The organism is Caballeronia humi (assembly GCF_001544475.1).
In the GTDB taxonomy this organism is placed as follows: Bacteria; Pseudomonadota; Gammaproteobacteria; order Burkholderiales; family Burkholderiaceae; genus Caballeronia; species Caballeronia humi.
Genome location: NZ_FCNW02000001.1, coordinates 1 through 56,403 on the forward strand (window position 1 = coordinate 1; position 56,403 = coordinate 56,403).

At 64.8% G+C, this 56,403-nt stretch carries 53 protein-coding genes and 1 tRNA gene (1 of these 54 only partly in view); 34 read left to right on the top strand and 20 right to left on the bottom strand.

Translation table 11 applies throughout. The annotated features are described in order from the left end of the window. Window positions 1-327 precede the first annotated feature (327 nt). The 3 genes from AWB65_RS00005 to zwf all read right to left on the bottom strand — a co-directional run bounded on the left by AWB65_RS00005 (window position 328) and on the right by zwf (window position 4,543). On the bottom strand, window positions 328-2,253 hold the full coding sequence (locus AWB65_RS00005; protein ID WP_087665210.1) for a bifunctional transcriptional regulator/glucokinase: 1,926 nt from the start codon (window positions 2,251-2,253) through the stop codon (window positions 328-330). Next, entirely contained in the window at window positions 2,234-2,938 is a 705-nt protein-coding gene (gene pgl, locus AWB65_RS00010; RefSeq protein WP_087665211.1) for a 6-phosphogluconolactonase, read from the bottom strand. Before pgl ends, AWB65_RS00005 begins: the two co-directional genes overlap by 20 nt. 141 nt (window positions 2,939-3,079) lie before the next feature. Continuing rightward, complete coding sequence (gene zwf, locus AWB65_RS00015; RefSeq protein WP_087665212.1) at window positions 3,080-4,543, bottom strand: glucose-6-phosphate dehydrogenase; 1,464 nt, start codon at window positions 4,541-4,543, stop codon at window positions 3,080-3,082. A gap of 538 nt (window positions 4,544-5,081) precedes the next feature. Here zwf and AWB65_RS00020 point away from each other — a divergent pair. The 5 genes from AWB65_RS00020 (at window position 5,082) to AWB65_RS00040 (ending at window position 11,748) form a co-directional block, all read left to right on the top strand. Further along, entirely contained in the window at window positions 5,082-6,332 is a 1,251-nt protein-coding gene (locus tag AWB65_RS00020) for an ABC transporter substrate-binding protein (protein WP_087655120.1), read from the top strand. Window positions 6,333-6,487: 155 nt separating this feature from the next. After that, window positions 6,488-7,432 carry a carbohydrate ABC transporter permease gene (locus tag AWB65_RS00025; protein ID WP_087665213.1) on the top strand — a complete coding sequence of 315 codons (945 nt, stop codon included), beginning with the start codon at window positions 6,488-6,490 and terminating at the stop codon, window positions 7,430-7,432. Next, window positions 7,422-8,279, top strand: coding sequence for a carbohydrate ABC transporter permease (locus AWB65_RS00030; RefSeq protein WP_181505489.1), 858 nt, complete (start codon window positions 7,422-7,424; stop codon window positions 8,277-8,279). Before AWB65_RS00025 ends, AWB65_RS00030 begins: the two co-directional genes overlap by 11 nt. A gap of 80 nt (window positions 8,280-8,359) precedes the next feature. Then, window positions 8,360-9,478, top strand: coding sequence for an ABC transporter ATP-binding protein (locus tag AWB65_RS00035; protein ID WP_087665215.1), 1,119 nt, complete (start codon window positions 8,360-8,362; stop codon window positions 9,476-9,478). A 158-nt stretch (window positions 9,479-9,636) separates the two neighbouring features. Next, a complete protein-coding gene (locus AWB65_RS00040; protein WP_087665216.1) occupies window positions 9,637-11,748 on the top strand; it encodes a prolyl oligopeptidase family serine peptidase in 2,112 nt (703 codons plus the stop codon). Between the two features lie 121 nt (window positions 11,749-11,869). Here the strand turns inward: AWB65_RS00040 and AWB65_RS00045 are convergent, their stop codons facing one another. After that, on the bottom strand, window positions 11,870-13,084 hold the full coding sequence (locus tag AWB65_RS00045) for a Bcr/CflA family multidrug efflux MFS transporter (RefSeq protein WP_087665217.1): 1,215 nt from the start codon (window positions 13,082-13,084) through the stop codon (window positions 11,870-11,872). A 121-nt stretch (window positions 13,085-13,205) separates the two neighbouring features. Here AWB65_RS00045 and AWB65_RS00050 point away from each other — a divergent pair, with 121 nt between their 5' ends. From AWB65_RS00050 to AWB65_RS00065, 4 genes are all read left to right on the top strand, one after another. Beyond that, entirely contained in the window at window positions 13,206-13,712 is a 507-nt protein-coding gene (locus tag AWB65_RS00050) for a hypothetical protein (protein ID WP_087665218.1), read from the top strand. An 85-nt stretch (window positions 13,713-13,797) separates the two neighbouring features. Continuing rightward, window positions 13,798-15,081, top strand: a complete 1,284-nt coding sequence (gene hemL / locus AWB65_RS00055) for a glutamate-1-semialdehyde 2,1-aminomutase (RefSeq protein WP_087665219.1) — start codon at window positions 13,798-13,800, stop codon at window positions 15,079-15,081. Window positions 15,082-15,099: 18 nt separating this feature from the next. Then, complete coding sequence (ribD, locus tag AWB65_RS00060) at window positions 15,100-16,227, top strand: bifunctional diaminohydroxyphosphoribosylaminopyrimidine deaminase/5-amino-6-(5-phosphoribosylamino)uracil reductase RibD (RefSeq protein ID WP_087665220.1); 1,128 nt, start codon at window positions 15,100-15,102, stop codon at window positions 16,225-16,227. Between the two features lie 21 nt (window positions 16,228-16,248). After that, window positions 16,249-16,884 (top strand): riboflavin synthase, encoded by a 636-nt coding sequence (locus tag AWB65_RS00065; RefSeq protein ID WP_087665221.1) that lies wholly within the window; start codon window positions 16,249-16,251, stop codon window positions 16,882-16,884. Window positions 16,885-16,889: 5 nt separating this feature from the next. Here the strand turns inward: AWB65_RS00065 and AWB65_RS00070 are convergent, their stop codons facing one another. Together AWB65_RS00070 and AWB65_RS00075 are read right to left on the bottom strand one after the other, a co-directional pair. Continuing rightward, the gene (locus AWB65_RS00070; RefSeq protein ID WP_087665222.1) at window positions 16,890-17,261 is read right to left on the bottom strand and encodes a type II toxin-antitoxin system RelE/ParE family toxin; all 372 of its coding nucleotides are present in this window, start codon (window positions 17,259-17,261) and stop codon (window positions 16,890-16,892) included. Then, complete coding sequence (locus tag AWB65_RS00075; RefSeq protein ID WP_087665223.1) at window positions 17,258-17,572, bottom strand: type II toxin-antitoxin system Phd/YefM family antitoxin; 315 nt, start codon at window positions 17,570-17,572, stop codon at window positions 17,258-17,260. Before AWB65_RS00075 ends, AWB65_RS00070 begins: the two co-directional genes overlap by 4 nt. Before the next feature lie 184 nt (window positions 17,573-17,756). On the opposite strand from AWB65_RS00075, the gene ribBA reads away from it, so the two are divergent. The 4 genes from ribBA to AWB65_RS00095 are packed head-to-tail and all read left to right on the top strand — an operon-like array spanning window position 17,757 to window position 21,127. Beyond that, window positions 17,757-18,914 (top strand): bifunctional 3,4-dihydroxy-2-butanone-4-phosphate synthase/GTP cyclohydrolase II, encoded by a 1,158-nt coding sequence (ribBA, locus tag AWB65_RS00080; RefSeq protein WP_087665224.1) that lies wholly within the window; start codon window positions 17,757-17,759, stop codon window positions 18,912-18,914. A 48-nt stretch (window positions 18,915-18,962) separates the two neighbouring features. Beyond that, entirely contained in the window at window positions 18,963-19,466 is a 504-nt protein-coding gene (gene ribH, locus AWB65_RS00085) for a 6,7-dimethyl-8-ribityllumazine synthase (RefSeq protein ID WP_087665225.1), read from the top strand. Continuing rightward, window positions 19,463-19,897 (top strand): transcription antitermination factor NusB, encoded by a 435-nt coding sequence (gene nusB, locus AWB65_RS00090; RefSeq protein WP_087665226.1) that lies wholly within the window; start codon window positions 19,463-19,465, stop codon window positions 19,895-19,897. Before ribH ends, nusB begins: the two co-directional genes overlap by 4 nt. Before the next feature lie 36 nt (window positions 19,898-19,933). Further along, window positions 19,934-21,127, top strand: a complete 1,194-nt coding sequence (locus AWB65_RS00095; RefSeq protein ID WP_087665227.1) for a pyridoxal phosphate-dependent aminotransferase — start codon at window positions 19,934-19,936, stop codon at window positions 21,125-21,127. A gap of 64 nt (window positions 21,128-21,191) precedes the next feature. Here the strand turns inward: AWB65_RS00095 and AWB65_RS00100 are convergent, their stop codons facing one another. Next, window positions 21,192-22,382, bottom strand: a complete 1,191-nt coding sequence (locus AWB65_RS00100; protein WP_087665228.1) for a lytic transglycosylase domain-containing protein — start codon at window positions 22,380-22,382, stop codon at window positions 21,192-21,194. Between the two features lie 553 nt (window positions 22,383-22,935). Here AWB65_RS00100 and AWB65_RS00105 point away from each other — a divergent pair. Genes AWB65_RS00105 through AWB65_RS00115 form a run of 3 tightly spaced genes read left to right on the top strand, consistent with a single transcriptional unit; the run spans window position 22,936 to window position 26,222 of the window. Continuing rightward, window positions 22,936-24,537: a UbiD family decarboxylase gene (locus AWB65_RS00105; protein WP_087665661.1), complete on the top strand. Its 1,602-nt coding sequence runs from the start codon at window positions 22,936-22,938 to the stop codon at window positions 24,535-24,537. Continuing rightward, window positions 24,534-25,526, top strand: a complete 993-nt coding sequence (locus AWB65_RS00110; RefSeq protein WP_087665229.1) for an asparaginase — start codon at window positions 24,534-24,536, stop codon at window positions 25,524-25,526. The genes AWB65_RS00105 and AWB65_RS00110 overlap by 4 nt, the downstream gene beginning before the upstream one ends. A 27-nt stretch (window positions 25,527-25,553) precedes the next feature. Next, window positions 25,554-26,222, top strand: a complete 669-nt coding sequence (locus tag AWB65_RS00115; RefSeq protein WP_087665230.1) for a LysE family translocator — start codon at window positions 25,554-25,556, stop codon at window positions 26,220-26,222. A gap of 4 nt (window positions 26,223-26,226) precedes the next feature. On the opposite strand, the gene AWB65_RS00120 is transcribed toward AWB65_RS00115, so the two are convergent. The 3 genes from AWB65_RS00120 to AWB65_RS36585 form a co-directional block, all read right to left on the bottom strand. Then, entirely contained in the window at window positions 26,227-27,192 is a 966-nt protein-coding gene (locus AWB65_RS00120; RefSeq protein WP_087665231.1) for a threo-3-hydroxy-L-aspartate ammonia-lyase, read from the bottom strand. A gap of 136 nt (window positions 27,193-27,328) precedes the next feature. Continuing rightward, a complete protein-coding gene (locus AWB65_RS00125) occupies window positions 27,329-27,649 on the bottom strand; it encodes a hypothetical protein (protein WP_087665232.1) in 321 nt (106 codons plus the stop codon). A 320-nt stretch (window positions 27,650-27,969) separates the two neighbouring features. Next, entirely contained in the window at window positions 27,970-28,131 is a 162-nt protein-coding gene (locus AWB65_RS36585) for a hypothetical protein (RefSeq protein ID WP_167354150.1), read from the bottom strand. Window positions 28,132-28,358: 227 nt separating this feature from the next. On the opposite strand from AWB65_RS36585, the gene AWB65_RS00130 reads away from it, so the two are divergent. From AWB65_RS00130 to trmB, 5 genes are all read left to right on the top strand, one after another. After that, window positions 28,359-29,303: a Rossmann-like and DUF2520 domain-containing protein gene (locus AWB65_RS00130; protein ID WP_087665233.1), complete on the top strand. Its 945-nt coding sequence runs from the start codon at window positions 28,359-28,361 to the stop codon at window positions 29,301-29,303. 191 nt (window positions 29,304-29,494) lie between these two features. Beyond that, window positions 29,495-29,815, top strand: a complete 321-nt coding sequence (locus AWB65_RS00135; protein ID WP_087665234.1) for an EthD family reductase — start codon at window positions 29,495-29,497, stop codon at window positions 29,813-29,815. Between the two features lie 81 nt (window positions 29,816-29,896). Continuing rightward, window positions 29,897-30,457: a YggT family protein gene (locus AWB65_RS00140; RefSeq protein WP_087655142.1), complete on the top strand. Its 561-nt coding sequence runs from the start codon at window positions 29,897-29,899 to the stop codon at window positions 30,455-30,457. Between the two features lie 63 nt (window positions 30,458-30,520). Then, a tRNA-Gly gene (locus AWB65_RS00145) sits at window positions 30,521-30,595 on the top strand. Between the two features lie 102 nt (window positions 30,596-30,697). After that, window positions 30,698-31,432, top strand: a complete 735-nt coding sequence (trmB, locus tag AWB65_RS00150) for a tRNA (guanosine(46)-N7)-methyltransferase TrmB (protein ID WP_087665235.1) — start codon at window positions 30,698-30,700, stop codon at window positions 31,430-31,432. A gap of 67 nt (window positions 31,433-31,499) precedes the next feature. Here the strand turns inward: trmB and AWB65_RS00155 are convergent, their stop codons facing one another. Genes AWB65_RS00155 through AWB65_RS00165 form a run of 3 tightly spaced genes read right to left on the bottom strand, consistent with a single transcriptional unit; the run spans window position 31,500 to window position 33,322 of the window. Continuing rightward, a complete protein-coding gene (locus tag AWB65_RS00155; protein WP_087665236.1) occupies window positions 31,500-32,333 on the bottom strand; it encodes an undecaprenyl-diphosphate phosphatase in 834 nt (277 codons plus the stop codon). Between the two features lie 56 nt (window positions 32,334-32,389). Further along, a complete protein-coding gene (locus AWB65_RS00160) occupies window positions 32,390-32,977 on the bottom strand; it encodes a DUF1439 domain-containing protein (RefSeq protein WP_087665237.1) in 588 nt (195 codons plus the stop codon). A 60-nt stretch (window positions 32,978-33,037) separates the two neighbouring features. Next, window positions 33,038-33,322: a YkgJ family cysteine cluster protein gene (locus AWB65_RS00165; RefSeq protein WP_087665238.1), complete on the bottom strand. Its 285-nt coding sequence runs from the start codon at window positions 33,320-33,322 to the stop codon at window positions 33,038-33,040. Between the two features lie 120 nt (window positions 33,323-33,442). Between AWB65_RS00165 and AWB65_RS35375 the strand changes: the two genes are divergently transcribed. From AWB65_RS35375 to AWB65_RS00215, 11 genes are all read left to right on the top strand, one after another. Beyond that, window positions 33,443-33,685 (top strand): hypothetical protein, encoded by a 243-nt coding sequence (locus tag AWB65_RS35375; protein ID WP_125474054.1) that lies wholly within the window; start codon window positions 33,443-33,445, stop codon window positions 33,683-33,685. Window positions 33,686-33,720: 35 nt separating this feature from the next. Next, window positions 33,721-35,100, top strand: coding sequence for an amidase (locus tag AWB65_RS00170; RefSeq protein WP_087665239.1), 1,380 nt, complete (start codon window positions 33,721-33,723; stop codon window positions 35,098-35,100). A gap of 110 nt (window positions 35,101-35,210) precedes the next feature. Beyond that, on the top strand, window positions 35,211-35,729 hold the full coding sequence (locus AWB65_RS00175; RefSeq protein WP_087665662.1) for a disulfide bond formation protein B: 519 nt from the start codon (window positions 35,211-35,213) through the stop codon (window positions 35,727-35,729). A 51-nt stretch (window positions 35,730-35,780) separates the two neighbouring features. Next, window positions 35,781-36,344 carry a Rhs element Vgr protein gene (locus tag AWB65_RS00180; RefSeq protein WP_235007461.1) on the top strand — a complete coding sequence of 188 codons (564 nt, stop codon included), beginning with the start codon at window positions 35,781-35,783 and terminating at the stop codon, window positions 36,342-36,344. Window positions 36,345-36,567: 223 nt separating this feature from the next. Then, complete coding sequence (gene xdhA, locus AWB65_RS00185) at window positions 36,568-38,097, top strand: xanthine dehydrogenase small subunit (RefSeq protein ID WP_087665240.1); 1,530 nt, start codon at window positions 36,568-36,570, stop codon at window positions 38,095-38,097. After that, the gene (gene xdhB, locus AWB65_RS00190) at window positions 38,094-40,487 is read left to right on the top strand and encodes a xanthine dehydrogenase molybdopterin binding subunit (RefSeq protein WP_087665241.1); all 2,394 of its coding nucleotides are present in this window, start codon (window positions 38,094-38,096) and stop codon (window positions 40,485-40,487) included. Before xdhA ends, xdhB begins: the two co-directional genes overlap by 4 nt. 33 nt (window positions 40,488-40,520) lie before the next feature. Continuing rightward, on the top strand, window positions 40,521-41,531 hold the full coding sequence (xdhC, locus tag AWB65_RS00195; protein ID WP_087665242.1) for a xanthine dehydrogenase accessory protein XdhC: 1,011 nt from the start codon (window positions 40,521-40,523) through the stop codon (window positions 41,529-41,531). 30 nt (window positions 41,532-41,561) lie between these two features. Beyond that, complete coding sequence (locus AWB65_RS00200; RefSeq protein WP_087665243.1) at window positions 41,562-42,590, top strand: adenosine deaminase; 1,029 nt, start codon at window positions 41,562-41,564, stop codon at window positions 42,588-42,590. Between the two features lie 19 nt (window positions 42,591-42,609). After that, the gene (locus AWB65_RS00205) at window positions 42,610-43,980 is read left to right on the top strand and encodes an NCS2 family permease (protein ID WP_087665664.1); all 1,371 of its coding nucleotides are present in this window, start codon (window positions 42,610-42,612) and stop codon (window positions 43,978-43,980) included. Window positions 43,981-44,012: 32 nt separating this feature from the next. Next, window positions 44,013-45,341, top strand: coding sequence for a guanine deaminase (gene guaD / locus AWB65_RS00210; protein WP_087665244.1), 1,329 nt, complete (start codon window positions 44,013-44,015; stop codon window positions 45,339-45,341). 122 nt (window positions 45,342-45,463) lie between these two features. Continuing rightward, a complete protein-coding gene (locus tag AWB65_RS00215; protein ID WP_087665245.1) occupies window positions 45,464-45,889 on the top strand; it encodes a hypothetical protein in 426 nt (141 codons plus the stop codon). On the opposite strand, the gene aepY is transcribed toward AWB65_RS00215, so the two are convergent. From aepY to AWB65_RS00250, 7 genes are all read right to left on the bottom strand, one after another. Then, on the bottom strand, window positions 45,886-47,040 hold the full coding sequence (gene aepY / locus AWB65_RS00220; protein WP_087665246.1) for a phosphonopyruvate decarboxylase: 1,155 nt from the start codon (window positions 47,038-47,040) through the stop codon (window positions 45,886-45,888). The two genes, AWB65_RS00215 and aepY, sit on opposite strands and share 4 nt — an antisense overlap. Then, the gene (gene aepX / locus AWB65_RS00225; protein ID WP_087665247.1) at window positions 47,033-48,724 is read right to left on the bottom strand and encodes a phosphoenolpyruvate mutase; all 1,692 of its coding nucleotides are present in this window, start codon (window positions 48,722-48,724) and stop codon (window positions 47,033-47,035) included. The genes aepY and aepX overlap by 8 nt, the downstream gene beginning before the upstream one ends. Beyond that, window positions 48,721-49,491, bottom strand: a complete 771-nt coding sequence (locus AWB65_RS00230; protein ID WP_087665248.1) for a phosphocholine cytidylyltransferase family protein — start codon at window positions 49,489-49,491, stop codon at window positions 48,721-48,723. Before AWB65_RS00230 ends, aepX begins: the two co-directional genes overlap by 4 nt. A 21-nt stretch (window positions 49,492-49,512) precedes the next feature. Continuing rightward, the gene (locus AWB65_RS00235) at window positions 49,513-50,517 is read right to left on the bottom strand and encodes a flippase-like domain-containing protein (protein WP_087665249.1); all 1,005 of its coding nucleotides are present in this window, start codon (window positions 50,515-50,517) and stop codon (window positions 49,513-49,515) included. Then, a complete protein-coding gene (locus AWB65_RS00240; protein ID WP_235007462.1) occupies window positions 50,514-51,338 on the bottom strand; it encodes a HalD/BesD family halogenase in 825 nt (274 codons plus the stop codon). Before AWB65_RS00240 ends, AWB65_RS00235 begins: the two co-directional genes overlap by 4 nt. Then, window positions 51,335-52,003, bottom strand: a complete 669-nt coding sequence (locus tag AWB65_RS00245; protein WP_087665666.1) for a CDP-alcohol phosphatidyltransferase family protein — start codon at window positions 52,001-52,003, stop codon at window positions 51,335-51,337. The genes AWB65_RS00240 and AWB65_RS00245 overlap by 4 nt, the downstream gene beginning before the upstream one ends. Before the next feature lie 148 nt (window positions 52,004-52,151). Beyond that, entirely contained in the window at window positions 52,152-52,877 is a 726-nt protein-coding gene (locus AWB65_RS00250; RefSeq protein ID WP_087665667.1) for a DUF4136 domain-containing protein, read from the bottom strand. A 237-nt stretch (window positions 52,878-53,114) separates the two neighbouring features. On the opposite strand from AWB65_RS00250, the gene pepN reads away from it, so the two are divergent. Together pepN and AWB65_RS00260 are read left to right on the top strand one after the other, a co-directional pair. Further along, window positions 53,115-55,832, top strand: coding sequence for an aminopeptidase N (pepN, locus tag AWB65_RS00255; RefSeq protein ID WP_087665250.1), 2,718 nt, complete (start codon window positions 53,115-53,117; stop codon window positions 55,830-55,832). A gap of 266 nt (window positions 55,833-56,098) precedes the next feature. Continuing rightward, on the top strand, window positions 56,099-56,403 hold the 5' end (the start) of the coding sequence (locus AWB65_RS00260; protein WP_087665251.1) for a class 1 fructose-bisphosphatase. 712 nt of this gene lie beyond the right edge of the window; 305 of the gene's 1,017 nt are visible here — the first part of the coding sequence; it begins with the start codon at window positions 56,099-56,101; its stop codon lies beyond the right edge, outside the window.

The following is a 56,403-nucleotide window of genomic DNA, read 5'->3' on the forward strand; positions in this document are numbered from 1 at the left end:
GCGCGAGGACGGATGTATGACTGCTGCACCGGTCCGGTGTACCGCGCGTTGCCACAGTGGGTCCGCGAGCCAAGCCCGGTTCCGCCGTGAGGGCGACACTTACTCTCCAGCGCCAATCCCAATCAAACGCTAGTGATGGATTGGTTAGCACTGGCGGTTGAAAGCTGCTTTCTTTGCTTACTTTCTTTGCAGCAGCAAAGAAAGTGAGTCCCGCCCCGGACAGGGGCAGAGCTAATAGACCGCTAAAAAAGCAAGTTTCATGGGAGCACAAGCGCATCAAACGGTTGAAACCCCAACCCCAACCCGGACCCCAAGCGCCAGCGTCACTCACTCCCGCGCCGCGCCCGACGCCCCATGGCTCAGCCAGTCCAGCACCGCGCCCGCTTCCTCATCGCCGGCTTCGCGAACCTTCGCCACCGTCTCGTTGAGCTTCGCCCCCGCTTGCGGCGCCGCGCGCCGAATCGCGACGCCGACCGCGAGAATATCGATGATGACGAGATGCAGGATGCGCGAAATCATCGACAACTGCGACTCGCGGATCTCAATGTGATCCGTTTCCAGCGCCACCGTCGCGCGCTTGGCGAGCGGCGTGTTGCTCGACGTGATCGCGACCACCGTCGCGCCCTGCTGCATCGCGACTTCCAGCACGCGCAGCAATTCAGGCGCACGCCCCGACTTCGACACCGCCACGATCACGTCGCCCTTGCCGAGCAGCGCCGCCGACGCCGCCTGCATGTACAAATCGCCGTAAGCGATCGTCGGAATGCCGAAGCGGAAGAACTTGTAGTGCGCGTCCTGCGCGACGATGTTCGAGTTGCCGAGCCCATAGAACTCGATGCGCCGCGCGCCGTTCAAAATGTCGATCGCGCGCTCGACGTTGTCGAAATTGAGATGCTCGCGCAGCTGCAAAATCGCCGACACGGTATTGTCAAGCACCTTCGCGCCGAAATCGGTGGCGGTGTCGCCGAGATGCACCTGGCTGTGGCTCACGGGAATCGTGCCGGTCAGGCCGGTCGCGAGCTTGAGCTTGAAGTCGGAGAGCCCCGTGCAGCCGAGCGAGCGGCAAAAGCGGATCACCGTCGGCTGGCTGACGTCCGCCTTCCTCGCAATGTCGATGATCGGATCGTTGATGATCGAGCGCGGGTGATTCAGCGCCAGATCGGCGACGCGCCTCTCGGCGGGCGTCAGCGCATCGCGCATCTGGCGAATCCGCTCGAACACCGCCGACGATCCGCTGTTCGCGCGATTCGACAGTTGCTCGGCCAGAATCGCCGAAACGCCAAGGAACGCCGGATATTCCGCCGTGATGACGTAGGTCGGAATGCCGGACAGATACTGCTGAAAGCGCCCTTTGGCCTCGAAACGCTCGCGAAACGGCGACTTGTGGAACAGTTCGCCCAACTTGAGCACCACCCCGCCGCCGATATAGATGCCGCCCAGCGCGCCGAGCGTCACCGCGATATTCCCCGAGAACGTGCCGAGAATGCCGCAAAAGCAGTTGACGGCTTCCAGCGCGAGCGCCTCGCCGTCGTGGGCGCGTTTCGTGACGTCGGCGCTCGTGAACGGCTCGGCCACCGTTACGTTGTCGCGCTCCGCGAATGCGCGGTAAATGACCTCCAGCCCCGGCCCCGCCGAGACGCGCTCGAACGACACGTGACTCGGAAACTTGCGGCGCGCATAGCGCAGCACGAGGTCTTCGTCTTCGTTCGTCGGCGCGAAAGTGGCGTGGCCGCCCTCGCTGCCGAGCGCGATCCAGCGGTCATCCGCCGGAATCAGGCCCGAGACGCCCAGGCCCGTGCCCGGCCCGAGCAGGCCGATCACGCTGTTCTGCCGCCGCGCGCCGCCGCCGACCTGCACGCGCTGCGCGTCGGTCAGGCCCGGCAGCGCCATCGCGAGCGCGGTGAAGTCGTTGACCACGAGCAGCGTGTCGAAGCCGAGCGCCCGGCGCGTCGCTTCGATCGAAAAACTCCAGTCGTGATTGGTCATCGCGACGTGATCGCCGTCGACCGGATTCGCGATCGCGACCGCCGCGTGGTTGACGCGGCCGACCTTGGTGTCCTTCAGGTACTGCTGCATGACCTCGGCGATGCCGGGATAGTCGGCGCCCGGATACACGCGGATCTGGCCGATCTCGCCGGGCGACGTTTCCAGCGCGAAGCGCGCGTTGGTGCCGCCGACGTCGGCGAGCAGCCTCGGTCCGTCGGGATGCTGGTTGCCGGCCGGCGCGGCCTTGCTATGCACACCAGTAGACATCGAGCTTGACTCCCTGAGCATTGGCCAACGTCGAGATGGCGTTTTTTTGCGGCGCGGCGAGCGCCGCGTTCAATACGTCGAGCTTCTTCTGGCCCGCGATCAGCAGATACAACTGGCCGATCTGCTTCAGCGCCGACATCGACAGGCTCACGCGCGCGTGCGGCGCGCTCGCCGGATGCACGGCGATGAAACGGTCGGCGCTCGAGATCGCGAAATCCCATTCGGGGGCGTCGGCGAAGATCGAGGCCGTGTGCCCGTCCTCGCCCATGCCGAGGATGGCGACGTCCGGCAGGCGGCGCTGCGCGTCGCCGTTCAGATCGGCGACGTGCTCTTCCAGCGACTGCGACGTGTCGACGAGCGGCCAGAAGTACGCCGCGCTCGCCGCGTCCTGCAGGAGCGTCTCGCGCACGAGGCGCGCGTTGCTCGCGGCGTCGGATTCGGGCACCCAGCGATCGTCGACGAGCGTTACGTCGATGTGCGCCCAGTCGAGCGCGTGCGTGGAAAGCGTCTGCAAAAAGGGCCGCGGACTCGTGCCGCCGGACACGGCGAGCGTCGCGTGGGGGGCTTGAGCGCCGCCGGACGCGGCGCCGCGAGCCGCCAGCGACGCCTGTAGCGCGTCGCCCACGGCTTTCGCCAGCGCGTCCGACTGGGCGCGCGGGTCGTCGAAAGTGTGAAGCTCGATCACTGCTCCTCCATCCTGCTTTGTTTTGATTTGATCAGCCCGCCGCTTCGATGCGGGCGGCGGGTGTCTTCCCCAGAACTTCTGCGCTCTATTGTCGTCTTGTTTTGTAAGCTTCACTGCGCGCCAAAAAGCGTCGCGCGCACATCAGTTCTCTTCTTCCAGCCAGCACGTTCCGTGCTGCGCCAGCATCGCGCTCGATGCCGCCGGCCCCCACGTGCCCGCCGCGTAAGGCTTCGGCGGCTTGGTCGAGACGGCCCATTCGTTCAGGATCGGTTCGACCCAGCGCCACGCCGCTTCCTGCTCGTCGCGCCGCACGAAAAGCGCGAGGCGCCCGCGAATCACGTCGAGCAACAGGCGCTGGTACGCCTCCATCTGCCCTTCGCGGAAAAACTGGTCGAACGCGAGGTCGAGGTGCACGCTCGCGAGATTCATCCCTTCGCCCGGCTGCTTTGCGAGGCAATAGAGGCGGATGGTTTCGTTCGGCTGCAAGCGGATAACGAGGCGGTTCGCCCCGGCGCGCAAGGCGTTCGCGCCGAGCGCCGAGTGCGGCACCGGGCGGAAATTCACGACGATCTCCGCGACCCGGTCCGCCAGCCGCTTGCCCGTGCGCAGGAAGAACGGCACGCCGGCCCAGCGCCAGTTTTCGATCTCGACTTTCAGCGCGACGAAGGTCTCCGTCCTGCTCTCGGTGCGCACGCCGGGTTCGGTCGCGTAGGCCGGCACCGACTGGCCCTTGATCACGCCCGCGTGATACTGGCCGCGCACGGCGACCTTGCTGATGTCGCGTTCGTCGATGGGCTTGAGCGCGCGCAGCACGCGCAGCTTTTCGTCGCGGACGGAATCGGAATCCATCGAATGCGGCGGCTCCATCGTCACGATGGAGAGCAGTTGCAGCAGGTGGTTCTGCACCATGTCGCGCAACGCGCCGGTGTTGTCGTAGAAATCGCCGCGCGCTTCCACGCCGAGTTCTTCCGCGATCGTGATCTGGATGCTCTCCACCCATTCGCGGCGCCAGAGCGGCTCGAACAGCGCATTGCCGAAGCGCAGCGCGAGTAAGTTTTGCACCGGCTCCTTGCCGAGATAGTGGTCGATCCGGTAGATCTGCTCTTCCTGGAAGATCTCGCCGACCGCGTCATTAATGGCATTCGACGATTCCAGGTCGTAGCCGAGCGGTTTTTCCAGCACGATGCGCGCGTTCTGGTTCAGCCCGACTTCGGCGAGCGCGCGGCAGATCGGCACGAAAAGCGACGGCCCGGTCGCGAGATAGAAGACACGCGTGCCGTCGTGCTGGGCAACCGCGTCTCGCAAAATCCGGAAATCCTCCGGCCGGCCAAGGTCGATATGCACGTATTCGACGCGCGCAAGAAAGCCCGTCCACGCGCTTTCGTCCACGACACCGTTCTTCGCGACGTGTGGCTTCACGTGCTCCTCAACCCAGCCGAGATACGCCTCGCGCGTCTCGACGCCGCGCGCCACCGCCACGATCTTGCCTGCCGCCGCGAGCATGCCCGCACGGTGCGCTTCGAAGAGCGCCGGCAGGATCTTGCGCATCGAAAGATCGCCGGTTCCGCCGAACAGCACGAAGATGAAATTCGAGTCGGTTTGCATGTGTCTCCGTCGTCCTCAGGAGGACCGTAGTCCGATAAAAATATTTTTGACACTGAATTGTAGTTTAACTACAATCCAAATCAAGAGGTAATGTCATCCCGGAATAAAAAGCTTATGTCAATCAGAATATGAGCGTTTTCCCGAGGTTTTGGCGTTTTTTTGCATGTTAACGGACCTCCGGCGCCGGCGCATTTTGCGCACGGTGATCGGGCGCCAGTTTTCAGCGACCTCGTGCCTTCGCGCCGGGCGATCGCCGTACATCCGGCAATCGGCGGCCAAAGGCTCAAGCAAAATCAAAAGAGGAGACAACCGTTGCGATTCGAAACACTCATCTCTTGAGAGCCGTACGGCCGCCTATCGGTCTGCCGGCCTTGGCGCGCGAGTCCAGAGGTTCTCTGCCGGCCCGCCGCACTCTTCCCGCCGACACGCCGAGCCCCGGCCACCCCGTTTTTTCGTTTTACCCGTGTTTCCAGCCAACGCTTCCTGTCGCATCAGGGGCCAATCGTTTTTTGTTCAGGTGTTTCGGAGGAGATAAACAATGAAAGTCCGTAAGCTCATGGGCGCGCTTTGCGCCGCTGGTCTCATGTGTGGCGCGTCGGCGTCGGTGCAGGCGGCCGAAGCCGTGTCGGTGTTGCACTGGTGGACGTCCGGCGGTGAATCGAAGGCGATTGGCGTGCTCAAGGACGACATGACCAAGCAGGGCTACACGTGGAAGGACTTCGCCGTCGCCGGTGGCGCCGGTGCCGCTGCGATGACCGCGCTGAAGACCCAGGTGATTTCGGGCAACGCGCCGACGGCCGCGCAGATCAAGGGTCCGCTGATCCAGGAATGGGCGGAGCAAGGGGTGCTCGTGCCGATCGATTCGGTTGCCGGTGACTGGAAGAAGAACCTGCCGCCTGAAATCGACAAGATCATGCACGCCGACGGCCACTACGTCGCCGCGCCCTTCTCGGTGCACCGCGTGAACTGGCTGTACATCAACAAGGCCGCGCTCGACAAGGCCGGCGGCAAGGTACCGACCACCTGGCCCGAATTCTTCGAAGTCGCCGACAAGATGAAGGCCGCGGGCCTGGTCGCGGTCGCGGCCGGCGGCCAGCCGTGGCAGGACCTGACGCTGTGGGAAGACGTCGTGCTGTCGCAGGGCGCGGACTTCTACAAGAAGGCGATCGTCGATCTGGACCAGAAGACGCTGACCTCGGACCAGATGGTCAAGGTGTTCGACACGGTCCGCAAGGTCCAGTCGTACTTCGATAACGGCCGCACCGGCCGCGACTGGAACCTCGCCACGGCGATGGTCATCAACGGCAAGGCCGGCATGCAGTTCATGGGCGACTGGGCGAAGGGCGAATTCGCGGGCGCGAACAAGAAGGCGGGCACCGACTACGTCTGCGCGGCCGTGCCGGGCACGGAGAAGTCCTTCACGTTCAACGTCGACTCGTTCGTGTTCTTCCAGCAGAAGGGCCAGAAGACCGCCACGCCCGGTCAGCTCGCACTCGCGAAGACCATCATGTCGCCGGAATTCCAGGAGCAGTTCAGCCTGAACAAGGGTTCGGTGCCGGCACGCCTGGGCGTCAAGATGGACAAGTTCGACGACTGCGCGAAGAAGGCCTACTCCGACGAACAGACGTCGCTCAAGTCGGGCGGCTATGTGCCCTCGCTGGCGCACGGCATGGCTCAGGGCGATGCGACCGCTGGCGCGATCACGGACGTCGTGACGAAGTTCATGAACTCGTCGCAGGATTCGAAGAGCGCGGTTCAGGCTCTCGCGAACGCCGCCAAGACGAAGTAATGACGTAGAGCAAGCGGGCGCCGTACGGTTTGCACCGATGGCGCCCGCTTCGAAAGAAGCACCAAAATCGTCGCATCATGTGCTGGCGTGACACCGGTAGCGCCGCTCTCTCGCGCTCCCGGCGGCTCGCCGGCACGTTTTCCAGGAGTCGAGTTGTGGCTGCCTCCCTCAGCGGTACCGCGGACAAAAATCCGCAAAACCCGCCCCGCCGCGCATCTCCCGCGGCGGCGCTTGCCGATAAATGGATTCCGAAGCTGGTGCTCGCACCGAGCGTGCTGATCGCGCTGGTCTTCGTCTACGGTTTCATCCTGATCACCGGTTATCTGTCGCTCACGAATTCGCGACTGATGCCGCGCTATGAGTTCTCCGGCCTCGACCGCTATCGACAGCTCTTCGCCAACGACGTCTGGTGGACCTCGGCCGCGAATCTCGGCTGGTTCGGCATTCCGTTCATCGCGATCTGCGTCGCGCTCGGGCTCTTCCTCGCGATCCTGCTCGACCAGAAGATCCGCAACGAAGGCGCCCTGCGCGCGCTTTTTCTGTATCCGATGGCGCTGTCGTTCATCGTGACGGGCACCGCGTGGCAGTGGATTCTCAATCCGGGCCTGGGCCTGGAGAAAGTGTTCCACGACTGGGGCTGGACGAGCTTCTCGTTCGACTGGCTCGGCAATCCGGACAAAGCCATCTTCTGCGTCGTGATCGCGGCCGTGTGGCAATCGACCGGTTTCGTCATGGCGCTCTTCCTCGCGGGCCTGCGCGGCGTGGACGCGGAAATCTTCAAGGCGGCGCAAATGGACGGCGCGGGCCTGCCGACCATCTACCGCAAGATCGTGATTCCGAGCATGCGGCCGGTGTTCTTCTCCGTGCTGCTGATTCTCTGCCACATCACGATCAAGACCTTCGACCTCGTCGTCGCGCTGACGGCGGGCGGTCCGGGCACGTCGTCCTCGCTGCCGGCGATGTTCATGTACACGTTTTCGTTCAATCGCGGGCAACTGGGCGTCGGCGCCGCGTCGTCGATGATGATGCTCGCGACGGTGGTCGCGGTGCTCGTGCCGCTCATGTATCTCGAATCGAGGAGCACCCGCAATGCAGCCTAAGATGACGATAAGCCGCGCCGTCATTTACGCGGCGCTGATCCTGTTCGCGCTCTACTTCCTGTTCCCGATCTACGTGATGGTGTCCACGTCGTTCAAGGACCTCGACCAGTTGCGCACCGGCAACCTGCTCACGCCGCCCACGCACTGGACGTTCGCGCCGTGGGTGAAAGCGTGGCAGGAAGCGTGCACCGGCGTGCGCTGCGACGGCATGAAGCCGTTCTTCCTGAACTCCGTGATGATGGTGATCCCGGCCGTGCTGCTCTCGTCGATCATCGGCGCGTTCAACGGCTATGTGCTCACGCACTGGCGCTTTCCAGGCGCTGATGCGCTCTTCACGATGCTGCTGGTCGGCTGCTTCATCCCGTTCCAGGCGATTCTCCTGCCGATGGCGCGACTGCAGGGCATGCTCGGACTGTCGAACACGATCGGCGGGCTCGTGCTCGTGCACGTGGTGTACGGCATCGCGTTCACGACGATGTTCTTCCGCAATTTCTACGTGAGCATTCCGGCGGAACTCGTGAAGGCGGCGCGCATCGACGGTGCGGGTTTCTTCACGATCTTCACGAAGATCCTGCTGCCGGTTTCGCTGCCGATCTTCATGGTCTGCCTGATCTGGCAATTCACGCAGATCTGGAACGACTTCCTGTTCGGGATCGTGTTCTCCGGCGTCGATTCGATGCCGATCACCGTCGCCCTGAACAACCTCGTGAACACGTCGACGGGCGTGAAGGAATACAACGTCGACATGGCGGGCGCGATCATCGCGGCGCTGCCGACACTCGTCGTCTACATGGTCGCCGGCCGCTTCTTCGTGCGCGGCCTGACGGCGGGCGCGGTGAAGGGCTGAATTTTTTGGCGGGCGCCGCCTCTAAAGGCGCGCTCGCTGGCTAAAGACAATCGAGCAGCAAGAGACAAAGAGGATTCACAATGGCAAGCCTTTCCATCCGTGACGTGTACAAGACCTACCCGAACGGGGTGCCGGTTTTGAAGGGCGTCAACATCGACATCGACGACGGCCAGTTCCTGATTCTCGTCGGCGGCTCGGGCTGCGGAAAATCGACGCTCCTGAACATGATCGCCGGACTCGAGACCGTGACCAAGGGCGACATCATGATCGGCGGCCAGACGGTCAACAACCTCTCGCCGAAGGACCGCGACATCGCGATGGTGTTCCAGTCGTACGCGCTCTACCCGTCGATGAGCGTGCGCGACAACATCTCGTTCGGCCTCAACATCCGCAAGGTGCCGAAGGACGAGCAGAAGAAGATCGTCGATCGCGTGTCGGACACGCTGCAGATCCAGCATCTGCTCGACCGGAAGCCGGGGCAGTTGTCCGGTGGCCAGCGCCAGCGCGTCGCGATGGGCCGCGCGCTCGCCCGCGATCCCGTGATGTTCCTGTTCGACGAACCGCTTTCGAACCTCGACGCGAAGCTGCGTATCGAAATGCGCTCGGAAATCAAGCTGCTGCATCAGCGCCTTGGAACGACGATCGTCTACGTGACGCACGACCAGATCGAAGCGATGACGCTCGGCGACCGCATCGCCGTGATGAAGGACGGCGTCGTGCAGCAGTTCGGCGCGCCGCAGGAAATCTACGATTCGCCGGCGAACCTGTTCGTCGCGGGCTTCATTGGCGCGCCGCCGATGAACTTCGTCAGCGGCAAGCTGGTGGAAGCGGGCTCGGGGATCGGGCTGGAGCTGGATACAGGCGTCGCGCGCCAGGTGCTGAACCTGCCGTTCGATGCGCCGAAGCTGCGCAACAAGACCGGCGAGGAAGTGATTCTCGGGCTGCGCCCCGAGCGCATCACCGATGCGCGCAGCGCGCATGACGTCACGAACGCGAGCCTGCAGCCGGTGGAAGTGAAAGTCGACGTGATCGAGCCGACCGGCCCCGATACGCTCGTATTCGCGCAAGTGAACGGCAAGCGGATCGTGAGCCGCGTGCACCCGGCGGCGAACCCGCAGCCGCTTACCAACATGACGCTGTTGTTCGATGTGTCGAAGGCTGTGTTGTTCGATCCGAAGACGGAGGAGCGGCTGGCTTGAGTCTTTGGTTTGCTTTTTGCGATGAAGCCGCGCTTTATGCGCGGCTTTTTTCATGGCGCGACGCTTTTGCCCCCCGCCCGACGAGCGATGCGCCCACGGCGGGCATAATCGAAGTCTTGCCGCACCCCGCGTGCGACTCTTCACAGGCTTTCCATCGCATGAGTTTTCTCTCCACGCATCCCGAACTCGCCTTCCCTTCTGCAAGCGAAGGCGATCCGTTCATCGCCCTCGAAGCGCTCGATGACGCGCAGGTCGACGCCTGGATCGGCGCACAGAATCAGCGCACGATGAACGCGTTCGGCCACACGCCCGACGCCGATGCGCTGACCGCACGGCTCGCGAAGGCGTACACGTCGAAGGACCGCATCGTCACCTGCTCGCGCTACGGCGACTGGGGCTACAACACCTGGCAGGACGACGAGCATCCGCTCGGCATCACGCGCCGCACGCCGTGGAGCGCCTGGCTCGCGGGCAAGCCGGAGTGGCAAACCGTGCTCGACGTCGATGCGCTCGATCTCAACAACGTCGAAGGCGACGACACCCGCTGGGCGCTGCACGGCTTCGACATGCTCTACCCCACCTGGGACCGCGCGCTCGTGAGCCTGTCGCCGGGCGGCTCGGACGCGTGCATCGTGCGCGAGTTCGATGTCGAAGCGCGAGCGTTCGTCGCGGGCGGCTTCGAGTTGCCCGATGTCGGCAAGCACGGCATTTCGTGGATCGATCGCGATACGGTGTACGTCGGCTGGGACGATAGCGCGCATACGAAGAAGCCTGCGCTTACCACTTCCGGGTTTCCGCGCGAGGCACGCCGCTGGTCACGCGGCACGCCGCTCGCTCAAGCGCCCGTCGTGTTCGAGGGCAAGCGGCGCGATGTGTCGGCGGGTGCGGACTACGATCCTCTGGAGAAGCTTCACTTCGCGTCGCGTGCGGTGACGTTCTACGAGACGATGCAGTACTGGCTCGACGAGACGACGGGCGAGTGGCGCCAGTACGACGTACCGCTGCACGCCGAGATCGAGCACTGGAACGGCTGGTTCTTCGTCACGCCGCGCGAGGACTGGACCGTTGCGGGCACGCGTTACGCGAGCGGGTCGCTGCTTGTGATGCGGCGCGACGCGTTTCTCGACGGAGCGCGCGATTTCACCGTGCTCTTCAAGCCGTCGGGGCGGCGCGTGCTTGCGGACATCGACTTCACGAAGCAGTGGCTGATCGTCTCGCAAATGGACGACGGCGAGCCGCGCATCGCGCTTTGGCGCCCGCCTGCGCAAGCCGAAGCGTTGTGGGACACGCGTGATTTCGCGCTGCCGACGGCAAGCCAGTCGTATCTCGATTCGATCGATTCGGAGCGCGACGATACGGTGCTCATCCACGTCGAGCATTTTTTGACACCGCCGTCGCTGTATTTCGCGGATCTTGCTGATGGCGCCATCGATGAGCCGTGGCAACTGCTCGCGCAGCTTCCCGCGCAGTTCGACGCGACGGGGCTTTCGGCCGTGCGTCGTCACGCCCGCGCGCCCGATGGCGTCGAGATTCCGTACTGGCTGATCGGCCGCGAGGCGAATCTCGCGGGGAGCGCCGCGCCGTGCCTGTTGTACGGCTACGGCGGCTTTGAAGTCGCGCTCGATCCCCACTACGACGCGACGACCGGCATGGCCTGGCTCGAATCCGGCGGCCTGTTCGCGATCGCGAATATTCGCGGCGGCGGCGAGTTCGGGCCGCTTTGGCATCAGGCGGCGCAGCGCGAAAAACGCCAGGTCTCGTTCGACGATTTCCTGGCGGTCGCGCAATCGCTGATCGAGTCGGGTGTGACGACGGCGAAGCAACTCGCGATCCGCGGCGGCAGCAATGGCGGCCTCCTGACCGGCGCGTGCATGATTCAGCGGCCTGAGTTGTTCGGCGCGGTGCTGTCGGAGGTGCCTCTCCTCGACATGGCGCGCTTCCACCTGCTACTGCAGGGCGCATCGTGGATCGACGAATACGGCGACCCCGACGATGCCGACGACCTGCGTTTTCTGATGACCTATTCGCCGTATCAGAAGGTGCGGGTTGACGCGGTGTATCCGCCAGCCCTGTTCACGTCATCGACGACGGATGACCGCGTGCACCCCGGCCACGCCCGCAAGATGGCCGCACGGATGCAGACGCAAGGGCATGAAAGGACGTGGTATCTGGAGAACCGGGACGGCGGGCACGGCGCGGGTGTCGAGCCGGAAGCGGTAGCGCGTGTAGAGGCGACGGCCTTTACGTTCCTGAAGGCGATGGTGGGGTGACTGCGGGTCGCGCTCCGCCACGCGGGGCGTTGATGAGAAGAGTCTTATGCCCTTGACGGGAAGCACCTCAAACTGACTCGCCTCCCGCCGCGTCGAACGCGCTCGAACTGCCGGGCGTCCGTCAGACCGCCCTGACCGGCGTCTCATGCCACCGCAACACCAGTGTGCGCCCGGCGAACGTCAGCAACCCGCAGACTCCGATCACGACACCCATTCCGCGCGGCGTTCCGTCGTGGAAAAGCCCCACCGCAAGCGACGCCGCCGCCCCGAGCGCCAACTGCACCGCCCCAAAAAGCGCCGCCGCCGCGCCCGCGTTATGCGGATAGCGATGCATCAGATCCGTCGTGCAATTCGCCGACAACAGCCCCACCACGCCGACCACGAAAAACAGGCACACGACGATCGACCACAATCCGCCCCACCCCGTCAGGCAAACGAGCGCCACCGAGAGCGCCGCGACCACGCTCACGAAAGCGGCGCCCGAAATCATCCTGAGCGACCCCACCCGCCCGACGAGCCGCGTATTGAGCACATTCCCCGAAATGATCCCGACGATGTTCAGCCCGAACAGCAAGCCGTAGTGCTGCGGCTGCACATGAAAGTAGTCGATATAGACGAACGGCGTCGCCGTGATGTAAGCGAACATCGACGCGAACGCCATCCCGCCGCACAGCATATGGCCCCATGTGACGGGATCGGTCAAAAGCCGCCCGTAAGCGGCGAACGAAACCCCGAGCGCCGAACTCGCCCGTTTCTCGCGCGGCCAGGTTTCGGGCACGCGCAGGAACGCCGTCACCGCGCAGACCGCGCCGAACAGCGTCAACGCCATGAACACGACGCGCCAGCCGCCGAGCAGCAGCAACTGCCCGCCGATCAGCGGCGCGAGCAGCGGCCCGATCGACGTAACGATGGACAGCATCGAAAGAACGCGGGCGGCGTCGGTGGCTTCGTGGGCGTCGCGGGCGATCGCGCGCGCGAGCACCGATGCCGCGCCCGCGCCCAGCGCCTGCAGGAAGCGTACGAAGATGAGCGCATCGATCGACAGCGCCGCCGCGCACGCGATGCTCGCCACCGTATACAACGCGATGCCGCCGAGCAGCACCGGGCGCCGGCCGTAGGCATCGGAGAGCGGGCCGTACAGCAGCATGCCGACCGAGAAGCCGCACATGAAGCTCGTGAGCGTGGTTTGCGCAGCGGCGGCGCTCGTGCCGAATGCGGCCGCGAGCGCGGGCAGGCTCGGCAAATACATGTCGATCGACAGCGGCCCGCACGCGGCGAGCGCGCCGAGCAAAAGGATCAGGCGGGCATCGGGACGGCGCCGCGTGGTTTGGGTCATGGGAATCGGCGGGAGGCGGTGGGAATGAAGAGGCGATGCTCATTGTACGCGAGGGCTCCCGGTCATCCGGCCCCTGATCCGGTAAGCTGTTTCGATCCTCAGAGTCACAAAATCCACCCGAATGACCGCCTTTCTTCTCATCTGGAGCCCGAAAAAGTGGCCGTGGCCCGAGTTGCCGGATATCGCGCGCCGGGTCGCCGCGGGCGAAGCCGTCACCGATGCCTGGGGCTGCGGCACCTCGCGCAGCCTCCTGCCCGGCGACCGCGTGTTCGTGCATCGCGTGGCGCAGGAGCCGAAGGGCGTGTTCGCGTCCGGTTACGTGACGCGTGCACCATACGAAGTGCCCGACGCCACTAAAAAGCGCGGCTTTCGGCTGTGCATCGACTTGGTATACGACTGGCTCATCGATGCGCACGATAGCGTCGTCGTGACGCGCGACGAATTGCGCGCGCATCCATTTTCCGTGCAGACGTGGGACGCGCAAAGCTCCGGCACCGCCATCAAGCCGATGGCCGAAGGCGCGCTCGAAAAGCTCTGGACCGCGCGCACCGGCAGGCGCTCGCGGCCACCGCCATCGGCCGTCACGTCCCCGCCCGTTTCAGGCGACTCCGGTACAATTTCATCTTGATTTGTGCTGTTGCACCGCGCGTCGATCGGACGATTCTCATTGGCGCGCAGTGCTCGGCATCCACTTCCAGCGCAGGCCCTCATCCATGTCCAAGAATCAAGCTCTCTTCGATCGCGCCCAGCAGACCATCCCCGGCGGCGTGAATTCGCCGGTGCGCGCGTTCCGCTCGGTCGGCGGCACGCCGCGCTTCATCGAGCGCGCGCAGGGCCCGTATTTCTGGGACGCCGACGGCAAGCGCTACATCGACTACATCGGCTCCTGGGGCCCGATGATCCTCGGCCACGTCCATGCCGAAGTGCTCGACGCCGTGCAGCGCGTGCTCGGCAACGGCTTCTCGTTCGGCGCGCCGACCGAGGCTGAAATCGAGATCGCGGAGGAAATCTGCAAGCTGGTGCCGTCGATCGAGCAGGTGCGCATGGTGTCGAGCGGCACCGAAGCGACGATGAGCGCGCTGCGTCTCGCGCGCGGCTTCACTGGCCGCAGCCGCATCGTCAAATTCGAAGGCTGCTATCACGGTCACGCCGACAGCCTGCTCGTCAAGGCGGGCTCGGGGCTGCTGACGTTCGGCAATCCGACCTCGGCCGGCGTCCCCGCCGACATCGCGAAGCACACCACCGTCCTCGAATACAACAACGTCGAGCAGTTGAACGAGGCGTTCGCGGCGTTCGGCGGCGAGATCGCGTCGGTGATCGTGGAGCCGGTCGCGGGCAACATGAACCTCGTGCGCGCGACGCCCGAGTTCCTGCAGGCGTTGCGCGATCGCTGCAGCGACTACGGCGCGGTGCTGATTTTCGACGAAGTGATGTGCGGATTCCGCGTGGCGCTCGGCGGCGCGCAGGCGCTCTACGGCGTGAAGCCGGACCTGACGTGCCTCGGCAAGGTGATCGGCGGCGGCATGCCGGCAGCCGCGTTCGGCGGACGGCGCGACATCATGGCGCATCTCGCGCCGACCGGCGGCGTCTATCAGGCGGGCACGCTCTCGGGCAATCCGATTGCGGTCGCCGCTGGCCTCAAGACGCTGCAACTGATCCAGAAGCCGGGTTTCCACGACCAGCTCGCAAAGCAGACGAAGCGCCTCACCGACGGCCTCACCGCCGCCGCGCGCGAGGCAAAGGTGCCGTTCGTCGCGGATGCGCTCGGCGGCATGTTCGGCCTCTATTTCGCCGACAAGATCCCCGCGAGCTTCGCCGAAGTCACGCAAGGCGATACAAAGCGCTTCAACGCGTTCTTCCACGCGATGCTCGACGCGGGCGTGTACTTCGCGCCGTCGGCGTATGAGGCGGGTTTCGTCTCGATCGCCCACGACGACGCCGTGATCGACGCGACGCTCGATGCCGCGCGCGGCGTCTTCGCGCAACTCGCGGCGTAAGCGCGGGCCGCCCGCACGATGTTCTCCCAGACCGATTTCACCTACATGGAACGCGCGCTGGCGCTCGCCGCACGCGGCATGTATACGACGACGCCGAATCCGCGCGTCGGCTGCGTGCTGGTCAAGAACGGCGAGGTGATCGGCACGGGTTTCACTCAGCCGGCCGGCCACGATCACGCCGAAGTCCGCGCGCTGAAGGACGCCCGCGCGCGCGGTAAGGACCCGCGCGGCGCGACCGCCTACGTCACGCTCGAGCCTTGCAGCCACTTCGGCCGCACGCCGCCGTGCGCGTCGGCGCTGATCGACGCGCGCGTCGAGAAGGTGATCGCGGCGATGGAAGATCCGAATCCGTCGGTCTCGGGACGCGGCCTCGCGATGCTGCGCGACGCCGGCATAGACGTCCGTTGCGGGCTGCTCGCGAACGAAGCGTATGAGATGAACATCGGATTCGTCTCACGCATGACGCGCCGCCGGCCGTGGGTGCGCATGAAGGTCGCGGCGACGCTCGACGGGCGCACCGGCCTGCCGACAGGTGAAAGCCAGTGGATCACGGGCGCGGATGCACGCGCCGACGGCCATGCGTGGCGAGCCCGCGCGTGCGCGATCCTGACGGGCATCGGCACGGTGCGCGAGGACGACCCGCAACTGACGGTGCGCGCCGTCGATACGCCACGTCAGCCGCAACGCGTCCTGATCGACAGCCGGCTCGACGTGCCGCTCACGGCGAAGCTCCTCGACGGCGCGCCGCTCTGGGTGTTCTGCGGCAAGGACGCCGAGCCGTCGCGCGCGGCGGCGCTGCGCGAGCGCGGGGCCGATCTGATCGAGCTCGCGAACGAGCACGGCAAGGTCGATCTGCCGGCGATGCTCGGCGTGCTCGCCGATCGCGGCATCAACGAGTTGCATGTCGAGGCGGGGCACAAGCTGAACGGGTCGCTGCTGCGCGAGGGCTGCGTCGACGAGCTGCTCGTCTATCTCGCGCCGGGCCTGCTCGGCAACGCGCCCGGCATGTTCGACTTCGCGCCGCCCACGACGCTCGATGCCCGGCCGCATCTCAAATTTCACCGCATCGATCGTCTCGGCGACGATCTGCGCATCCTGGCGCGCTTCGTCGAGACGCATGGCGCGGCGAGCCCGGATATCAATTAGACGATCAGAAGAGGAAGCGCGATGTTTACTGGAATTGTCGCGGCGGTTGGCCGCATCGAAAAAGTGACGCCGCTCGGCACCGAGCCGGAAGCGGGCGTGCGCCTGACGGTGGCGGCAGGCGGCCTCGATCTCGCCGACGTCGAACTCGGCGACAGCATCTCGATCCAGGGCGCGTGCATGACCGTGATCGAAAAGTCGGCGGCTTCCTTCGACGTCGACGTATCTCGCGAAAGCCTGAACAAGACGGCTGGCTTGGGTGCGGCGGGCGAGGTCAATCTCGAAAAAGCGCTGCGCGCGCATGACCGGCTGGGCGGGCATCTGGTGTCCGGACACGTCGACGGATTGGGCGAAGTGACACGCTTCGAGCGCGTCGGTGAATCGCACGAATTGCGGATTCTCGCTTCACGTGATATCGGCAAGTACCTGGCTTACAAGGGCTCGGTGACGGTCAACGGCGTGAGCCTCACGGTCAATACGGTGAACGACCGCCCCGACGGTTGCGAATTCTCGATCAACCTGATCCCGCACACGGTGGAAGTGACGACGCTCAAGGCGCTCGCGGCAGGCACGAAGGTCAATCTGGAGATCGACCTGATCGCGCGCTATGTCGAGCGGATCCTGAGCGTGTCGGCAACGGGGAACGACGGCAACGCTTGAGCACGTCAACGGCCGCTCAGCCAGAGGTGCTCGAAGTCCTCGGAAGTCTGCTTGAAATGACGGATGGATAAGAGCGAGACGACGTCGGCGGTTTGCACATAAAGGATGACGTAATCCTTGAGCATGTATTCGCGCACGACGCCGTCTTCCAGTGCTCGCCCGGCCAGCAGTTCGCATCTCACGAGAGCGTCGAACGTGTCAGGTTTCGCGTCGAGGAATGGCCGCCCCATCGAAGGAAAACGCTCGAGCCGCGCGATCGCGACCGTTTCGATCTCTTCGTGCAGGCGATCGTAGCCAGCAGGAAACTGGACCTCGTCCCAGTACGCTTCGATGGCCGACAGCCTGGCCCTGAAGGTCGCCGTGAGATGCACGCTCACTGCTCTTCCGATTTTTTCCGAGCCTCCGCGCGACGCTGCCGGATGCCCGCCATCGCAGTCCTCGCGTCCTCCACGCGGCCTGCCTTGATATCCGCCAGGCCCGCATCGACGTCGGCCAGCAACTCCAGATGGATACGCGCTCGCTCCATTCGATAATACCTGTCGAGCTTGTCGACGCTGATCATCGCGACGTAGCTTTCGCCGTTTTTCGTGATGATCTTCTCGGCGCCCGCACTCACTTCGTCGGCAAGTTCCGAGAGATTCGCGCGCGCCTGCGAGAGCGGGATGATGTCTTTTGCTGAGAAAGCCATGGCTGGCTCCGCGATCTGAATAGTACATAACATTGTACAGAATTCGCGCTGTAGAGTTGACGAGCCCCCAGTATGACGATTCGCTCCCGCGACCAGCACTCGTCCGAATGGCATACGTCTCAGAAAAGCGGCCCGACCATCGGCGGTGGCGTAAAATACGGCCTTTCCCGTTCCGGACGTCATCATGTCGCTCGCTTCTACCCTCGAGATCATCGCTGAACTCAAAGCCGGCCGGATGGTGATCCTCGTCGACGAAGAAGACCGCGAAAACGAGGGCGACCTCGTCATCGCCGCCGAATTCGTCACGCCCGAGGCGATCAATTTCATGGCGCGCTACGGCCGCGGCCTGATATGCCTCACGCTCACGCAGGAACGCTGCCGCCAGCTGAACCTCCCGCCGATGACCCACCGCAACGGCACGCAGTACGGCACGGCGTTCACGGTCAGCATCGAGGCGGCCGAAGGCGTCACGACCGGCATCTCCGCCAGCGACCGCGCCCGCACGATCGCCGCGGCCGTCGCGCATGACGCGCGCGCCGAGCACATCGTCCAGCCGGGCCACGTGTTCCCGATCCAGGCGCAGCCGGGCGGTGTACTCGTGCGCGCGGGCCACACGGAAGCCGGCTGCGACTTCACCGCGCTCGCGGGCCTGACGCCCGCCGCCGTGATCTGCGAAATCATCAAGGACGACGGCGAGATGGCGCGCCTGCCCGACCTGATCGAATTCGGCCAGCAGCACGGCCTGAAAATCGGCACGATCGCCGATCTGATCCACTACCGCAGCCGCACGGAATCGATCGTCGAGCGGGTAGCCGAGCGCACGATGCAGACCGCGCACGGCGCATTTCGCGCGGTGCTGTATCGCGACCAGCCGAGCGGCTCGCCGCACATCGCGCTGGTGCGCGGCACGCCGTCGCCCGATCTGGAAACGCCGGTGCGCGTACACGAGCCGCTTTCCGTGCTCGATCTGCTGGAAATCGACTCGTCCACGCACTCCTGGACGCTCGACGCCGCCATGAAGGAAATCGCGTCGCGCGATCTGGGCGCGATCGTGCTGCTGAATTGCCACGACTCGAAGGAACATCTGGTCGACGTGTTCCAGGCCTTCGACCGCAAAGACAAAGCCGATCAGCTGAAGCGCCGTCCGGTCGACTTCAAGACGTACGGCATCGGCGCGCAGATCCTGCGCGAACTGGGCGTCGGCAAGATGCAGGTGCTGTCGAATCCGCGCAAGCTCGGCAGCATGTCCGGCTATGGCCTCGAAGTGACGGGTTTCATCCCGATGCCGGGCTGCCCCGCCACGTCGGCCGATGCCGCCATCGCTCATCTGCGCTCGGTTTGAGAAAATCGCGGCGCGACCACACAAACACCCAAAAAACGGACTCAATCAATGGAAATCGGACAATATCAGCCGAATCTCGACGGTGACGGACTGCGCGTCGGCATCGTGCAATCGCGCTTCAACGAACCGGTCTGCAACGGCCTCGCCGATGCGTGCATCGAAGAGCTCGAGCGCCTCGGCGTAATCGGCCAGGACGTGCTGCTCGTCACTGTGCCGGGCGCGCTGGAAATTCCGCTCGCGCTGCAAAAACTCGCCGAATCGGGCCAGTTCGACGCGCTGATCGCGCTCGGCGCCGTCGTGCGCGGCGAGACTTATCACTTCGAACTCGTGTCAAACGAGAGCGGCGCGGGCATTTCGCGCATCGCGCTCGACTTCGGCACGCCCGTCGCGAACGCCGTGCTCACGACCGAGAACGACGAGCAGGCCGTCGCCCGCATGACGGAAAAAGGCCGCGACGCGGCGCGCGTGGCGGTGGAAATGGCCAACCTTTCGGTGGCGCTGGAGCAACTCGGCGGCGACGACGAAGAAGACGAAGACGAGGACCGCGCATGAAGAGCGCTCGACGCCGCTCGCGTGAACTCGCGACGCAAGGGCTTTATCAGTGGCTGCTGTCGGGCGCGCCCGGCGGCGAGATCGACGCGCAGTTGCGCAACGCGCAAGGCTTCGACAAGGCCGACCACGACCACCTCGACGCGATCCTGCACGGCGTGATCAAGGAAGCCGACGCGCTCTCCGCCGACCTGCAGCCGTGTCTCGACCGTCCGGTCGAGCAGTTGTCGCCGGTGGAGCGCGCGGTTTTGCTCGTCGCCGCGTTCGAATTCAAGCATCACGTCGATATTCCGTATCGCGTGGTCATCAACGAGGCGGTCGAACTGACGAAGACGTTCGGCGGCTCGGACGGCTACAAGTACGTGAACGGCGTGCTCGACAAACTCGCCGTGCAACTGCGCCCGGCTGAAGCGCAAGGCCGTGGCCGCGGCTGATTTCAAGACGATTTTTCCCTCATTGGACCTGCAACGATGAACACCCTTGCCGAACCGCTCGTGCGGCTGGCCGCCCGCGTGGACGCCATCGAGCCGTTCTATGTCATGGAGCTGATGAAGGAAGCGCAACTGCTGGAAAGCCTCGGGCGCGACATCATTCACATGGGCATCGGCGAGCCGGATTTCACCGCGCCCGAACCGGTGATCCGCGCGGCGTCCGACGCGCTCACGCGCGGCGTCACGCAGTACACCAACGCGCTCGGCATCGCTCCGCTGCGCGAGGCGATCGCGCGGCATTATCGGGATGCGTTCGGGCTTGAGATCGATCCGGAGCGCGTCGTGGTGACGGCGGGGGCATCGGCGGCGTTGCTGCTCGCGTGCATGGCGCTCGTCGATCACGGCGACGAAGTCCTGATGCCCGACCCGTGCTATCCGTGCAACCGCCACTTCGTCTCAGCCGCCGACGGAAAGCCCGTCCTGATCCCGAGCGGCCCGGCCGAGCGGTTCCAGTTGACCGCCGAACACGTGGAGGCCCACTGGGGCGAGAAAACGCGCGGTGTGCTGCTCGCGTCGCCATCGAATCCGACTGGCACGTCGATCGAACCGGCTGAACTGCGGCGCATCGTTGAGACGGTGCGGGCGAAGGGCGGCTTCACGATCGTCGACGAGATTTATCAGGGCCTGAGCTACGACGCGAAGCCGGTCTCGGCGCTCTCCTACGGCGACGACGTCGTGACGGTGAACAGCTTCTCGAAGTACTTCAGCATGACCGGCTGGCGGCTCGGCTGGCTCGTCGTGCCGCCCGCGATGGTCGGCGCGATGGAAAAGCTGTCGCAAAACCTGTTCATCTGCCCTTCGGCGCTGGCGCAGCATGCCGCCCTAGCCTGCTTCGAGCCGGAAACGCTCGCGATCTACGAGGCGCGCCGGCTGGAGTTCAAGCGGCGCCGCGACTTCATCGTGCCGGCGCTGCGTTCGCTCGGCTTCGGCGTGCCGGTCGTGCCGGACGGCGCGTTCTACGTCTACGCCGACACGCGCACGGTCGCGCACCCAGCCGCCGGCGACAGCGACGCGCTCACCCGCTCGATGCTGCACGACGCGGGCGTCGTGCTCGTGCCGGGCGCCGATTTCGGGTTTCATCAGCCGAACGAGTACATCCGGCTGTCGTACGCGACGGCTTATTCGAAGCTGGAAGAGGCAGTCGATCGGCTGGCGAAGCTTTTCCGCCGCTGATTTCCCTGGCTCCGAACGCAAAAAAAGGCACCCGCAGGTGCCTTTTTTTGCGTTTTTCAGAAACTCAAGCGCCCAATTCCGCCGACGCCACATGCTTCGGCGCGCTGTCGCTGACCGCGTCATTCTGATCCTGCGACGGAGCGTCCGACTTCGGCGCCGTGATGGCCTTCGCGCCGTCAAGCGTCGCGTGGACGCGCTTGCCGCCATCCGACGACGCCGACGTTGCCGAGGCGAGCACCTGCTTCGGAGCCGGTTGCGCCGGCGCTTGCGGCGCGTTGATCGGCACGTTGCGGCCGCGCGCGACATCGCGCAGACGCGTACGCTCGGCCAGCACCTTCGCGCCGTAGCCGCCGTCGTCCTGCGTGCTCGAACCCACGTAATAGCGCAAACCGCCCGCCACCGAACCGCCGCGAGCGATGCAATCCTTCAGCACAAGCGCGCCGACCTTGATGTTCGCGAGCGGATCGAGCGCCGCGTGTGAGCCGCCGAAATACTCGAATTTGTCCGAATGAACTTTCGACATCACCTGCATCAGCCCTTGCGCGCCGACGCCGCTTTCCGCGTACGGATTGAAGCCCGATTCGATCGCCATCACCGAAAGCAGCAGGAGCGGATCGAGGCCGACTTCGCGGCCGGTGTCGAACGCCGCGCGCACGAGTTCGCTGACCGGGTCCTGCGCCACGCGATACCGCCGCGCGATGAACGTCGCCACGAGCTTCTGCTCGCGCGTCGAGACGAGCACGCGATCGTCGCGCGCATCGGCGACGACGCGTTGCGACGGGATCGCGTTCGCGAGCGCCATGACGGTCGGCAGCGTGCGCGGATCGAGCCCGTTCGGCGACACGGCGAGGCTGATGCCGCCCGTAAGCTGGCGCGTGCTGTCATCATCCGTCGATGCAGCGCCGAGCGACGGCGGCGGCGCGGCGGCCAGGGCCGCAGGCGTGGTGGCGGACTGCGCGGCCTTCGCCTGCGCGACCTCCAGTTCGAGACGGCGGCCGGCGGCGAACGCCGGCAACGGCTGGCCCGCGAGCAGCCGCGCGGGGCCAGCCTGCACGGCGGCCGAGACCATCGGCATGATCCGTGCTGCAAACGTACCGCGCCATGAAGGAAGCAGCCAGAGTGCGAGCGCGGTCAACACGGCCGCGCAACCGACCAGACTGAAGAGATAGTGACTCATGCGCGTTCCGCGACGCAGCGCGACGCGCAGTCTCTGCGCGATGCGTGTGTCCGGACGCAACGACAACCAAGCGTTCATTAGTGCTCCCATGTTGCATTGGTTTTCAGCTGATTAATACCAATAGACCGGCATCGAAAAAGCAAAAACCAGACACCGCTCGCCTCTTGGCAAGCGTTGAGCGGCATCGGGAAAACGGCATGCGCCGTCTGGGAAGCCGGTCCGGAACATTCCGTTTCCGGGAGCGTTCGGTACGAACCACATACCGGGGCGCTGGAGGCTTCCACGCGAAAAACCGGCGGAAAAGAGCGCCGGCAAGAAATTACGGCAACGCAACCGAACGGCCCATCCCCGGGTTTCGTCGGCTCATCGCGACCTCAAAGTTCTGAGGAAAAGTAAAAAGTTGCAAAGACAACTTATGATGTTGACCGATTCTAGGCGACGGTTTAATGATCCGTCAATGCTATAGACCGGTGTTTCAATTACTTACAGTTATAATGAACGGTGTTTAGGCGGCCGAACGCACCTGTTTGTGCGCTTTCCTATAAGAATGCACTGAATGTCCGTGATCGCACGGACATCGATACAGGTAAAATCGACAATCGTCTTGCGCGCCGCGCATCTCTCGAATTCGATGAAATATAAAGACCTGCGCGACTTCTCTGCCCGCCTCGAATCGCTCGGCGAATTGCGCCGCATCCGTCAAAGCGTCTCTCCCGTCCTGGAAATGACCGAACTCTCCGACCGCGTGTTGCGCTCGGGCGGCCCGGCGTTGCTTTTCGAGACGCCAGCCGGACATTCGATTCCCGTGCTCGCCAATTTGTTCGGCACGCCGCGACGCGTCGCGCTCGGCATGGGGATCGAAGCGGAGTCGCACGGACCGGACGATCCCAGCCTGCTTTCGGACACCGCCGCGCTCGAATCGCTGCGCAACGTCGGGCGGCTCCTGTCGGCGCTGAAGGAACCCGAACCGCCGAAGGGCCTGAAGGACGCCGGCAAGCTGCTGTCGCTCGCGAAGGCCGTCTGGGACATGGCGCCGAAGACCGTCAGTTCGCCGCCGTGCCAGGAAATCGTGTGGGAAGGCAGTGACGTCGATCTCGCGAAGCTGCCAATCCAGACTTGCTGGCCGGGCGACGCCGGTCCGCTCGTCACTTGGGGCCTGACCGTCACGCGCGGGCCGAACAAGCCGCGCCAGAACCTCGGCATCTACCGGCAGCAGTTGATCGGGCGCAACAAGCTGATCATGCGATGGCTCGCGCATCGCGGCGGCGCGCTCGATTTTCGGGAGTTCGCGATCGCTAATCCGGGCAAGCCGTATCCGGTCGCAGTCGTGCTCGGCGCCGATCCCGCGACGATTCTCGGCGCCGTCACGCCGGTGCCGGACACGCTCTCCGAATACCAGTTCGCCGGACTTTTGCGTGGCGCCAAAACCGAACTCGCGAAGTGCCTGACACCGGGCGTCGATACTTTGCAAGTGCCCGCGCGCGCGGAAATCGTGCTCGAAGGGTTCATCTATCCGCAGGACGGCAAGCCTGAGCCAGCAGCCGCAGGCGTGCCGCCGCGGCCGTCGAAGGGTGCGTCGGCGACCTACGAGCACGCGCTCGAAGGCCCGTACGGCGACCACACCGGCTACTACAACGAGCAGGAGTGGTTTCCGGTCTTCACCGTCGAGAAAATCACGATGCGCCGCGACGCCATCTACCACTCGACCTACACCGGCAAGCCGCCCGACGAACCCGCCGTGCTCGGCGTCGCGCTGAACGAAGTCTTCGTGCCGCTGTTGCAGAAGCAGTTCACAGAGATCACCGATTTTTACCTGCCGCCCGAAGGCTGCAGCTACCGCATGGCGATCGTCCAGATCAAGAAAAGCTATCCGGGCCACGCGAAGCGCGTGATGTTCGGCGTCTGGAGCTTCTTGCGGCAGTTCATGTATACAAAGTTCATCGTCGTGGTCGATGAGGACGTCAACATCCGTGACTGGAAGGAAGTCATCTGGGCGATCACGACGCGCATCGATCCTTCGCGCGATACGGTGCTCGTCGACAACACGCCGATCGACTATCTCGATTTTGCGTCGCCGGTGGCGGGCCTCGGCTCGAAGATGGGGCTCGATGCCACGAACAAGTGGCCGGGCGAGACGGATCGCGAATGGGGCCGCCCGATCGTGATGGACGACGCGGTGAAACGGCGCGTCGATACGCTGTGGGACGAGATCGGACTGGGGAAGCGCACATGAAGGCGGCGACGGTTTATCGCGGCGACGCGGTCGAAAACACGCATGCGGCGCACGTCGCGGTCGTCGATGGCGCGGGCCGTTTGCTGCATTCGTTCGGCGATCCGTATCGCGTGACGCTCGCGCGTTCGGCGGCGAAGCCCGCGCAGGCGCTCGCCGTGCTCGAAACCGGCGCACTGGAGCGCTTCGGCTTCGACGATGCCGATCTCGCGCTCATGTGCGCATCGCACAGCAGCGAGGCGCGCCACATCGAGCGGACGCGCGCGATGCTCGCGAAGGCGCGCGTCACAGAAACCGACATGCGCTGCGGCGGCCATCCGCCGATCTCGGACGCGGTCTGGAAGGACTGGATCAGGCGCGATTTCACGCCGACGCCCGCCTGCAGCAACTGCTCGGGCAAGCACGCGGGCATGCTCGCGGGCGCGCAGGCGATCGGCGCGGCACTCGCCGATTACCACTTGCCGGAGCATCCGCTGCAGATGCGCGTGAAGCACACGATGGCGCAAGTGCTCGATCTCGCCGACGACGAAGTCCAATGGGCCATCGACGGCTGCAATCTGCCGACGCCCGCCTTCCCGCTCGACCGCCTCGCGCGGCTCTATATGAAACTCGCCGCAGCCGAAGCGAACACGCCGCTCGCGCGAATCTATCGCGCGATGACGACGTACCCCGAACTCGTCGCGGGCGAAGGACGGTTCTGCACGCAACTGATGCAGGCGTTCGACGGCGCGCTCGTCGGCAAGCTCGGCGCCGATGCGAGCTACGCGATCGGCGTGCGGCGGCCGGAAGGCGCGCTCGGCATCGCGGTGAAGGTCGAGGACGGCAACGTCACCGTGCTTTACGCGATCGTCGCGGAGGTGCTGGAACAGCTCGGCATCGGCGCGTCCGCGCAGCGCGAGCGGCTTGCGGCGTTCCGCCATCCGCCGATGAGAAACACAATGGGCGTCGAAACCGGTCGGCTCGAAGTATCGCTGAAACTCGAACGCCACTAATCACCAATAAGAAAGGAAGTACCCGCGATGCATTCGTGGTCGTTGTTGTCGGATGGATTTTTTCTGTCGCTGTCGCTGTGTCTCGATATTGGCATCGCCAACGTCGCGATCATTTCGCTCTCGCTCTCGCACGGTTTCAAGCCGGGTTTCGTACTCGGCCTCGGGACCTGCGCAGGCGACTTGTTCTACGCGACGTTGGCGCTCGCGGGCATGTCGGCGCTGTTGCAATTCACCACGGTGCGCTGGGTCGTGTGGATCGGCGGGGCGATCGTGCTGCTCTTCTTGACGTGGAAGATGGCGCGCGAGGCGCTTTATCCGGCGTCGGCGCCGCCTGTCGAAGGCGAGGCGGACTTCACCACGTCGCGCCCGAGCCACGCGAAAAGCTTTTTGCGCGGCGCGCTGCTCGCCGTGTCATCGCCGAGCGGGATTTTGTGGTTTGCGGCCGTCGGCGGCGCACTGATCGCGAAGGCCGGCGCGACGAATCCGGCGAACGCGTCCGTGTTTCTCACGGGCTTTTTCATCGGCGGACTCGGCTGGACGCTCCTTATCTGCCTCCTCGCGAGCCACGGCCGCAAGCGCGCGGGCACGACGCTCCTGCGCGCGTGCCACGTGATGTCGGCCGTCTTGTTCGCGTATTTCTCGTACAGCGTGATCGTGGACGGCTATCGCGATTTGATCGTCCACGCGGCCACCTGAAGCCTCAGGCAAGAAACTGCGCGAGCCGCGCCAGATCGACGTTGCCGCCGCTGACGATCACGCCGACGCGCTTTCCTTCCACTGGAACGACCTTGTTGAGCACGGCCGCCGCCGCCAGACACCCGGTCGGCTCGACGACCATCTTCATGCGCTGCGCGAAGAACCGCATCGTCTCGATGAGCTGGGCATCGCTCACGGTGACGATCTGATCGACATGCCGCTGGATGATTGGAAAGTTGTATTCGCCGACGTGCGTCGACGCGGCGCCATCGGCGATCGTGCGCGGTACGTCGATATGCACGATCTCGCCGCGTGCGAGCGACTGCTGCGCGTCGTTGCCCGCTTCCGGCTCGACGCCGATCACCTTGCACGACGGACTCAGCGCCGCCGCCGCGAGCGCACAGCCACCGATCAGCCCGCCGCCCCCGAGACACACGAACAGGTAATCGAGCGGCCCTGTTTCTTCGATCAATTCCTTCGCCGACGTGCCCTGCCCCGCGATCACGTGCGGATGGTCGTACGGAGGGATCAGCGTCATGCCACGCTCCTCGGCTAGCTTGCGGCCGAGCTCCTCACGATTTTGCGTGTAGCGGTCGTAGGTGATCACTTCGCCGCCGTAGCCGCGCGTCGCTTCGATCTTCGCGGCGGGCGCGTCTTCCGGCATGACGATCGTCGCGCGGATGCCCGCGAGTCTCGCCGACAGCGCGATAGCCTGCGCATGATTGCCCGACGAGTACGTGATGACGCCGGCCGCGCGCTGGCGTGCGTCGAAATGCGAGAGCGCGTTGAAGGCACCGCGGAATTTGAAGGCACCCATGCGCTGGAAGTTCTCGCACTTGAAGAAGAGCGAGGCGCCGGCGCGTTCGTCGGCGGTGCGCGAAGTCAGGACGGGCGTGCGATGTGCGGCGCCGGCGATGCGCTCGGCGGCATCGGCGACGTCTGCGTAAGTCGGGGCGGGAAGCGTGGACATCGGAGGGATTTGGCGGACGTTGGGGAATCGTCATTGTCCCAGTTTCGCGCCACAAATGAAAAGAAGCCCCGCGGCGCCTGAAATGCAAAGCGGCGCAACTGGTGTCGCGCCGCTTTTATCTCGATTCCGACGCTTCTCAGCGTCTGTAACCGTGTCCGTAATAGCCGTGGCCGTGGCCCCCGCCGTAGTAACCGCGGCCATAGCCGCCGTAATACCCGCGATTCCAGTACGGACGGCCCCAATATCCATTGACGACGACCGGCGGAGGCGCGTACACCACCGGCGGCGAATAAACGACCGGCGGCGGCGGCGCGACATACACGGGCGCGGGCGGCGCGGCATACACCGGATAGGCCGGCACGCCGATGCCGATACCCACGGAAACATGCGCCTGTGCAACGCTTGCGGCCCCGACGCCGAGCGCTGCTGCAACCATAAAAGGGACGATCTTTTTCACTTTCTTTCTCCTCGTCGCGCGCTCAATCACCCGACTGAGCCTGTGCGACTGTATGAAAGAAATCTAGCGAAAAAGCCGCGCGTCCGCAGTTTCCATTTGTACCAAATTGCAATTCGTATTACGTCGATGGAACATTGCAAAAATCGATGCCAGGCGTAGCGCCCGCGCCGGTGAACGGTCGTGCCAGGCGGCGCAGTCGATGGGGCTTATAGCGGTAGTCAGCTATGAAAGCTGCGGTAATTTTTGATTACAAATGAGTTGGAAAAGCCCCGCGGAACGGGCGTTCAACGGGGCTTTTGAACAGCCGTTACGACGATGAGCTAACCCACCTTGACGTAAGCAAACTCCCGCGTGACGTTAGGCGGCACATAGGCAGCGCCGATGACGACGCGCGGCGTCAGACGCTTTTTCTGATCCCACCAGCGGCGCCGCTGGGCCTGACTCAGGAACCGCAAATGTTTTCGGTAAGAAAAAATGCTCATGGCGACCTCCGAACGTAGCGAATGACAACCACAAAGGAAAGACAGCGACCTGAAGAAAAGCACTTGAAAGACGCAATCCCAATGCACTGCAAAACCGGTTTCGTTGTTCTCATACTGCCGGCCGAAGCGCTGCGAGCCGCGTGGGCGAGCGATCCTCGGGTTGCGCGATACTTTCTGCTGACGCCTGATTCCCGCCTTACCTATTCCTCATATCTGGAGCACAAAACATGCCATATTCAGCGACGCCGCGCCTCGGTTTCGTCGGCGCCGGACGGCTTGCACGCTGCGTCGCCCGTGCGTGGTCGCGCGCGGGCTACCCCGTTGCCGCCATCGCGAGCCGCTCGGCGGGTCCGGCGCGCGAACTCGCGGACCAACTGCCCGGCTGCATCGTCGCCGATGACCCGCAACGGGTCGCCGCGTGCTCCGATATCGTCTTTTTGACAGTTCCCGACGACGAAATCGGTGCGGCGGCGAACGCTCTGCAAATCGTTCCTTCCGGAAGCGGCGCGCGCGCCGTCGTGCACTGCAGCGGCGCCACTCCTGTCGATGTTCTCGCGCCGGTGCGCGCCCAGGGCGGCGATATCGGCGGCTTCCATCCACTCTATCTTTTTGGCGGCATCGACGGCGACTTGACGCGCATCCAGGGCTGCTCGGTGACGATCGAAGCGCCGCCGCCGCTCGCTGAAACGCTTACGGGGCTTGCCCGTGCGCTCGGTTGCCACCCACTTTCGATCCCGCCTGGCGGCCGCATGCTGTACCACGCCGCTGCTCACTATGCTGCCAGTTTTGCGCTCTCAGCGCTTTCTGAGACCGTCTCACTTTGGCAACAGTTAGGGTTTTCCGAGGACGATGCCCTGCGGGCCGTCCTGCCGATGCTCGCCGGCACGATCGAGACGGCGCGCGACAAAGGGCTCGCCGGCGCGCTTGCCGGGCCGGTGTCGCGGGGCGATGCGGGGATCGTCGAGAAGCAGTTGGCGCTGCTCGACGGACTCGGCGGCGATCACGCGCTGCTCTACGCGCTGATGACCCGGCGCGCGGTGGAACTGGCGCGACGGCGTCCGGTGCCGCCGTCGACGGGGGCGCTCGCGACGATCGAACGAGCGGTCGAAAACGTCGTCGCGGGGCGGGGTGCCGTGCCGCGCCCGACGCTCGGTTCTGAGGCCGGCGAGTGACGCTTTCAATCCGTCAGACAACGCGCACAAGCGGCGCTGAAGCCATGATATGGTGACGACCGGCGCCCCACCGTCGATCGACGGTGGGCGGGGAACGAAGCCGCCGCGCACCAGAAGCGCCAGCAGCAACGCACAGCAGTAACCCGTAGTATCAGCCGCGACGCATGAGATTCCAGCAAAGAGAACGAACAATGATCAAGGTCAGCTTCCTGTATCCGTATCGCGAGAATGGCCGTTTCGACGTCGACTATTACTGCAACCGTCACATGCCGCTCGCGGCCGCGCGCCTGGGCGATGCAGTGAAAGGCTGGTCCGTCGACGCAGGTCTCGCAGGCGCCGCGCCCGGCTCGCCGCCGCCGCACGTGGCCGTCGGGCATCTGCTGTTCGATTCCGTCGAGGCGTTTCAAAAGGCGGTCGTGCCCGCCGCGCGCGAGCTTCAGTCCGACCTCGCGAATTACTCGGATGGCCCCGCTCCGACGATCCAGATCAGTGAAGTACGCGCGGCCGTCTGAGCTGCTGCGCCACTCCTTTCGTTTTCCCAATGACCCGGCGCAGAAAGCACGACGCTGCGCACGCATAAAAAAGGACCAAAGATGTTCGGCGATATCGCCCGTTTTCTGCTCAACACCCTGTTCACGCTGTTCGGCGCCGCGCTTTTGCTGCGCGCCTGGATGCAGGTCGTCCGCTTGCCGCCTTACAACCCCGTCTCCAATGCCGTCATGCAGGCGACCAACTGGATCGTCCTGCCGCTGCGCAAGATCCTGCCGGGCGGCAAGATCGACTGGGCGAGCATCGTCGCGGCGATCATCGCGGCGCTGGTGTACGTGGTGCTGATGGTCGTGCTCGCGGGCGTCGACCCGATGCTCATGGCGCCGACACTCCTCCTCGTCGCCGTGCTGACCGTGGTGAAATGGGCGCTGAACCTGGTCATCTGGGTGACGATCCTGATGGCGCTCTTGTCGTGGCTCAATCCGCAGTCGCCCGCGATGCCGATCCTCTATCAGATCACCGCGCCTTTCCTCGATCCGCTGCGCCGCATCCTGCCGCGCCTCGGCGGCATCGATCTCTCGCCGATACTGCTCTTCGTCATCGTGCAGGTGCTGCTGATGGTGGTGACGCGGGTCGCGGTATCGATGACGCTGTTTGGTATCTGAAAGCCGCACGCCGGGCCGCCGATTGCGTTTTCCGGTGGCCTGCGCTTACAATAGCCGGCTCACGCGGGCGTCGTATAATGGCTATTACCGTAGCTTCCCAAGCTACAGACGTGGGTTCGATTCCCATCGCCCGCTCCAGACATCGAACAAAAAGCCGCCTCCTCAAAGGCGGCTTTTTGATTTTCAGCGGCGCGGTTTGTCCGTCCGCCGCGCATCGAATCACACACGCAGCGCCCACCGATGAACCACGATCCCCAAGACGAAGCCACCGACAACGCCGCCCAGACCGACATTGCCGACGACACCCCGCACCATCGCCGCATCCGCAGCTTCGTGACGCGCGCGGGCCGCGTGTCGACGGGACAGCGGCGCGCGCTCGACGAATTCGGTCCGCGCTTCGTGGTCGGCTATTCGGACGCGCAGCCGGACTGGGACGCCGTGTTCGGCCGCGAGATGCCGCGCGTGCTGGAAATCGGCTTCGGAATGGGCGGCACGACGGCGGAGATCGCGGCCGCGCGTCCCGCCGACGACTTCATCGGCGTCGAGGTGCACGAACCGGGCGTCGGCGCACTGCTGAAGCTGATTGGCGAGCAGTCGCTCCGCAATATCCGAATCATCCAGCACGACGCCGTCGAGGTGATCGAGCACATGATCGCGCCGCAAAGCCTCGACGGGGTGCACATCTATTTCCCCGATCCGTGGCATAAGGCGCGACACCACAAGCGCCGGCTGATCCAGCCGAAGTTTGTCGCGCTGCTGGTGTCGCGGCTGAAGCCGGGCGGCTATATCCACCTGGCGACCGACTGGCAGAACTACGCCGAGCAGATGCTGGAAGTGCTCTCAGCGGAGCCGGCGCTCAAAAATACCGCCGATGGCTACGCGCCCCGCCCCGATTACCGCCCCGTCACGAAATTCGAGCGGCGTGGGATCAAGCTCGGGCACGGCGTGTGGGATCTTGTTTTCAGGCGCGTATAAAACGCTCTACAACAATGCAAAACGCCACGGCATGCCGTGGCGTTTTTCTTCGTCAGCGCGAACCGGCTTATTCCGCCCAGCTCAACCCGCCGCTATATCCAACGATCAGAATCAGCAGCCCGAACCCGATCCGATACCACGCGAACGCCGTGAAATCGTGCGTCGCGACGTAGCGCAGCAGCCAGCGAATGCAGACGAACGCGCTCACGAACGCTGAGACGAGACCGATCGCGAAAAGGCCGGCGTCATCGACGGAAAGGGTCTTGTAGACCTTCGCCAGTTCGTAAAGCGTCGCGCCGAAGATGATCGGGATCGCGAGAAAGAACGAGAATTCGGTCGCGACGCGACGTTCCAGCCCGAACAGCATCCCGCCGATGATCGTCGCCCCCGAGCGCGACGTGCCCGGGATCAGCGCGAAACATTGCGCGAGGCCGACTTTAAGCGCGTCCATATAGGAGAGCTCGTCGACAGAGGTCACCGTGGGCGCGGCGCCGCGGTCGCGATTGCGCGCTTCGGCCCACAAAATCACGATCCCGCCGACGATCAGCGCCACCGAAACCGGCACAGGAGAAAACAGCACCGATTTGATCGATTTCTCGAACATGAGGCCGAGAATGATGGCCGGAATCGTCGCAATGATGACGTTGAGCGTGAAACGGCGCGCTTCGGGCCGCGTCGGCAGACCGGCGACGACGGCGCCGATCTTGCGGCGATATTCCCAGCAAATGGCGAGGATGGCGCCGAACTGGATCACGACGTCGAACGTTTTGGCTTGCGCGTTGCTGTAGTTGAGCAGGCTGCCCGCGACGATCAGATGTCCCGTACTCGATACCGGCAGGAATTCCGTCAAGCCTTCCACGACGCCGAGAACCAGCGCCTTGCACATAAGAATCCAGTCCATCCGTCAGCCCTTTCGCTTTTTTTTCGCTGGTTCAACGCAGCCGGCGCAGGTTTCACTCACTTTTCGAGAATCTGCACACGTATACCGTTTGTAAGGACCGTGATTGTACCGGGTTCATAATTCACCCCGGCGAATTGCAACTGTTCGGGCTTGAACGTGTAGACCGGATAGCGGTCGAGCAACTGCGTCGCGAGGAGCGCACCCGCCGCGTTGATCTGCTGGTTGTACTGGGCGGCGTCGCCGGTGACTTGTGAATCGTCGACGCTCGGCGACATCAGGATGACTGAATGGCTCGGCGCATCGTAGGCGAGCTGGCTCGACAGCGTGAACACGCCGTTCACCGGATTCGGCATGAAGGGCGTCGACAGCCGCGCCTGAAGCCGCACGGTCACGCGATTGCGATCCGGCGACAAACCGACCGTCGGATTGCTCAGGACGACGTCGAAAATTTGAGATGCGGTGCGTTGCAGCGGGAACTTGCGCGCGACCGCTTCCTGGACTTGCTGCTGCGAGAAGTCGTAGTGATCGGGGATGAACGGAAAAATCGATGCTGCGCCGGCCGGGGTGGCGAGCGCGAGCGCGGCGGCGCTCGCGAGGCCGGCGAGCAGGAACCGGCGCCGTTCGAGCGCGACGGTTTGAGTCATGCGAAATCCTCCAGTTTTTTATCGCGCCGGACCGGCGAGCGGATATTCGACCGCGTGCGCTCAATCCGGTTGCGTTTCTATTTCGAGACGAGCGAGCCAGGTGAGGGCGTCGTCACGCTCGTCACCGCACATTTGCGATGACGGCTGCAGGCCGGAGCAGCAAGCCGGCCGGCGCGGATCGCCGAAGATCATACAGCGCAGATCGTCGCCCAACTGGATGCACGCGACGCCCGCAGGCTTGCCGTCCGGCATGCCCGGAATCGCGCTCGAAATCGACGGCGCGATACAGCACGCGCCGCAGCCTTCGCGGCACGCATGAGAGTTCGACGACACATCCCGTGACATAGCGATCCAGAACAAACGGTTAATTCAGCATTCTCCCATGGCGTGCCGATGCGGCGTTATCACGCAACGAGCCCCCGGCGCGTGCCGCTACACTCGGCTGATCCGTCGAAGGCGCAAGCCATGTTCACCGCTCTTTCGACCGGTATCTCGGGCAGCAAAGCCCGCAGCCGTATTCGCGGACAATTTGAGGACCTGGGCCGCCGCGCCATCGTCCCGGCACGTCGCGCACGGGCAAGGCGATTGATCTCGCGAAAGAACGCGCCTCTCGCACTGCGCGAGCACCCCACTACCACCGCTGCCGCCGCCTCCGCCTTCGCTTCCTCCGCCCCAAACAGTATTTATTACTTCAGTGGCATAGAATGACAGCCACCCGCGCCGACCGCTCCAACCTCGAGACCATGCCGACTCAATCGCCCCAGTTTGCCCCGCTTGCCCAGCTTGCCGCCGACCTCCGCGCGAACCGCACGACGAGCCGCGCCCTCGTCGAGCACGCGCTGGAACGCATCGAAGACACCGCCGGACAGGGCTCCACCGTATTCCTGCAAGTCGATGCCGTTGCCGCCCGCGCCGCCGCCGATGCCCACGATGCGTTGCGCCGCGCCGGCACCCTGCTCTCGCCGCTCGCGGGCATCCCGGTATCGATCAAGGATCTCTTCGACATCGAAGGCCAGGTCACGCGCGCGGGCTCCCGCGTGCTGGACGACGCCCCGCCCGCGAAGGCCGACGCGCTCGCCGTCGCCCGGTTGCGCCGTGCGGGCGCGGTGATCGTCGGCCGCACGAACATGAGCGAGTTCGCGTTCTCCGGTCTCGGCCTGAACCCGCACTACGGCACGCCGCGCTCGCCGTACCACGCCAATGTGCCGGGCGACGAGCGGATTGCGGGCGGATCGTCGTCGGGGGCGGCAGCGTCGGTCGCCGACGGCATGGCGGCCGTCGCGCTCGGCACCGACACCGGCGGCTCGATCCGCATTCCATCGGCGCTCTGCGGCCTCACCGGCTTCAAGCCGACCGCGAGCCGCATCCCGATGCAAGGCGGCCTGCCGCTCTCCACGTCGCTCGATTCATTCGGGCCGATCGGATTGTCGGTGGCGTGCTGCGCGCTCGTCGACCGGATTCTCGCCGCGCGCGAGCCCGAGGTGCCCGCCACGCGCCCGCTCGACGGCGTGCGCCTTGGCGTGCTGACGAACTACGTGACCGACGGCGTCGACGAGACCGTCGCGAGCGCGGTCTCGACGGCGATCAAGCATCTGTCGGCAGCGGGCGCGCTCGTGGAAGACGTGCGCTTCGCCCCGCTCGACCGCCTGCCGGAAATCAACCGCTTCGGCTTTGCGCCGATCGAGGCGTACGCGTGGCACCGGCCGCTGCTCGCCGCCCATTCGGCCGGCTACGACCCGCGTGTGCTCGTGCGCATCATGAAGGGCCAGCCCGCGAGCGCCGCCGATTACATCGACTTGCTGCAGGCGCGCGCCGCGATGATCGAAGCCGCGCGCACGACGCTCTGGCAGCGCTTCGACGCGATCCTTTGCCCGACGGTGCCGGTCGTGCCGCCGCGCATCGCCGATCTCGAACACGACGACGACACCTTCGGCCGCGCCAACGCGCTGATCCTGCGCAACCCGAGCGCGTTCAATTTCCTCGATAGCTGCGGCCTGTCGCTGCCGTGCCATCCGCGCGGCGGCGCGCCGGTGGGCCTGATGCTGTCCGGCGCACCGCACGCGGACGACGCGCTGCTGTCGATCGGACGCGCCGTCGAAGCCGTCCTCGCCCCCACGCGCTGAATTTGTCAGGACGGGGTTCGCGCTAGAATCCCGTTGACCCGCGCGCAGTTTCAGGTGCTTTCTACTCGAATCGTTTGCAATACATGAACAACTCTCTACACCATTTCACGATGCATGAAGAAGATCGCGGCCTGCGTCGTGAACGGCGGCTCCTGCTTCTGCTCGCATTTGTGTGCCTGGCGCTCGTCGGCGGCGCGTTGTATCTGCAGTTCTATCGCGGCGAGGATCCTTGCCCGCTTTGCATCATCCAGCGCTATTTCTTCGTGCTGATCGCCGTGTTCGCGTTTCTCGGCGCGGGGCTCAGAAGCTGGCGCGGCGTGGCTGTGCTCGAGGCGATGGTCGTGTTGTCGGCGATTGGCGGGATCGTGGCGGCGGTGCGGCACGTCTATGTGCAGGCACGGCCGGGCTTCAGTTGCGGGTTCGATACCTTGCAGCCGATCGTCGACGGGCTGCCGCCCGCGCGCTGGCTGCCGCAGGTGTTCAAGGTCGCGGGGCTGTGTGAGACGCCGTATCCGCCGATTCTCGGGCTGTCGCTGCCGCAGTGGTCGTTGATCGCGTTTGCGGTGGTGCTTCTGGCGGTCGGCGGGAGTTTGTGGAGCCGGCGTCGCGTTCGGGATGCCGGGATCTGATCCGCTTGCCGCGCGATAGAAAACCATCGAATGCGGTCGGAACGAACCACATTGGGTCAAATCGGCCGATTTCGCTCACGAAAAAACGAATCGCGGCCGCTGAGCGCCGGTGAAATCGCCCTCGCGCGATTGATTTTCGGCGATTCGATCGATTACGCATGCGTCAAAATCCACCGACGCGGCTATTTGTGGCTCGGTCTTCAGCACGCCGACGTCGCGATGGCGCCCAACGGCGAAATCTACTTCGGCCGAAAGTGCTTCAAGAACGACTTTTCGCGCGAGAACGCGTCGTCGCGGCACTGGTTTATCCATGAAATGACGCATGTCTGGCAGCATCAACTCGGTTATCCGGTCAAATGGCGTGGCGCGATTCGCATCGGCTTGAACTATCGATATATCTTGGAGCCGAACAGAAAACTGGGCAGTTTCAATATGGAAGCCCAGGGCGATTTACTGGCCGATTATTTCGCGCTGAAGTTTCTACGTGAACCGCGGGTCATGGCACAGCCCGAATATCGCGACGACATCGCTCTCTACGAACAGGTGCTCCGTGATTTCCTCAAAAATCCGGCGAGCAAGGCCAATCTTCCGCGCAGACGGGTGTTTTCCGTCTGATCGCAGCGAACAGCAGTGCCGCGCGGCCACGGCGCGAACGTGGCAAAACTTCCCCCTATCAGCGCATCCGCATAATCTTGATATGCGCGCCGCAATATTTTTGGGATATTGCGGTGTTACCTTCGGGTATGGATGGCGATCTACGTGCGCCGTGTCCGGCTTGCCTTAGGCGCAGCCTGGCACGCGTAACGCGCGCCCGATCCGCAATGTCTCGGATTTTTTTATGACAACGCAAACCATCCGCTTTCTCCAGCACGGCGCCGTCCGCGAAATCGGCGATGCGCCCGCGACGCGCACTGTCCTCCAGCACCTTCGGGAGGTGCAGCAATGCACTGGCACGAAGGAAGGCTGTGCCGAGGGCGACTGCGGCGCGTGCACGGTCGTAATCGGCGAGCTCGATGTGCACGGCGAGGTGGCGCTGAAGGCCGTCAACGCGTGCATCCAGTTCCTGCCGACGCTCGACGGCCGCGCGCTTTTCACCGTCGAAGACTTGCGCGCCGCCGATGGCGCGCTGCATCCCGTGCAGCAGGCGCTCGTCGATTGCCACGGCTCGCAGTGCGGCTTCTGCACGCCGGGCTTCGTGATGTCGCTGTGGGCGCTCTACGAGAACCAGCCGACGAACGCCGGCCTGCCGACCCGCGACGAAATCAGCACCGCCCTCTCCGGCAATTTGTGCCGCTGCACGGGCTATCGTCCGATCGTCGATGCCGCGCAGAAGATGTTCGACTATCCGCGCGTGCCGTTCGATCACGCGGCGCTCAAGGCGTCGCTCCAAGCGATCCGCCGCGCCGGCACCTTCGAATACACCGCGCCCGACGCGCGCGGCGCCGCGTTCGGCTCGCCCACCTTCCACGCCCCGGCGACGCTCGCCGACTTCGCCCGCCTGCGCGCGGCGCATCCGAACGCGCGCATTCTGGCGGGCAGCACGGACGTCGGCTTGTGGGTCACGAAACAGTTCCGCGATCTCGGCGACATCCTGTACATCGGCAATGTCGCCGAACTGAAGGCGATCTCGCGCGATGCGCAGAACCTCACGATCGGCGCGGCGGCATCGCTCGAGGATGCGTACGCCGCGCTCGCTGTCGACTACCCCGAACTCGCCGAATTGTGGACACGCTTCGCCTCGCTGCCGATCCGCAACGCCGGCACGCTCGGCGGCAACGTCGCGAACGGCTCGCCGATAGGCGATTCGATGCCCGCGCTGATCGCGCTCGACGCCCAGGTCGTGCTGCAAAAAGCCGATAAAATCCGCGCGCTGCCGCTCGACGCGTTTTATCTCGGCTATCAGAAGACCGCACTCGATGCCGGCGAATTCGTCGCGGCGATCCGCGTCCCGCGGCCTTCGACGGATCTGCGTTTTCGCACTTACAAAATCTCGAAGCGCTACGACCAGGACATCTCGGCCGTGTGCGCGGCGTTCGCCGTGAAGCTCACCGGCACGCGCGTGTCGGGCGCGCGCATCGCGTTCGGCGGCATGGCGGCGACGCCGAAGCGCGCCGCGCGGGCCGAAGCGGCGCTCGTCGGCGAGGAGTGGTCGGAGTCGAACGTGCGTGAAGCGATGACCGCGCTCGACGCCGATTTCCAGCCGCTCACCGACATGCGCGCGTCAAGCGCCTACCGCAGCAAAATCGCGCGCAACGTGCTGTGGCGCTTCTATCTCGAAACGCGCGGCGACGCCCCGCTCGCCCTCTTCGACGTCAGCGCGTTCGCGTTCGAGGCGCAAGCGAACGGCGCACTCAAGGAACTGCCATGAACAACGTCAGCGAACCGCTCGCCGCAGCCGCGGCGCTGGAGCCGCAGGCGATCGGCGTCGGCCTGCCGCACGAATCCGCGACGCTGCACGTAAGCGGCGAAGCAACCTACATCGACGATATCCCCGAGTTGCGCGGCACGCTGCACGCCGCGCTCGGGCTCTCGCGGCATGCGCACGCGCGCATCGTCGCGCTCGATCTCGACGCGGTGCGCGCGGCGCCGGGCGTGATCGCCGTGCTGACCGCCGCCGATATCCCCGGCGAGAACAACTGCGGCCCGGTGCTCCACGACGACCCGATTCTCGCCGACGGCCTCGTGCAGTATCTTGGCCAGCCTGTCTTCGCGGTGATCGCCGAAAGCCACGATCTCGCGCGGCGCGCGGCGTCGCTCGCAAAAAGCGAGGACGTGGTGCGCTACGACCTGCTCGAAGCCGTGCTCACGCCACGCGATGCAAAGGAGAAAAAGCAGTTCGTGCTGCCGCCGCTGCATCTGCGGCGCGGCGATCCGGACGCAAAAATCGCGGCGGCGAAGCACCGGATCGAAGGGGAATTCGAGGTCGGCGGGCAGGAGCAGTTCTATCTCGAAGGCCAGGTCGCCTATGCGATCCCGAAGGAACTCGACGGCATGTTCGTCCACAGCTCGACACAGCATCCGAGCGAGATGCAGCACGTCGTCGCGCACATGCTCGGCTGGCCGACGCACAACGTGATTTGCGAATGCCGGCGCATGGGCGGTGGCTTCGGCGGGAAGGAATCGCAGTCGGCGGTGTTCGCGTGCGTCGCGGCGCTGGCGGCGCAGAAGCTGCATCGGCCGGTGAAGCTGCGCGCCGACCGCGACGACGACTTCATGATCACCGGCAAGCGTCACGACGCGGTCTACACCTACGCGGCCGGCTTCGACGACGACGGGCGGCTGCTGGGCGCGCGCGTCGAGATCGCGTTGCGGGCGGGGTATTCGGCGGATCTGTCGGGCGCGGTCGCGACGCGCGCCGTCTGCCACTTCGACAACGCGTACTACCTGAACGACGTCGATATCCTCGCGATGGCGTGCAAGACGAACACGCAGTCGAACACGGCGTTTCGCGGCTTCGGCGGGCCGCAGGGCGCGCTCGTGATGGAAGTGCTGCTCGACGAGGTCGCACATCGGCTGAAGCGCGATCCGCTCGACGTTCGGCGCGCGAACTACTACGGCATAGGCGAGCGCGACACGACGCCGTATGGCCAGAAAGTCGCTGACAACGTGATCGCGCCGCTCACCGACGAGTTGATCGCATCGAGCGGCTATCACGCGCGGCGCGCCGAGGTTGCAGCGTTTAATGCGACGAGCCCGGTGCTCAAGCGGGGCATCGCGTTCACGCCGGTCAAGTTCGGCATCTCGTTCAACGTGCCGTTTTTGAACCAGGCAGGCGCGCTCGTCCACGTCTACAAGGACGGCTCGGTGCTCGTGAATCACGGCGGCACGGAGATGGGTCAGGGCCTCAACACGAAGGTCGCGCAGGTCGTGGCGAACGCGCTGGGCGTCGCGCTCTCGCGCGTGCGCGTGACCGCGACCGATACGTCGAAAGTCGCGAACACGTCGGCGACGGCGGCATCGACGGGAAGCGATCTCAACGGCAAAGCCGCCGAAGCCGCTGCGCTCACGATCCGCGCGCGCCTCGCGGAACTCGCCGCGAAGCAGCTCGGCGGCGTGGCGGATGACGTGCGCTTTCACAACGGCGTCGTCGATTCGAACGGCGGCGAGATGCCGTTCAACCAGCTCGTCGCGGCGGCCTATCTGGCGCGCGTGCAGTTGTGGTCCGACGGCTTTTACGCGACGCCCAAGGTTCACTGGGACGCGAAGACGCTGCAGGGCCACCCGTTCTACTACTTCGCGTATTGCGCGGCGGTGTCGGAAGTGGTCGTCGATACGCTCACCGGCGAGTGGAAACTCGTGCGCACCGATCTGCTGTACGACGCCGGTCAGTCGATCAATCCGGCGATCGACATCGGACAGGTGGAAGGCGGCTTCATCCAGGGCATGGGGTGGCTCACGACCGAGGAACTCTGGTGGAACCGCGACGGGCGCCTGATGACGCACGCGCCGTCCACGTACAAGATCCCCGCGATCAGCGACACGCCTGCCGCGTTCAACGTCGCGCTCTTTCGCAACGACAACGCCGAGCCAACCGTGTTCCGCTCGAAGGCGGTCGGTGAGCCGCCGCTTTTGCTGTCGTTCTCGGTGCTGCTCGCGATTCGCGCGGCGATCGCATCGGCGGCACCGGATGCAACCGATGCGCCAAGGCTCCGCGCCCCCGCGACGCCCGAAGCGATTCTCGATGCGCTCGATGCCTACACGCTGTCCCAGCACCCGCCGAGCACGACCGACGTGGCTCAGCCGGCGCCGGTAAACTAGCGCCTTCCCGATAACCAACAAGGAGCGCAATCGATGCAAGCATGGCTGCACGACCTGCAACAACTGCTCGCGCACGGCGACGCGCTCGTGCTCGTGACGGTCGCGCGCGTCGAAGGCTCCGCACCGCGCGAGCCGGGCACGAAGATGATCGTCACGCGTGAGGACGCGCGCTATACGATCGGCGGCGGCCATCTCGAATGGAAGGCGATCGAGACCGCGCGGCAGGTGCTGAAGGACGGCATGCGCAGCCCGCGCATGCGGCGGCTCGAACGCTTCGCGCTCGGCCCCAGCCTCGGACAATGCTGCGGCGGCGCGGTCGTACTCGCGTTCGAACGGCTCGACGTCTCCGATCTCGGCTGGGTCACGTCGCTCAGCAAGCGCACGGCGCAGGGTCTCTCGACGGTGCGCAGCGTGTCGTTCAGCGCCGCGCCCGATGCCGTGATGATCTCGGACCCGGAGCCCGGCGTGCAAGGCTCGGACTGCCTGCTCTGGGACGGCGCCGGTTTCGACGACAGCGGCGCGCTGCTCACCGAAACCATCGCCCCGCACGAGTTCCCGGTCGTGCTGTTCGGCGCGGGGCACGTCGGCGCGGCGCTCGTGCGCGTGCTCGCGACGCTGCCGTGCCACGTCACCTGGGTCGACGAGCGCGACGCCGCGTTTCCCGCCCCGCAGTACCTGCCGCAAAACGTCACGATCGAGCCGAATGACGCGCCCGATTCCGCCGTCGATGCCGCGCCGCCGAACACGTATTTCATCGTGATGACGCACAACCACACGGTCGATCTCGTGCTCGCGGAGCGCATCCTGCAGCGCGGCGACTTCGCGTTCTTCGGCATGATCGGCTCGCATACGAAGCGCAAGCAGTTCGAACACCGGCTCGCCGCGCGCGGCATCGACCCGGCGCGCATCGCCCGCATGATCTGCCCGATCGGCGTGGATGGCATCGTCGATAAAGCGCCGGAAGTCATTGCCGTCGCAGCGGCAGCCCAACTGCTGCAGGCGGTTGAAGCGAATGCCCACGCGCCGTCGCAGCAGATGGCGTGAATCACCACTTAGCCCACTATAAAACCAGGCATGAACCCCACACTCGCTGACAAAATCGCCCGGGCGCCCAAGGCCGAGCTGCACATCCATATCGAAGGCTCGCTCGAACCCGAGCTGATCTTCCAGCTCGCGCAACGCAACGGCGTGAAGCTCGCCTACGAGTCGATCGACGCGCTGCGCGCCGCCTACGCGTTCACCGACCTGCAATCGTTCCTCGACATCTACTACGCGGGCGCGAGCGTGCTCCTGCACGAAGCGGACTTCTACGACATGACGATGGCGTACGTCGAACGCGCGCTAGCCGATCACGTCACGCATACGGAAATCTTCTTCGATCCGCAGACGCATACCGAACGCGGCGTGCCGATCGAAACGGTCGTCGCGGGCATCGAGCGCGCATTGGCCGAAGGCGAAAAGCGCGGCCTGACGAGCAAGATGATTCTCTGCTTCCTGCGCCATCTCTCCGAGGAAGACGCGCTCGCCACGTTCGATGCAGCCCTGCCGCTCTTCGATAAATACAAGCACCGTCTGATCGGTGTGGGGCTGGATTCGTCGGAGCAAGGGCATCCGCCTTCGAAGTTCCAGAACGTGTTCGCCAGGGCGCGCGAGAAGGGTCTGAAGCTCGTCGCGCACGCGGGTGAAGAAGGTCCGCCCGCGTATGTCTACGAAGCGCTCGACCTGCTGAAAGTGGATCGCGTCGATCACGGCGTGCGCAGCATCGAAGACCCGGCGCTCGTCGCGCGTCTCGCGGATGCGCGCATCGCGCTGACCGTGTGTCCGCTGTCGAATCTGAAGCTCTGCGTCTTCGACGACATGGAGAAGCACACGCTCAAGGATCTGCTCGACAAGGGCGTCGCGGTAATGGTCAATTCCGACGACCCCGCGTACTTCGGGGGCTACGTGAACGCCAACTACTTCGCGATCGTCGATGCGCTCAAGCTCTCGGACGACGAGGTCTACACGCTCCTGAAGAACAGCCTCGAAGCGTCGTTCGTGACGCCCGTCGAGCGCGACGCGATGGTCGCGAAGCTCGACGCTTACTGGCACGAAGCCGCATAAAGCAACATAAGTCATGAAGATGGAAACCACAGCATCGATCGAACGCGACACCACGACGCTCGAACGCTACTTCGGCATCCGCGCGGCCGGGTCGCGGGTGAAGACGGAAGTCGTCGCGGGCATCACGACGTTCCTCACGGCGATGTACATCATCGTCGTCAATCCGGGCATTCTTTCGCAAGCGAGCGTGCCCTTCCCGGCCGCGCTCACGGCGACCGTCATCGTCAGCTTCCTCGGCAGTTGCGCGATGGGCCTCTATGCGCGCAACCCGGTACTCGTCGCGCCCGGCATGGGTATGAACGCGCTCTTCGCGTTCGTGATGGTTCACGGCGGCAAGATGCCGTGGCAGACCGCGCTCGGCTGCGTCTTCTGGTCCGGGGTGATCTTCGCGCTGCTCGCGGCGTTCAACGCGCGCAAGCTCGTCGTCGATGCGATTCCGGCGAATCTGCGGCACGCGGTGTCGTGCGGCATCGGCTTGTTCATCAGCCTGATCGGGCTCGTGAACGCGAAGTTCGTCGTCGGCGATCCGGTCACGATCGTGCATTCGGCGTCGCTTAATCCGGTCGTGGTGACGTTCCTGATCGGGCTGGCCGTCACGACGGTCCTCGTCGCGCGCCGCGTGACGGGCGCGCTGATGCTCGGCATCGTGTTCACGACGATCATCGCGATCCCCATCGGTCGCTTCTGGGGCGACGGCACCGCGTACTGGCCCGCCGCGATCGCGACAAGAACGCTCGTCAACTGGAACGGCCTCTTCTCGGCGCCGGACTTCTCGGGCATCGGCCAGCTCGATCTGATCGGGTCGCTGAAGGTGATCTACTGGCCGTTCATCTTCGTGATGCTCTTCACGTCGTTCTTCGATGCGCTCTCGACCTTCATGGCGATTTCCGAAGCCGGCAAGCTCTACGACAAGGATGGCAACCCGCGCAACATCCGCCAGTCGATGATCGTCGATGCGTTCTCCGCGCTGGTTTCCGCGCCGCTCGGCACGAGCCCGGCGAACGCCTATATCGAATCGGCGGCGGGTATCTCGGCGGGCGGGCGAACGGGGCTCGTCGCGGTGATCGCGGGACTGTGCTTCCTGCCGTTCCTGTTTCTCTCGCCGCTGCTCTCGCTCGTTCCGGCGATTGCGACCGCGCCCGCGCTCGTGCTGGTCGGCGTGTTCATGATGGAATCGATCACGCAGATCGAATGGCATCGTTTCGACGAAGCGATCCCCGCCTTCCTCGCGATGATCCTGATCCCGCTGACCTATTCGATCACCGACGGTATCGCGTACGGTTTTCTCGCGTTCGTCGTGATCAAGGCCTTCACCGGCCAGGTCAAGGCGATCAAGCCGGCGATGTGGGTGGTCGCCGCCCTTTCACTGCTGTTGCTGACCCAGCTTTGAACAATGACTAAAGTATTTGGAGACGTTGCACCATGACTCAAACCGCCTACCGCGCCCAGCTTCTCACTTTCCGCGACGACCCCGCGCACGCGTCCGACGGCGCGATTTTCGAGGAAGACGGCCTGCTGATCGTCGAGGACGGGCGCGTCGTTGCGGCGGGCGCCTACACGGCGCTGCGCTCGCGCCTCGCGCCGGATGCGATCGTCAAAACCATGCGCGACAAGCTGATCGTGCCGGGCTTCATCGATTCGCACATTCACTACCCGCAGACGGACATGATCGCGTCGCCGGCGCCGGGTCTCTTGCCGTGGCTCAACACGTACACGTTCCCGACCGAGCGCGCGTTCAGCGACCCGGCGCACGCACGCGAGACCGCGAGCTTCTTCCTCGATGAACTACTCGCCTGCGGCACGACGACCGCGCTCGTGTACTGCACCGTGCACAAGGAATCCGCCGATGCGTTCTTCGGCGAGAGCGAGTCGCGCAATCTGCGGATGGTCGCGGGCAAGGTGCTGATGGATCGCAATTGCCCGGATTTCCTGCAGGACACGGCGCAGTCCGGCTACGACGACAGCGCCGAGCTGATCGCGCGCTGGCACAACCGCGGCCGCCAGCAATACGCACTGACACCGCGTTTCGCGCCGACCTCGACCGAAGCGCAGCTCGAAGCGTGCGGTGTGCTCGCGCGTGCGCACGAGGACGTGTTCATCCAGACGCACGTCGCGGAGAACACTGACGAGATCAAATGGGTCGAGAGCCTGTTCCCGGGTCATCGCAGTTATCTCGACATCTACGATCACTACAGCTTGCTGCGCCGTCGCGCGGTGTACGGCCACTGTATCCATCTCGACGATGCCGACCGCCAGCGCATGGCGGAGACGGGCGCGGTGGCGTCGCACTGTCCGACGTCGAACCTGTTCCTCGGCAGCGGCCTCTTCGACTTCGAAAAGGCGGGCGCGGCAAACATGCCGGTGGCGCTGGCGACGGACGTCGGCGGCGGCACGTCGTTCTCGATGCTGCAGACGATGAACGAAGCGCACAAGATCGCGCGTCTCACGGGCCATCATCTGACGGCGACGCGCATGTTCTGGCTCTCGACGACGGGCGCCGCGAAAGTGCTCGATCTCGACGACAAGGTCGGCACGCTTGCGCCGGGAAGCGAAGCCGATTTTGCGGTGCTCGATCCGGCGGGCACGCCGTTGCTGGCGCGGCGCACGTCGCGGGCGGAATCGCTGGAGGAACTGTTGTTCGCGTTCGCTCTGCTCGGCGACGATCGCGCCGTGTTCGAGACCTATGCGGCGGGTAATTGCGTGCATCGGCGGGATGCAAGAAAGGGGGCGGCGCTGGAGTTGGCGGCTTGACATGTAGCGGCATGCAAGCAAAAACGCCCTGAGCATTCAGGGCGTTTTCAATCATACGGACGCACTTTTGAGCACGCTTCGCCGCTTGCAGCTACAGTCTGATTTTCACACTGCATCGAACGATGAAGCATCCCGTTCATATCGCTTGGGCCCTGGCTCTCCTCCCCGCGATTTCCTGCGCCTACGCACTCGACGACCAGCTCGACTGCAAATCGACTGGGCACGCGTTCGTCGCGCCGCTCCTGCAACAGAACCTGATCGAAGCCAAGCCGATGCGCGTCGAGCCGAACTCGGTCAACGCCTTTCGTCCGACGAAGGACAGCCAGTTGACGGCGTTCGGCTTCAGCGTGTATGCGGTCGTCGCTTATCAGAAGGACGATCCGATTTTCCGGAAGGGAACCGGTGAGCCGATCGCGGACTCGGCTTACGGCGTGGTCGTGATCGGACGCGACAGCGCTGTGGAACCGAAAGTGCGCGCGACGGGCAGCGACGCGACCGTCCATCACGTCGCGCCCTTCATCACCGCGATCTTCTGCAAGCAGGATTAGCGCGCGATGTGCGCCTGCAACCGCGCGCGCACGTCCTCGGGCGCAATCGACGGACGCGGCAAGTCGCCCGGCGTACCTGTCCTGATCGACAGCCGCGCGAAGCGCACGCCATCGACATCCTTCGCGTCCAAAAAACGATCGATCACCCCGATATCATCGCCGTCGAGCGCAAGCGCGTAGCCGCACGCCGACGCGATCGCCGCGAAATCGACACCGCGCGAAACCGTCGCCTGGCCGCCGGTCGATTCGTGCGCGCCGTTGTCGAGCAGCAAATGCGCGAGGTTCGACGGACCGTACGCGCCGAGTGTCGCGAACACGCCCATGCGCATGAGCGCGGCGCCGTCGCCGTCGAGCGCGACCACGCGCAGGTCGGGACGCGACAGCGCGAGACCGAGCGCCATCGGCGTGACGCAGCCCATCGAGCCGACGAGATACAACTGGTTCTCGCGATCGTCGGCGGCGTAGAGCTCGCGGCCGCAGAATCCCGTCGATGCGAGAACGACCGTCGAATCCTTCGGCGTCAGCCCGATCACGCGATCCAGCGCTTCCCTGCGCGTGACGCGCTCGCCTTCGAAGCGTTCAACCGGCGCACGAGCCGCACGCTCACGCACACCGCTCAACCCCGTCTTCTTCAACGCGTACGGCGCGACGCTGCCCTTCTGCATCACGAGCGCAAAAGGCCGGCCCGTGCTGTCCATATGCGCGGTCGCGCGATCGAGTGCGGGACCGATCGCATCGGCTTCGGTGGGAAACAGCTCCCACGGGATCTCCATCGTGTCGAGCATCGCGGGCGTGATGGGCCCCATCAGCGCGTGTTGCGGTTCGTCGGCGACGCCCGGCTGTCCGCGCCACGTCACGATCAGAAGCTGCGGCAACCGAAACGTCCAGTTGAGCGAAGTCAGCGGACTCACGGCATTGCCGAGGCCCGAGTTCTGCATCATCGCGATGCCGCGCCGGCCGTTGCGCGCACCCAGCGCGACGCCCGCGATCAGCGCGACGGCATCGCCCTCGTTCGCCGCCGACACGTAGTGCAGCGACTCGTCCTGCAGCACGTAGTTGATGAACGGCGTGAGATGAGAGCAGGGCACGCCGGCGTACCAGTCGAAACCCCGCTCGCGCGCGGCCTCGACGAACTGGGCGGCCTCAATCACGCGCGCCCTCCGCCGATCCGAACGGCGTCTGCTCGTGCGCGAAATCGGCGGCGCGGCGGAAATCGTCGAGATCGTTGACGCCGCGCCAGTGGCCGTGCACGTACTGCACTTCGATGCGCTCACCCGCTTCCACAAGTGCATTGAGAAGCGCAGCCATGTCGAGCTTCGCGAAGTCGTCGCGCTGTTGCAGTTGCGCGAGCGTAGCCAGCAGGCGCTCGCGCGCGTCGCCGCGCACGTTGAGCAGGCCCATCCAGCGGCCTTGCGGGGTGCCGGTTTGAGCGCTTTCCGACGCGGCGCTCACAACACCTTCGAGCCACACTTTCTGCCCGAAGAGCGCGCGATCGTCGGCCGTGGAGCAATAGGCAAAATCGGTTGCGGCGACGCCGGCTTGCGGCGCCTGCGACGAATCCACGACGACGCAGAAGTCGCTATCCGATTCCACGAGATCGCGCAGGATGTAGCTGCGGAAAAGCAGATCGCCGTAGGAAATGACGGTATCGCCCGGGAACGACTTCGCCGCGCATGCAAGCGATGCCAGTTCGCCCGTCGCCTCGTGCTGTTCATTGACGACGAGCCGGATGCCCGACGTATCGATCGCGTCTGCCCGATAGCCGCCGACGACCGTAATGTCGTTGATGCCTTCCTTCTTGAACGCCTCGACGAGATGCCGCAACAGCGGCTTGCCCGCGATCGGCAGCATGACCTTCGGACGATCGGCGGTGACGGCTTCGAGCCCCGCGCCACGGCTCGCCGCGAGCACGACCGCGCTCCTCGCCGAATTCGACGCCGACAGATACACGCTCTCGGCCGCCGAATATTCGTCGGCGTCCTGCAGGCGGAAAATCTCGTTCACCGCCGCGATCCGGTCTTCCACGTTCACGAGCGTCTCGCTTTCGTGGATTTCCTTCGCGATCGCCTGCATCGCGGAAGTCGCGCCGCGGATCAAGTGATTCGCCCAGATCACGGTGCTGATGCCCGCCTGGCGGAACACGTCGGTCGGCGTGCTGTAGTACTTCGTCGGCACGATGACGAGCGGCCCGCGCCCGGCCCACTCGCGCGCGAAGGTCAGGATCTCGTCGGGCTTCGAGAGCTTGCTGTGGATCAGGATCGCGTCGGCGCCGGCCTGCCGGTACGCTTCCGCGCGCCGCAGCGCCTCTTCCATGCCCCAGCCGGCGATCAGCGCCTCGACGCGCGCGACAATCGAGAAATTCGGATCGCTCTGAGAATCCTTGCCGGCCTTGATCTTGCCGCAGAATTCGTCGATGTCGGCGAGCGGCTGCGCCTCGCCGTTGATGAAGCTGTTGGTCTTCGGAAACTGCTTGTCCTCGATACACACGCCCGCGATGCCGCGCTGCTCGAGCTTGCGCACCAGCCGCCGCACGTTGTTGAAGTTGCCGTAGCCGGTGTCGCCGTCGAGCAGGATCGGCAAGTCACTCGCGTCAGCCATGAATTCGAGCATGTCGACGACCTGCGTCCAGCTCGCTTCGTTGTTGTCGCGCACGCCGAACTGCGCGGAAATCGCGAGGCCCGAACCCCAGATCGCCTTGAAGCCCGCTTCCTTCACGATGCGCGCGGACAAGCCGTTGTGCGCTTCCATCATGAATTCGAGACGGTTGCTTTGCAGCATCTCGCGCAGGCGCATCGTGCGCGAAAATCCGGCGGGAAGGTGTCCTGGTGCGTTCATCGCAGTGCTCCGGCAAGCTGGTTCAATTGCGGCAGCACTTCGTCGGCTGCGCGCGTCACGTCGTTTTGAAAGTCGATTTCGATCCACGGTGCGCCGGTCACGTCGGCGATGTCGAATACGTGGCTACGCTCCTGGAGGAGGTCGCGCACCGCTTCTTCGTGCGGCAGATTCGCGCGGCCCGTCGCGACGTAATTCGCGACGATCTCCGCGAGGCGCTTCGCCGCGTGCTCATCGAAGCGGAAAAAGCCCACCGATTCGCCAATCGTGTCGAACTTCAACCCGGCCGCCACCTGCTTCCTCAGTTCGACCGGCACGCCGTTGTCGATGCACAGCTTCACGGGCTCGTCGCCGGCTTCGAAATCGCGGTCGATCAACAGGCGGTTCACGTGCGCGTGGGCGTTCGCCACGAGCGGTTCGAGAATCCGTTCGTCGTAGAGCACGTCGGCGTCCATCAGCAGCACGTCGCCGCCACGCGTGAGCGCCTCGGCCGCGGTGTGCACGGACAGCACGCTGCCAAGCGAAAACTCGCTGTTCACGACGACCTCGGTCGCCGGCTTCCAGTCGATCGACGCGAGTTCCGCCTCGACTTGCTCGTGCTTGAACCCGAGCACGAACACCATTTCATCGACACCGGCGGTTTTGAGCAATTGCAGATGGCGTTCGAGCAGCGAGGCATCGCCGAAGCGCAACAGACACTTTGGCTTTTGCTGCCCTTCCGGCTGGACGAGGCGCAAGCCCATCCCGGCCGCAAGAATTATTGCGCGCATTCTTATCCCTTCGAGGATGAATCAGTCGATCTCCGGCACGCGCGCGAGACGGCGGCGCTGCCAGCCCTTTTCAACGAAATGCAGATAGACGATGCCCGGCAGCCCGAGCAGGAGTTCGCGCGCCCGCTTGGCTAGCGACAGCGCGAGCGCGACTTCCGGCGGCAAGCCGACGAGCCGCGCGAGCAGCAGATAACCGCCCTCCTGCACGCCGAGCGAGCCGGGAATCGCGAAGGCCGCGCCGCGAATCGCCTGGCCGAGGCTTTCGAGGATCAGCGCATCGGTCCAGTCGACCGGATGGCCGAGCAGACGCAGCACGAGCCACACTTCGCCCGTGCCGACGAACCAGCCGACGAGGCTCAACAGAAAGCTTGCCGCGACCTTGCCGCGCTCGCGATACATCTCGTGGACGGCGGCATCGACGGCTTCGGCGCGCGTCACCAGCGACGACCAGTCGCGTTTCGCCGAAAAGCGCGCGGCAACCGACGACGCAAACCGCATCGCCCGGCCAAACAGCCCGCGCCGCTGCGCGAGATAGAAGCCGAGCGTCATCGCGCCAATCAGCGCGATCACGACCAAAACGGCATTGCGCACGCCCGTGCCCGAGCCGCCGCCGAGCAGCGCCACGCCAGCGAGCGCGAAGATCAGTTGCGCGAGGGTCTGCATCGTCGTGCTGACGGTGATGACGGCGGCGGCATCGCGTGCGCGCATCCCACGTTGCGCGAGATAGCGGACCATCATCATCGGGCCGCCGATCTGGCCGGCGGGCATCAGGCTATTGACCGACTCGCCGGTCCAGCGCGCGAGCAACGCGTCGCGCAGCGAGACGTCGCGATCACGCGGCGAAAAGAGCACGCTGATGGCGCCGGCATCGAGCGCGACCGGCAGCAGGTGAAACGCCGCGACGGCCAGGAGGCCCCAGCCGGCGGTCGCGAGCGTCGACGCCACCGAGCCGAAGCCTTGCCAGCCGATCAGCGCGATGAAGAGCACCACGCCGATCGAAAGCAGAATGGTTCCGGCGCGGCTCATGCGCTTCCGTTCTTGCCGGCTTTGCGCCGAAAGACCTGCCCGAAGCCGAAATAGGCGATCGAATCCTTCATGTTCGAGATGAAGCGCTGCCACGGCCGCATGTTCGGGTTCGTCACATATTCGAACGTGAGCGAGACGCGCATCTCGTTCGCGCCGAGCGGCGTGATGCGATGACGCAGCTTGTCACCGTCGAAGAAGACGAGCGCACCCGGCGGATACTGCACCGAGCCCGGTTCGTCGGGCACGGCGTCGTTGCGTGTGTGGAGTTCGTAGTCGAGGCGGCAGGACGAATCGTCGATCACGCCGAGCAGCAGCGTGTAGCGGCGGCCTTCGTAATAAGACGTGTCGTAGTGCCAGCCGATGTGGTCGCCCGGGCGCGTGTAGAAATAGAGCGCGTAGGCATGCGGATCGTCGGCGGGGGAAAGCTGCAATTTGTCGCCGCTGATCGCTTCGAGCCAGCCGATCAGGGCGGGCGACCGATACAGGTCGGCGATAAACGGCGCGAGTTTGTCGATCGCGTGACGGCTCACGCTCCCGCCCGCCTTGTGGCCCGGCAGATAGTTGCGGTTCACGGCGGGCGTGACCGCGTGGACGGCATCGATCAGGCGCTCGGTGTACTCGCGCGGCAGGAAGTCTTCGAGATACAGGAAGCTTCCCTGTTGATCGAAGGATTGGTGCAGTTGCGCGGTCGTAAGCTCGCGCAGACGGGCACTGAGCGTCGCATCGATGTCGCGCGCGGCCGGTGCCCCGGAGCGCGTATCGGGAATGCGTGCGGTGGTTTCGCCCGGCGATTCCGTCGACGTATTGGCGGCCTGGTTCATCGTACTGTCTGAAGATCCTTGCCGGCGGCCTCGCGCGTCACCCGCTGATGATCGATCGCGACCCACGCGGCGAAAAGCGGCGCGCCGACCGATGCCGCGATCAAAAACGGCGTCATGCCGTTAAGCAGCGTGACGAGCGGCAGGAGATAAAGGACGTCCTCGGTCTCGAAGCCGGCCATCGAGGCCTGCTTCGTGCCGTCCTTGCCGATCATCGACTCGATGCGCATGCGCAGATAAAAGATCAGCGCGACGGCCACGCCCGCGACGCCGCCGAGCACCTCGGCCGGCACGAACATGGAAGGATGGTGAACGCCTACGTAGAACCCGAGGCCGAGGAATAGCAGCACGGTCACGAGCGCATCGCACGCGAGGTCGTATAAATGACCGATCTTGCTCGACTGTCCGCTGATGCGGGCGAGTTCGCCGTCGGTGTGATCGACGAAATTGGACAGCGCGATCAGCAACGCCCCCACCGTACACAGCCAGTATTGCCCGAGCGACAAATAATAAGCGCCCGCGAGGCCGATCAACAGGCGCAGCGAGGTGAGATGGTTCGGCGTGACAGGCGTGCCGACGAGCGGAGTGACAAGGCGGCGGGCGAGCCGCGCGTCCCATGTGGCGGGCGCCGGGACGTCGCGGGGCGGGATCGGACTTGATTTTGTCATGAACGCGAATATATCCCGATTCTGGCGCGCGTGCATATTACCGGGATAGCCGGCGCATGCGCGCCAATCCGTCGTCTGACGGTCGTTTGCGCCGGATTCGCGCAGGCGCAAGACCGCGAGAATCCGGGGGAATCGGGAAAATTTACGCTTATTCGACAGTCTTAGGCGGCGGCGCCCCGTTGCTGGACGGAACGGCCCGCTCGTTAGCACCGACCGCCGCCGACGTCTCGTTCACCCCGCCGCCGTTCGGATCTAGCGGAAGCTTCACCGTGCGCACCGTGCCGTTGCCGAGCGGGAAATCCGCCAGCGCGCTGCGCACGAGATAAGGCATCGCGCGAATCAGCGACGCCTCGCCGCCCGAATTCATCGCCGTCACCTTATAGACTTCGCGGCCCGTGCCGCGCTCGGTCATGCGGAGCTGCAGCGCGTGCACGTAGACCGGATACGTCTGGTCGACATAGCCCGTCGGCCCCCACGGACCGAACGGCCCGCCCCACGGCCCACCCCAGTAAGGCCGGCCCCAGTACGGCCCGTACATCGGCCACGGATCGTAATAGACCGGCTGGCGCACGGTCATCACGTCGCCGCGAATCGAATACGCGAGCTCCACGCGATAGCGCGCGCTCGCTTCGGGAACCTGCCTGAACGCCTGCCGCGCCAGTTCGTTTGCAACGAGCGCTTCATACGTCGTCTGCTCGATGCTGTTCTGCTGCTCCGGCGTGCGCGCGAAAGCATAGGTGCGCGTGGCGTCGCTGCCCTGCCAGTCGGAAAACGCCGTCACCTGCGTCTGCACGTAGGTTGTGCAGCCCGCGAGCCACAGCACGCTCAACCCCAGCACGGCGCGAACCGCGCTGGCCCAACGATCGAACTTCATGGTCATCCTCATTTCGTGGCCTGCTACTTCTTAGTTATAGAAACTGCCGGCGCGTCGCGCTCGACCGTTCGCGCCTCGCAGTGTGCCGAAGATAATGACCGGCGCCGGATATCCAAAGTTCTTCCGTTGGCCATCCGGCCGATCCCGCCGCCCGACCCATGATCGTCCGAGCCTTTGTACAATGGTCCGACACCAGGCCGCCAAATGGCGCCGCCATTCAACTCTATAGAAGCCGCCATGTCCACATCGACCGCATCCGCGTCTCCCGCCGTGATCCGCCGCGCAGACTACGCGCCGCCCGCTTTCCTGATCGATTCGGTGGCACTCGAATTCGACCTCGTGCCCGAGCGCACGGTCGTGAAGAGCACGCTCGCCGTGCGCCGAAACCCCGCCGCGGACGCCGCTCCGGACCTCGTGCTGATGGGCGAGCAACTGGAATTCGTCCGCGCATGGGTCGACGGGCGTCCGCATGAGGACGTCCACGTCACTGAAAACGGATTGTCGGTTCGCAACATTCCTGAGCGCTTCGAACTGACGATCGAAAACGTCTGCAATCCGGCGGCGAACACCACGCTGTCGGGGCTGTACGTGTCGAGCGGCAACTTTTTTACGCAATGCGAGGCGGAAGGCTTTCGCCGCATCACCTATTTCCTCGACCGGCCGGACGTCATGGCCACCTACACCGTCACGCTGCGCGCAGACAAGGCGGCGTATCCCGTGCTGCTCTCGAACGGCAATCTGATCAACGAAGGTGATCTCCCGGACGGCCGCCATTTCGCGAAATGGGAAGACCCGTTCAAGAAGCCGAGCTATCTGTTCGCGCTGGTCGCGGGCAAGCTGGTGGCGCTCGAGGAGCGCATCACGAGCGGTTCGGGCAAGGAAAAGCTGCTGCAGGTTTGGGTCGAGCCGCACGATCTCGACAAAACCCGCCACGCGATGGATTCGCTCATCCATTCGATCCGCTGGGACGAAAAGCGCTTCGGCCTGGAACTGGATCTGGACCGCTTCATGATCGTCGCGGTGAGCGACTTCAACATGGGCGCGATGGAAAACAAGGGCCTCAACATCTTCAACACGAAGTACGTGCTAGCGAACCCCGAAACCGCGACCGACGTGGATTTCGGCAATATCGAATCGGTCGTCGGACACGAGTATTTCCACAACTGGACGGGCAACCGCGTCACCTGCCGCGACTGGTTCCAGTTGAGCCTGAAGGAAGGTTTGACCGTCTTCCGCGACCAGGAATTCTCCGCCGACATGGCCGCCGGCGACGCCCCCGGCGCCGCGAGCGACGCGGCGCGCGCGACGCGACGTATCGAAGACGTGCGCGTGCTGCGCCAGATGCAGTTCGCCGAGGACGCCGGCCCAATGGCGCATCCGGTGCGCCCGGAAAGTTACGTCGAGATCAACAACTTCTACACGATGACCGTTTATGAGAAAGGTTCGGAAGTCGTGCGGATGTATCAGACGCTCATCGGGCGCGAGGGCTTCCGGCGCGGCATGGACCTGTATTTCGAGCGCCACGACGGCCAGGCGGTCACCTGCGACGATTTCCGTCACGCGATGGCCGACGCAAACGGCCGCGATCTCGCGCAATTCGAGCGCTGGTACAGCCAGGCGGGGACGCCGCGCGTCGGCGTGCGCACGTCCTACGACGCCGCCGCGAAACGCTACGCCGTGACGCTGACGCAGGGCTACGGCGAGGCGTCGGAAGCGGCGCGTGATACCCAGAAAGGACCGCTGCTGATTCCCGTCGCGATCGGGCTGATCGGCGTGGACGGCGCCGATCACCCATTGCGACTCGAAGGCGAGAAGGAGCCGGGCGGCACGACGCGCGTGCTCGAACTCACCGAGCGCGAACAAACTTTCACATTCGTCGATGTCGCGGAGAAGCCGCTGCCGTCGCTGCTGCGCAATTTCTCGGCGCCCGTGATCATCGAATACGACTACACGAACGAGCAACTGGCGTTTCTGCTCGCGAACGACAGCGATCCGTTCAACCGCTGGGAAGCCGGCCAGCGGCTTGCCACGCGCGAACTGCTGGCGCTCGCGGCCCGTGCGGCAAAGGGCGAGACACTAACGCTCGACGATCAGGTCGTCGCCGCGTTCGAGCAGGTGCTGGACGATCCGGCGCTCACGCCCGCGTTCCGCGAACTCGCGCTGATGTTGCCGTCCGAGAGCTACCTTGCCGAACAGATGGCCGTCTCCGATCCGGCTGCGGTCCACGCGGCGCGCGTTTTTGTCAGCCGCCGGCTCGCGACGGCCCTGCGCGACAAGTGGCTCGCCGTCTACGAAGCGAACCGCACGCCGGGTGAGTATCGTCCGACGCCGGAAGACGCCGGCAAGCGCGGTCTGAAGAATCTCGCCCTCGCCTACCTGAGCCAGCTTGACGATCCCGCCGATGCCGTGCGCCTCGCGCGCGCCCAGTACGACACCGCGGACAATATGACGGATCGTTCGGCCGCGCTCTCCGCGCTGCTGATGGCGGGCGCGGCGTCGAACGGCGATCCGTCCGTCGCCGACTCGCAACTCGCCGATTTCTACAGCCGCTTCGAGAACGAGGCGCTCGTGATCGACAAGTGGTTCGCGCTACAGGCCACGCAGCGCGGCGGCCCGAACCGCAACGTGATCGAGATCGTTCGCAAGCTGATGCAACATCCGGCGTTCACGCTGAAGAATCCGAATCGCGCGCGCTCGCTGATTTTCAGCTTCACGAGCGGCAATCCCGCTCAATTCCACGCCGCCGACGGCTCCGGCTACGCGTTCTGGGCCGAGCAGGTCATCGCGCTCGATGCGCTCAATCCGCAGGTCGCGGCGCGCCTGGCTCGCGGCCTCGAATTGTGGCGCCGCTTCACGCCCGTGCTGCGCGACAAGATGCATGCGGCGCTGACGGAGGTGGCATCGAAGGTGAAGTCACGCGACGTGCGCGAGATCGTCGAGAAGGCGCTCGGCTGACGGGCGCGCTGCGGTTTTTATCTGCCAACCGGCGCTTCGGCGCCGGTTTTTTTCGCCCTCACGTTGGCCGATCGGCCGACTTACCGAGTTTTCGCGCGCGAGCGAAAGCGGAGCAGATCGATCTTTTGCTTTATGCATCAGCGAATTCGCCGCGCGTTAGAGCGCAATCGCGCGGTGCTGTTTTCCCCGCCGAAACGCCCCGACATCGGCGCGTATTGTCGAGCGGGTAGAATCGGGGGATTCGTCAAACGCTCTCGGAGCCAAGCATGTCCATTTCCCGCCGCACCACGCTGACCAAGTATTTGATCGAGCAGCAGCGCGAACACCAGAACCTTCCCGCCGACCTGCGTCTTCTGATTGAAGTCGTCGCGCGGGCCTGCAAGCAGATCGGCTTTCAGGTGAGCAAGGGCGCGCTCGGCGAAGCGCTCGGCAGCGCCGGAAGCGAAAACGTGCAGGGCGAGGTTCAAAAGAAGCTCGACATCCTGTCGAACGAAATCCTGCTCGAAGCCAACGAATGGGGCGGTAACCTGGCCGCGATGGCATCGGAGGAAATGGAAAAAATCTTCCCGAT

Coding starts and splice junctions, on each gene's coding strand:
- AWB65_RS00005 (WP_087665210.1), bottom strand. CDS start 2,253: ATGTCTACTGGTGTGCATAGCAAGGCCGCGCCGGCCGGCAACCAGCAT.
- zwf (WP_087665212.1), bottom strand. CDS start 4,543: ATGCAAACCGACTCGAATTTCATCTTCGTGCTGTTCGGCGGAACCGGC.
- AWB65_RS00020 (WP_087655120.1), top strand. CDS start 5,082: ATGAAAGTCCGTAAGCTCATGGGCGCGCTTTGCGCCGCTGGTCTCATG.
- AWB65_RS00030 (WP_181505489.1), top strand. CDS start 7,422: ATGCAGCCTAAGATGACGATAAGCCGCGCCGTCATTTACGCGGCGCTG.
- AWB65_RS00035 (WP_087665215.1), top strand. CDS start 8,360: ATGGCAAGCCTTTCCATCCGTGACGTGTACAAGACCTACCCGAACGGG.
- AWB65_RS00040 (WP_087665216.1), top strand. CDS start 9,637: ATGAGTTTTCTCTCCACGCATCCCGAACTCGCCTTCCCTTCTGCAAGC.
- AWB65_RS00045 (WP_087665217.1), bottom strand. CDS start 13,084: ATGACCCAAACCACGCGGCGCCGTCCCGATGCCCGCCTGATCCTTTTG.
- AWB65_RS00050 (WP_087665218.1), top strand. CDS start 13,206: ATGACCGCCTTTCTTCTCATCTGGAGCCCGAAAAAGTGGCCGTGGCCC.
- hemL (WP_087665219.1), top strand. CDS start 13,798: ATGTCCAAGAATCAAGCTCTCTTCGATCGCGCCCAGCAGACCATCCCC.
- ribD (WP_087665220.1), top strand. CDS start 15,100: ATGTTCTCCCAGACCGATTTCACCTACATGGAACGCGCGCTGGCGCTC.
- AWB65_RS00065 (WP_087665221.1), top strand. CDS start 16,249: ATGTTTACTGGAATTGTCGCGGCGGTTGGCCGCATCGAAAAAGTGACG.
- AWB65_RS00075 (WP_087665223.1), bottom strand. CDS start 17,572: ATGGCTTTCTCAGCAAAAGACATCATCCCGCTCTCGCAGGCGCGCGCG.
- ribBA (WP_087665224.1), top strand. CDS start 17,757: ATGTCGCTCGCTTCTACCCTCGAGATCATCGCTGAACTCAAAGCCGGC.
- ribH (WP_087665225.1), top strand. CDS start 18,963: ATGGAAATCGGACAATATCAGCCGAATCTCGACGGTGACGGACTGCGC.
- nusB (WP_087665226.1), top strand. CDS start 19,463: ATGAAGAGCGCTCGACGCCGCTCGCGTGAACTCGCGACGCAAGGGCTT.
- AWB65_RS00095 (WP_087665227.1), top strand. CDS start 19,934: ATGAACACCCTTGCCGAACCGCTCGTGCGGCTGGCCGCCCGCGTGGAC.
- AWB65_RS00100 (WP_087665228.1), bottom strand. CDS start 22,382: ATGAACGCTTGGTTGTCGTTGCGTCCGGACACACGCATCGCGCAGAGA.
- AWB65_RS00105 (WP_087665661.1), top strand. CDS start 22,936: ATGAAATATAAAGACCTGCGCGACTTCTCTGCCCGCCTCGAATCGCTC.
- AWB65_RS00110 (WP_087665229.1), top strand. CDS start 24,534: ATGAAGGCGGCGACGGTTTATCGCGGCGACGCGGTCGAAAACACGCAT.
- AWB65_RS00115 (WP_087665230.1), top strand. CDS start 25,554: ATGCATTCGTGGTCGTTGTTGTCGGATGGATTTTTTCTGTCGCTGTCG.
- AWB65_RS00120 (WP_087665231.1), bottom strand. CDS start 27,192: ATGTCCACGCTTCCCGCCCCGACTTACGCAGACGTCGCCGATGCCGCC.
- AWB65_RS36585 (WP_167354150.1), bottom strand. CDS start 28,131: ATGAGCATTTTTTCTTACCGAAAACATTTGCGGTTCCTGAGTCAGGCC.
- AWB65_RS00130 (WP_087665233.1), top strand. CDS start 28,359: ATGCCATATTCAGCGACGCCGCGCCTCGGTTTCGTCGGCGCCGGACGG.
- AWB65_RS00135 (WP_087665234.1), top strand. CDS start 29,495: ATGATCAAGGTCAGCTTCCTGTATCCGTATCGCGAGAATGGCCGTTTC.
- AWB65_RS00140 (WP_087655142.1), top strand. CDS start 29,897: ATGTTCGGCGATATCGCCCGTTTTCTGCTCAACACCCTGTTCACGCTG.
- trmB (WP_087665235.1), top strand. CDS start 30,698: ATGAACCACGATCCCCAAGACGAAGCCACCGACAACGCCGCCCAGACC.
- AWB65_RS00155 (WP_087665236.1), bottom strand. CDS start 32,333: ATGGACTGGATTCTTATGTGCAAGGCGCTGGTTCTCGGCGTCGTGGAA.
- AWB65_RS00160 (WP_087665237.1), bottom strand. CDS start 32,977: ATGACTCAAACCGTCGCGCTCGAACGGCGCCGGTTCCTGCTCGCCGGC.
- AWB65_RS00165 (WP_087665238.1), bottom strand. CDS start 33,322: ATGTCACGGGATGTGTCGTCGAACTCTCATGCGTGCCGCGAAGGCTGC.
- AWB65_RS35375 (WP_125474054.1), top strand. CDS start 33,443: ATGTTCACCGCTCTTTCGACCGGTATCTCGGGCAGCAAAGCCCGCAGC.
- AWB65_RS00170 (WP_087665239.1), top strand. CDS start 33,721: ATGCCGACTCAATCGCCCCAGTTTGCCCCGCTTGCCCAGCTTGCCGCC.
- AWB65_RS00175 (WP_087665662.1), top strand. CDS start 35,211: ATGCATGAAGAAGATCGCGGCCTGCGTCGTGAACGGCGGCTCCTGCTT.
- xdhA (WP_087665240.1), top strand. CDS start 36,568: ATGACAACGCAAACCATCCGCTTTCTCCAGCACGGCGCCGTCCGCGAA.
- xdhB (WP_087665241.1), top strand. CDS start 38,094: ATGAACAACGTCAGCGAACCGCTCGCCGCAGCCGCGGCGCTGGAGCCG.
- xdhC (WP_087665242.1), top strand. CDS start 40,521: ATGCAAGCATGGCTGCACGACCTGCAACAACTGCTCGCGCACGGCGAC.
- AWB65_RS00200 (WP_087665243.1), top strand. CDS start 41,562: ATGAACCCCACACTCGCTGACAAAATCGCCCGGGCGCCCAAGGCCGAG.
- AWB65_RS00205 (WP_087665664.1), top strand. CDS start 42,610: ATGGAAACCACAGCATCGATCGAACGCGACACCACGACGCTCGAACGC.
- guaD (WP_087665244.1), top strand. CDS start 44,013: ATGACTCAAACCGCCTACCGCGCCCAGCTTCTCACTTTCCGCGACGAC.
- AWB65_RS00215 (WP_087665245.1), top strand. CDS start 45,464: ATGAAGCATCCCGTTCATATCGCTTGGGCCCTGGCTCTCCTCCCCGCG.
- aepX (WP_087665247.1), bottom strand. CDS start 48,724: ATGAACGCACCAGGACACCTTCCCGCCGGATTTTCGCGCACGATGCGC.
- AWB65_RS00230 (WP_087665248.1), bottom strand. CDS start 49,491: ATGCGCGCAATAATTCTTGCGGCCGGGATGGGCTTGCGCCTCGTCCAG.
- AWB65_RS00235 (WP_087665249.1), bottom strand. CDS start 50,517: ATGAGCCGCGCCGGAACCATTCTGCTTTCGATCGGCGTGGTGCTCTTC.
- AWB65_RS00240 (WP_235007462.1), bottom strand. CDS start 51,338: ATGAACCAGGCCGCCAATACGTCGACGGAATCGCCGGGCGAAACCACC.
- AWB65_RS00245 (WP_087665666.1), bottom strand. CDS start 52,003: ATGACAAAATCAAGTCCGATCCCGCCCCGCGACGTCCCGGCGCCCGCC.
- AWB65_RS00250 (WP_087665667.1), bottom strand. CDS start 52,877: ATGAAGTTCGATCGTTGGGCCAGCGCGGTTCGCGCCGTGCTGGGGTTG.
- pepN (WP_087665250.1), top strand. CDS start 53,115: ATGTCCACATCGACCGCATCCGCGTCTCCCGCCGTGATCCGCCGCGCA.